The 57,671-nt window shown below is 48.2% G+C and carries 52 protein-coding genes, 1 tRNA gene and 1 pseudogene (2 of these 54 cut by a window edge); 33 read left to right on the top strand and 21 right to left on the bottom strand.

Features of this window, described 5'->3' with window-relative positions:
• Positions 1-1,307, bottom strand: partial view of a heme anaerobic degradation radical SAM methyltransferase ChuW/HutW gene (hutW, locus tag NFR90_RS02565; RefSeq protein ID WP_251450419.1) — the 5' portion only. Its footprint begins 157 nt before the window's first position; 1,307 of the gene's 1,464 nt are visible here — the first part of the coding sequence; its start codon is at positions 1,305-1,307; its stop codon lies off the left edge, out of view.
• Positions 1,308-2,099: 792 nt separating this feature from the next.
• Here hutW (NFR90_RS02565) and hutW (NFR90_RS02570) point away from each other — a divergent pair.
• From hutW (NFR90_RS02570) to nikR, 11 genes are all read left to right on the top strand, one after another.
• Positions 2,100-3,494 carry a heme anaerobic degradation radical SAM methyltransferase ChuW/HutW gene (gene hutW / locus NFR90_RS02570; RefSeq protein WP_251450421.1) on the top strand — a complete coding sequence of 465 codons (1,395 nt, stop codon included), beginning with the start codon at positions 2,100-2,102 and terminating at the stop codon, positions 3,492-3,494.
• Positions 3,491-5,629, top strand: a complete 2,139-nt coding sequence (locus NFR90_RS02575) for a TonB-dependent receptor plug domain-containing protein (protein ID WP_251450423.1) — start codon at positions 3,491-3,493, stop codon at positions 5,627-5,629. Before hutW (NFR90_RS02570) ends, NFR90_RS02575 begins: the two co-directional genes overlap by 4 nt.
• 28 nt (positions 5,630-5,657) lie before the next feature.
• On the top strand, positions 5,658-6,242 hold the full coding sequence (locus tag NFR90_RS02580; protein WP_251450425.1) for an MptD family putative ECF transporter S component: 585 nt from the start codon (positions 5,658-5,660) through the stop codon (positions 6,240-6,242).
• Positions 6,220-6,993 carry an energy-coupling factor transporter transmembrane component T family protein gene (locus NFR90_RS02585; RefSeq protein ID WP_251450427.1) on the top strand — a complete coding sequence of 258 codons (774 nt, stop codon included), beginning with the start codon at positions 6,220-6,222 and terminating at the stop codon, positions 6,991-6,993. Before NFR90_RS02580 ends, NFR90_RS02585 begins: the two co-directional genes overlap by 23 nt.
• Positions 6,993-8,408 (top strand): ABC transporter ATP-binding protein, encoded by a 1,416-nt coding sequence (locus NFR90_RS02590; RefSeq protein WP_251450429.1) that lies wholly within the window; start codon positions 6,993-6,995, stop codon positions 8,406-8,408. Before NFR90_RS02585 ends, NFR90_RS02590 begins: the two co-directional genes overlap by 1 nt.
• Before the next feature lie 21 nt (positions 8,409-8,429).
• Positions 8,430-8,933: a heme utilization cystosolic carrier protein HutX gene (hutX, locus tag NFR90_RS02595; RefSeq protein WP_251450431.1), complete on the top strand. Its 504-nt coding sequence runs from the start codon at positions 8,430-8,432 to the stop codon at positions 8,931-8,933.
• 16 nt (positions 8,934-8,949) lie between these two features.
• The gene (locus tag NFR90_RS02600) at positions 8,950-9,450 is read left to right on the top strand and encodes a flavodoxin family protein (protein ID WP_251450433.1); all 501 of its coding nucleotides are present in this window, start codon (positions 8,950-8,952) and stop codon (positions 9,448-9,450) included.
• Positions 9,451-9,465: 15 nt separating this feature from the next.
• On the top strand, positions 9,466-10,092 hold the full coding sequence (locus NFR90_RS02605) for a MotA/TolQ/ExbB proton channel family protein (protein ID WP_251450435.1): 627 nt from the start codon (positions 9,466-9,468) through the stop codon (positions 10,090-10,092).
• Between the two features lie 9 nt (positions 10,093-10,101).
• Positions 10,102-10,494, top strand: coding sequence for an ExbD/TolR family protein (locus NFR90_RS02610; protein WP_251450437.1), 393 nt, complete (start codon positions 10,102-10,104; stop codon positions 10,492-10,494).
• Positions 10,491-11,255 carry an energy transducer TonB gene (locus NFR90_RS02615; protein WP_251450439.1) on the top strand — a complete coding sequence of 255 codons (765 nt, stop codon included), beginning with the start codon at positions 10,491-10,493 and terminating at the stop codon, positions 11,253-11,255. Before NFR90_RS02610 ends, NFR90_RS02615 begins: the two co-directional genes overlap by 4 nt.
• Positions 11,256-11,426: 171 nt before the next feature.
• The gene (gene nikR / locus NFR90_RS02620) at positions 11,427-11,879 is read left to right on the top strand and encodes a nickel-responsive transcriptional regulator NikR (protein WP_251450441.1); all 453 of its coding nucleotides are present in this window, start codon (positions 11,427-11,429) and stop codon (positions 11,877-11,879) included.
• Between the two features lie 66 nt (positions 11,880-11,945).
• On the opposite strand, the gene NFR90_RS02625 is transcribed toward nikR, so the two are convergent.
• Both NFR90_RS02625 and NFR90_RS02630 read right to left on the bottom strand, forming a co-directional pair.
• Positions 11,946-12,902, bottom strand: a complete 957-nt coding sequence (locus NFR90_RS02625; protein ID WP_251450443.1) for a calcium/sodium antiporter — start codon at positions 12,900-12,902, stop codon at positions 11,946-11,948.
• A 1,034-nt stretch (positions 12,903-13,936) separates the two neighbouring features.
• Positions 13,937-14,027 (bottom strand) — tRNA-Ser (locus tag NFR90_RS02630).
• A 238-nt stretch (positions 14,028-14,265) separates the two neighbouring features.
• Here NFR90_RS02630 and NFR90_RS02635 point away from each other — a divergent pair.
• From NFR90_RS02635 to NFR90_RS02655, 5 genes are all read left to right on the top strand, one after another.
• Positions 14,266-15,489: a M20/M25/M40 family metallo-hydrolase gene (locus tag NFR90_RS02635; RefSeq protein ID WP_251450445.1), complete on the top strand. Its 1,224-nt coding sequence runs from the start codon at positions 14,266-14,268 to the stop codon at positions 15,487-15,489.
• An 806-nt stretch (positions 15,490-16,295) separates the two neighbouring features.
• Positions 16,296-16,442, top strand: coding sequence for an entericidin A/B family lipoprotein (locus NFR90_RS02640; protein WP_160334468.1), 147 nt, complete (start codon positions 16,296-16,298; stop codon positions 16,440-16,442).
• A gap of 31 nt (positions 16,443-16,473) precedes the next feature.
• A complete protein-coding gene (locus tag NFR90_RS11635) occupies positions 16,474-16,683 on the top strand; it encodes an entericidin A/B family lipoprotein (RefSeq protein ID WP_308645410.1) in 210 nt (69 codons plus the stop codon).
• A 519-nt stretch (positions 16,684-17,202) separates the two neighbouring features.
• Entirely contained in the window at positions 17,203-17,493 is a 291-nt protein-coding gene (locus tag NFR90_RS11645) for an ESPR domain-containing protein (protein ID WP_353848290.1), read from the top strand.
• Complete coding sequence (locus NFR90_RS02655; protein WP_251450455.1) at positions 17,490-21,536, top strand: autotransporter outer membrane beta-barrel domain-containing protein; 4,047 nt, start codon at positions 17,490-17,492, stop codon at positions 21,534-21,536. The genes NFR90_RS11645 and NFR90_RS02655 overlap by 4 nt, the downstream gene beginning before the upstream one ends.
• A gap of 266 nt (positions 21,537-21,802) precedes the next feature.
• Here NFR90_RS02655 and NFR90_RS02660 read toward each other — a convergent pair whose 3' ends face one another.
• The 3 genes from NFR90_RS02660 to moaA all read right to left on the bottom strand — a co-directional run bounded on the left by NFR90_RS02660 (position 21,803) and on the right by moaA (position 24,963).
• On the bottom strand, positions 21,803-22,117 hold the full coding sequence (locus tag NFR90_RS02660; protein WP_251450457.1) for a DUF5666 domain-containing protein: 315 nt from the start codon (positions 22,115-22,117) through the stop codon (positions 21,803-21,805).
• 125 nt (positions 22,118-22,242) lie between these two features.
• The gene (gene putP / locus NFR90_RS02665) at positions 22,243-23,736 is read right to left on the bottom strand and encodes a sodium/proline symporter PutP (RefSeq protein ID WP_251450459.1); all 1,494 of its coding nucleotides are present in this window, start codon (positions 23,734-23,736) and stop codon (positions 22,243-22,245) included.
• Positions 23,737-23,859: 123 nt separating this feature from the next.
• Entirely contained in the window at positions 23,860-24,963 is a 1,104-nt protein-coding gene (gene moaA / locus NFR90_RS02670; RefSeq protein WP_251450461.1) for a GTP 3',8-cyclase MoaA, read from the bottom strand.
• 418 nt (positions 24,964-25,381) lie between these two features.
• Here moaA and NFR90_RS02675 point away from each other — a divergent pair, with 418 nt between their 5' ends.
• The 3 genes from NFR90_RS02675 to NFR90_RS02685 all read left to right on the top strand — a co-directional run bounded on the left by NFR90_RS02675 (position 25,382) and on the right by NFR90_RS02685 (position 29,298).
• Positions 25,382-26,818, top strand: a complete 1,437-nt coding sequence (locus NFR90_RS02675) for a replication-associated recombination protein A (RefSeq protein WP_251450463.1) — start codon at positions 25,382-25,384, stop codon at positions 26,816-26,818.
• A 103-nt stretch (positions 26,819-26,921) separates the two neighbouring features.
• Positions 26,922-28,223: a serine--tRNA ligase gene (serS, locus tag NFR90_RS02680; RefSeq protein WP_160334474.1), complete on the top strand. Its 1,302-nt coding sequence runs from the start codon at positions 26,922-26,924 to the stop codon at positions 28,221-28,223.
• 70 nt (positions 28,224-28,293) lie between these two features.
• Positions 28,294-29,298 carry an asparaginase gene (locus tag NFR90_RS02685; protein WP_251450472.1) on the top strand — a complete coding sequence of 335 codons (1,005 nt, stop codon included), beginning with the start codon at positions 28,294-28,296 and terminating at the stop codon, positions 29,296-29,298.
• 130 nt (positions 29,299-29,428) lie between these two features.
• Here the strand turns inward: NFR90_RS02685 and NFR90_RS02690 are convergent, their stop codons facing one another.
• The 5 genes from NFR90_RS02690 to NFR90_RS02710 form a co-directional block, all read right to left on the bottom strand.
• The gene (locus tag NFR90_RS02690; protein WP_251450481.1) at positions 29,429-30,247 is read right to left on the bottom strand and encodes a nitroreductase family protein; all 819 of its coding nucleotides are present in this window, start codon (positions 30,245-30,247) and stop codon (positions 29,429-29,431) included.
• 56 nt (positions 30,248-30,303) lie between these two features.
• Entirely contained in the window at positions 30,304-31,962 is a 1,659-nt protein-coding gene (ilvD, locus tag NFR90_RS02695) for a dihydroxy-acid dehydratase (protein ID WP_251450483.1), read from the bottom strand.
• 59 nt (positions 31,963-32,021) lie between these two features.
• Positions 32,022-32,516: a C40 family peptidase gene (locus NFR90_RS02700; RefSeq protein WP_251450484.1), complete on the bottom strand. Its 495-nt coding sequence runs from the start codon at positions 32,514-32,516 to the stop codon at positions 32,022-32,024.
• 203 nt (positions 32,517-32,719) lie between these two features.
• Positions 32,720-33,136 (bottom strand): Sir2 family NAD-dependent protein deacetylase, encoded by a 417-nt coding sequence (locus tag NFR90_RS02705; protein WP_251450553.1) that lies wholly within the window; start codon positions 33,134-33,136, stop codon positions 32,720-32,722.
• Between the two features lie 41 nt (positions 33,137-33,177).
• Positions 33,178-33,492, bottom strand: a complete 315-nt coding sequence (locus NFR90_RS02710; protein WP_251450486.1) for a Sir2 family NAD-dependent protein deacetylase — start codon at positions 33,490-33,492, stop codon at positions 33,178-33,180.
• A gap of 547 nt (positions 33,493-34,039) precedes the next feature.
• On the opposite strand from NFR90_RS02710, the gene NFR90_RS02715 reads away from it, so the two are divergent.
• Positions 34,040-35,059, top strand: a complete 1,020-nt coding sequence (locus NFR90_RS02715; protein WP_160334480.1) for a helix-turn-helix transcriptional regulator — start codon at positions 34,040-34,042, stop codon at positions 35,057-35,059.
• 104 nt (positions 35,060-35,163) lie between these two features.
• Here the strand turns inward: NFR90_RS02715 and NFR90_RS02720 are convergent, their stop codons facing one another.
• From NFR90_RS02720 to NFR90_RS02730, 3 genes are all read right to left on the bottom strand, one after another.
• Positions 35,164-35,541 carry a hypothetical protein gene (locus NFR90_RS02720; protein ID WP_251450488.1) on the bottom strand — a complete coding sequence of 126 codons (378 nt, stop codon included), beginning with the start codon at positions 35,539-35,541 and terminating at the stop codon, positions 35,164-35,166.
• Between the two features lie 346 nt (positions 35,542-35,887).
• Entirely contained in the window at positions 35,888-36,514 is a 627-nt protein-coding gene (locus NFR90_RS02725; RefSeq protein ID WP_251450490.1) for a response regulator transcription factor, read from the bottom strand.
• The gene (locus NFR90_RS02730; protein WP_251450492.1) at positions 36,504-38,348 is read right to left on the bottom strand and encodes a sensor histidine kinase; all 1,845 of its coding nucleotides are present in this window, start codon (positions 38,346-38,348) and stop codon (positions 36,504-36,506) included. The genes NFR90_RS02725 and NFR90_RS02730 overlap by 11 nt, the downstream gene beginning before the upstream one ends.
• A 161-nt stretch (positions 38,349-38,509) precedes the next feature.
• Between NFR90_RS02730 and NFR90_RS02735 the strand changes: the two genes are divergently transcribed.
• The 9 genes from NFR90_RS02735 to NFR90_RS02775 all read left to right on the top strand — a co-directional run bounded on the left by NFR90_RS02735 (position 38,510) and on the right by NFR90_RS02775 (position 46,904).
• A complete protein-coding gene (locus tag NFR90_RS02735) occupies positions 38,510-39,964 on the top strand; it encodes an FAD-dependent oxidoreductase (RefSeq protein ID WP_251450494.1) in 1,455 nt (484 codons plus the stop codon).
• 10 nt (positions 39,965-39,974) lie between these two features.
• A complete protein-coding gene (locus NFR90_RS02740; protein WP_251450496.1) occupies positions 39,975-40,310 on the top strand; it encodes a cytochrome c3 family protein in 336 nt (111 codons plus the stop codon).
• Positions 40,311-40,632: 322 nt separating this feature from the next.
• Entirely contained in the window at positions 40,633-41,469 is an 837-nt protein-coding gene (locus NFR90_RS02745) for a DUF3737 family protein (protein ID WP_251450498.1), read from the top strand.
• Complete coding sequence (locus NFR90_RS02750; protein WP_251450500.1) at positions 41,466-41,873, top strand: cupin domain-containing protein; 408 nt, start codon at positions 41,466-41,468, stop codon at positions 41,871-41,873. The genes NFR90_RS02745 and NFR90_RS02750 overlap by 4 nt, the downstream gene beginning before the upstream one ends.
• Positions 41,874-42,418: 545 nt before the next feature.
• Positions 42,419-43,147 (top strand): nucleoside recognition domain-containing protein, encoded by a 729-nt coding sequence (locus NFR90_RS02755; RefSeq protein WP_160334483.1) that lies wholly within the window; start codon positions 42,419-42,421, stop codon positions 43,145-43,147.
• 18 nt (positions 43,148-43,165) lie between these two features.
• Entirely contained in the window at positions 43,166-43,639 is a 474-nt protein-coding gene (locus tag NFR90_RS02760) for a YjiG family protein (protein WP_251450502.1), read from the top strand.
• A gap of 54 nt (positions 43,640-43,693) precedes the next feature.
• Positions 43,694-44,836, top strand: a complete 1,143-nt coding sequence (gene iadA, locus NFR90_RS02765; RefSeq protein WP_251450504.1) for a beta-aspartyl-peptidase — start codon at positions 43,694-43,696, stop codon at positions 44,834-44,836.
• Positions 44,837-45,340: 504 nt separating this feature from the next.
• Complete coding sequence (locus NFR90_RS02770; RefSeq protein WP_251450506.1) at positions 45,341-46,579, top strand: dicarboxylate/amino acid:cation symporter; 1,239 nt, start codon at positions 45,341-45,343, stop codon at positions 46,577-46,579.
• 130 nt (positions 46,580-46,709) lie between these two features.
• Positions 46,710-46,904, top strand: coding sequence for a hypothetical protein (locus tag NFR90_RS02775; protein ID WP_251450508.1), 195 nt, complete (start codon positions 46,710-46,712; stop codon positions 46,902-46,904).
• A 34-nt stretch (positions 46,905-46,938) separates the two neighbouring features.
• On the opposite strand, the gene NFR90_RS02780 is transcribed toward NFR90_RS02775, so the two are convergent.
• From NFR90_RS02780 to NFR90_RS02790, 3 genes are all read right to left on the bottom strand, one after another.
• A complete protein-coding gene (locus tag NFR90_RS02780) occupies positions 46,939-47,439 on the bottom strand; it encodes a peroxiredoxin (RefSeq protein WP_251450510.1) in 501 nt (166 codons plus the stop codon).
• A gap of 19 nt (positions 47,440-47,458) precedes the next feature.
• Complete coding sequence (locus tag NFR90_RS02785; RefSeq protein WP_251450512.1) at positions 47,459-47,704, bottom strand: AbrB/MazE/SpoVT family DNA-binding domain-containing protein; 246 nt, start codon at positions 47,702-47,704, stop codon at positions 47,459-47,461.
• A 137-nt stretch (positions 47,705-47,841) separates the two neighbouring features.
• On the bottom strand, positions 47,842-48,696 hold the full coding sequence (locus tag NFR90_RS02790; RefSeq protein WP_251450514.1) for a hypothetical protein: 855 nt from the start codon (positions 48,694-48,696) through the stop codon (positions 47,842-47,844).
• A gap of 147 nt (positions 48,697-48,843) precedes the next feature.
• Here NFR90_RS02790 and NFR90_RS02795 point away from each other — a divergent pair, with 147 nt between their 5' ends.
• Complete coding sequence (locus NFR90_RS02795; protein ID WP_160334491.1) at positions 48,844-49,260, top strand: deoxycytidylate deaminase; 417 nt, start codon at positions 48,844-48,846, stop codon at positions 49,258-49,260.
• Between the two features lie 137 nt (positions 49,261-49,397).
• On the opposite strand, the gene NFR90_RS02800 is transcribed toward NFR90_RS02795, so the two are convergent.
• The 3 genes from NFR90_RS02800 to rng all read right to left on the bottom strand — a co-directional run bounded on the left by NFR90_RS02800 (position 49,398) and on the right by rng (position 52,056).
• The gene (locus NFR90_RS02800; RefSeq protein WP_160334492.1) at positions 49,398-49,769 is read right to left on the bottom strand and encodes a ribbon-helix-helix domain-containing protein; all 372 of its coding nucleotides are present in this window, start codon (positions 49,767-49,769) and stop codon (positions 49,398-49,400) included.
• A 157-nt stretch (positions 49,770-49,926) separates the two neighbouring features.
• Positions 49,927-50,595: an HAD family hydrolase gene (locus NFR90_RS02805; protein WP_251450516.1), complete on the bottom strand. Its 669-nt coding sequence runs from the start codon at positions 50,593-50,595 to the stop codon at positions 49,927-49,929.
• Complete coding sequence (gene rng / locus NFR90_RS02810) at positions 50,596-52,056, bottom strand: ribonuclease G (RefSeq protein ID WP_251450523.1); 1,461 nt, start codon at positions 52,054-52,056, stop codon at positions 50,596-50,598. It abuts the gene before it with no gap.
• A gap of 120 nt (positions 52,057-52,176) precedes the next feature.
• Here rng and NFR90_RS02815 point away from each other — a divergent pair, with 120 nt between their 5' ends.
• The 3 genes and pseudogenes from NFR90_RS02815 to NFR90_RS02825 form a co-directional block, all read left to right on the top strand.
• On the top strand, positions 52,177-53,649 hold the full coding sequence (locus NFR90_RS02815) for a DUF2868 domain-containing protein (protein ID WP_251450525.1): 1,473 nt from the start codon (positions 52,177-52,179) through the stop codon (positions 53,647-53,649).
• Positions 53,650-53,660: 11 nt separating this feature from the next.
• Positions 53,661-55,115, top strand: coding sequence for a GTPase domain-containing protein (locus NFR90_RS02820; RefSeq protein WP_251450527.1), 1,455 nt, complete (start codon positions 53,661-53,663; stop codon positions 55,113-55,115).
• 253 nt (positions 55,116-55,368) lie between these two features.
• A pseudogene (locus NFR90_RS02825) lies at positions 55,369-57,018 on the top strand (NAD-dependent malic enzyme); the annotation flags it as partial.
• 617 nt (positions 57,019-57,635) lie between these two features.
• On the opposite strand, the gene NFR90_RS02830 reads toward NFR90_RS02825, so the two are convergent.
• A protein-coding gene (locus NFR90_RS02830) for a trimeric intracellular cation channel family protein (RefSeq protein WP_251450531.1) crosses the window boundary here: on the bottom strand, positions 57,636-57,671 show its 3' portion. Its footprint extends 633 nt past the window's final position; 36 of the gene's 669 nt are visible here — the last part of the coding sequence; its start codon lies off the right edge, out of view — the gene reads right to left on this strand; its stop codon occupies positions 57,636-57,638.

The following is a 57,671-nucleotide window of genomic DNA, read 5'->3' on the forward strand; positions in this document are numbered from 1 at the left end:
GCGACGGTCGGAATAAAGAGATCGTCTTTCTTCTCTAAAAGTCCAGCCCTAATCCATTGATCGGTAACGGGTTTCAGCGGTTTTTCGATTTCGACTCCGAACGCTTCTCCGATTGCTTTAAGAGAGAACGGACCGGATTCAACGCTCGAAGCCAGTGTGCGGAGCAAATACCAGTTTTCCTGAGGCTTCATCATCACAAAGACCGGTTTCTGGTCCTTCTCAACCATTTCGTTCCATTTGGAGAGCTTGCGCTCCTGCATCCAGCTGTGTCCGCTGAGTTTGCCGCCCGCGCCGCATCCGAACGGAAGACAGTCCAGAGAACCTTTGGCTAAGGAATTGTAGATATTGCGCTCTCTCGCGGTTCTTGCCCGATGCGTGTTGGTGAGACGCCGCCACTCGCCGTGCGCGGAAAACACTTCCACGCTGCGCGCAAACATATCGGCGGCTTCCGCAAGCGTTGCAGCGGGCTCCAGCAGCCCCGCCTGAATTCTCTTATTCAGAGGAGACTTTTCAAACACATTGAGCTGATAGCAGTCGACGCCGTCGATTGGAAGTTCCGAAGCGATCTTCAGATCGCTCTCCCAAGCAGTACCTTTTTGTCCGGGGAACCCAAAGAGCAGGTCGATGACGACAGCGGCCTGCCTATTCGCGGCAATCTCTTCGAGTCTGCGGATGACGCGTTCTGGCGTATCGATGCGCTGCATCTCTTTGCGAATCTTCGCGTCAAAGCTCTGTACGCCGAAAGAAAACCGGTTGACGCCCCCCTCGAGCGACGCTTCGAGCATTTCGTCCGTCATGTTATGGACTCGTCCTTCGACAGTAATTTCGCAGTCATCGGAGAGGGGAAGATATTTTTTTGCAGCGATGAGCAGCTCTTTTAATTGTTGGGGAGGAAGAGCGGTCGGAGTTCCGCCGCCAAAATATAAGGCTTTGATCGGCGCGGAGTTCTGAGCGGGGCGCCCGCTCCAAAGCGCGAATTCGCGAATGAGGTTGCGGCAGTAGCGCTCTGATTCTTCCGCGGTCCAGGGATTCTGATAGAACATGCAGAATAAGCAGCGGCTTTCGCAGAAAGGAATATGTACGTAGGCAAGCGCTTCTTTTCTGCGGGGCTCATGCGACTTCTTCTCCAGATAGTTTCGAGCAGTGCTCCAAAGCATCGGAATACCGAAAGGTCCCGAGTGGACGGTAGCCTTTGCCGGGAATGCGCGGTGCAGGGCGTCCTCTTCATTGGCAAAGTACGCATCCATATTTTTCTGTTTCATCAGAAGCTTTTTAAATAACTGAACTCCGGTTTCAAACGAGGACATCGAGCACTCCAGTGTAAGAAGTCATAAGCCGTCCGATACGGCGGTAATGACCGTTGTTTAATGCTCAGGGGCCTTTATCAAGGTCCCAAAAAAATCTGCATTCGGCAAAGGCGTTTTCCCTCGTAATCTCAGTGAGAGTCTCGGGCCGTACGCGGATTGCCTGACAATTTAGAAATTCATTCTAACGAACAAAAATCGATGCAATCGTGTATGAACTTAGGGCGGAAATAGAGCGCTATTTAGTAAAAAAATCGATAAAACAGGAGGTTATAAGACATACGGTTCAATATCTTAGGGAATACGATAATGAGAATTAATCTCGATGATGTAAATAAGTTAAACAGAAAGGCAGAAAATTGTACGTTTTTAATCACTTTTTCTAAGAATTCCCTAAGCTTGAATCTTTTTAGACGCTGCAAAGGATGGCCTTAGGGCTTTTGCTGAGAACAGGATCAAAATAAAATTATCACGTATATACAATTAGATAAATAAATTTTGTTTTATCCTGAAATGATCCGTTTCTTGGAATAACAGATGTGAAGAAAGAACGTTTGATCACCGGAACAATCGCTTTAGTTTAAGTTTTATTGGATAAATGTTTCATATTTATCCTTAAAATGTTAATAAAAGTTATATCAAATAATCAAATAGATAAATAGATGATTCGCAAATACGCCTGAGGCGGATCAGGGTTTTTGCTAATGAGAATAAGAAGCATTCAAGTAAATTTTTAGAATATGATTCGATGAATGAGAATCATTATCGATTAAATATTTAAGTTTTTGATAAGTTATGAATGCGAGAGAAGAGACGCCTCAGGTGAAACAGAAAACCGTCATCGATTTTCGTAAACCTTTCAACGCGCCGCAGGAACAGCCTTGGTTTGCCCGCGTTACCGACAACCCGATAACGGACGCTTTCCCGGAATCTATTGATATCCATCCCGGACTCGACGCTTCACCGGTTTTACCGACGGAACTTCCTTCCGTTCTCAACAGACTGACCGAGCAGCCGAGAAAACGCAGAACCGTTGCCTATATCAATGTGCCTTACTGCGAAACACGCTGCCTGTACTGCCTTTTCTATATCAAGCCTTACCGCACGAAAGAGGAAAGCGCGGCATACGCGGACACCTTAATTAAAGAGATGCAGCTCTGGGCGGATAAACCCGTTCAGAATAAAGAACCGGTGCACGCCGTCTACTTCGGAGGCGGTACGCCGACCGCGCTCGAAGCATCTGATATTCGACGCGTGCTTGAAGCCGTCAGAAAGTACCTGCCGCTCGCAAACGATTGCGAAATCACCTACGAAGGCAGATTGTCCGGATTCGGTGACGACAAGATGGAAGCTGCGATCGAAGGCGGCGCAAACCGCTTCTCGCTCGGCGTGCAGACGTTTGATACCAAAGTGCGTCAGGCGGTCGGTCGCCGCTCTTCTAAAGAAGAACTCATCCGAAGGCTTACACGCCTGATGAGCTATAGCCAGGCCGCTGTCGTGATCGACCTGATATACGGCTTCCCGTATCAAACATTGGAAACCTGGCTTGAAGATCTTCAGATTTCTAAAGATCTGGGTCTGGACGGAGTTGACTGCTATCAGCTCCGAGTCTTTGAGCGTTCTCCTCTCCACAAATACATCGCCAACGGCAAACTGCCCGCGGGGCCCGATCACGCGATGCGCGCGCGTATGTTCCGTGAGGCGGTCTTTCAGATGCGTGAAGCCGGATGGAGCCGCCTTTCAATCAGTCACTGGGCATCCAATACACGCGAAAGAAATTTCTATAACTATTACGCTAAAACTCGTACCGACTGTCTCGCTTATGGCCCTGGGGCGGGTGGAGTGATCGACGGATTCAGTTACATGCAGCATCGCGCGCCTGATGCATGGATAAAGAGCGTCGAAGAGGGCGTAAAGCCGATCGCGATGATGATGCGGCCCTCCAAAAACTGGGAACTGGGTCGAGCGGTTGCCGAGCAGATGGAGCTGAATTACTTCAACCCCTCTGCGCTTGCAAAAGAATTCTCCCCGCAGCTTAGCAAAGCTTTCGAACCGATCACAGAAAATTGGACGGAAGCCGGACTGCTGCTGCCGTTTTCTGAAAGATACGAACTGACCGTGGCCGGTCAGTTCTGGCAGGGACGGATGACGCAGCACATTCTCAACCATATTAAAAATACCAACTTATGACCTCTAAAATCCAAACTTTTAAATATTCAGCGGCAGCAGCGGCGCTGATTGCAGCATTTTCCTCGCAGGCCCAGGAAGTTCAGAAAGCGGTCGAAGTGACCGTAACCGCCGGACGCATAGAGCAGCAGCTCCTAGATGTGCCGATGAGCGTATCGGTGCTCACGCAGGAGGAAATTCGCAATTCTTCTGCGAGAAATATCGGGGAGCTCCTTTCCGATGTTCCCGGTGTTGAAGTAACCGGCGACGGCTCTCAGGGTTTAAAGCGCGTTCAGATCCGAGGTGAAGACGCGTTTCGAAGCCTAATCCTTATTGACGGACAGCGTGTCTCGGAACATAAGTCGATGTCCGGCCCGGCGCTTTTAATTGATCCTTCATCGGTTGAACGCATCGAAGTCATCAAGGGGCCGGCCTCCGTGCTCTATGGCTCAGATGCTATTGGCGGGGTGATTAATATCATCACAAAGAAGGGAGGTAAAAAGCCCTTTGAAGCAGAAGCTTCTGTCGGCTGGAATGGCGCAGGCCATGGCTGGGAAGAGTCAATTTCTTTCGGCGGAGACTATAAAGGTCTTAAGTACCGACTGAATGCCGGCTATCAGAGCCACGGCGATATCAAGACGCCGCTTGGATACCAGAACGGAACGGATTTTCGTCAGAAAAACTTAGGTGCTTTCCTGAACTACGACTTTAATGAGCATTTTACTGTCGGCATGAGTGCTGATACCTTTGACTCCGATATTAATTCTTCCAGCTGGGACTATGAGCAGGATCCGGATAATGAATTCTTCGTCCGTATTCCTAAGTGGAAACGCGATAAAGTCGCACTCTTTGCCGAAGGTAAGAATCTGACAAGCTATCTTACTAGGGTTCGTTGGGACGGCTTTTGGCAGAATAACCACAAGCAAATGCGCAATTACGTTGGAGCCTCGGTTAACACGCCGGCGTACAACATGAATGTCGTGACCGACTCTGTAGCAAATAACAAGATCCGTACGTTCGGAACGAGTCTGCAGGCGGATTGGCAGCTCGGTGACAGCAATACGCTCATCACCGGCTACGAATTTACTCAGGACTCGTTAAAGGCTTCAACGGATGCCGCCTTCACCCAGAAAATGAAGATGGGTCCCATGACAATGCTGGACACAGACTACGTCACCAACCGTTATGTAGAAGGCAAGGAAATTACTAACGCCGTGTTCGCCGCCATGGAAACCGAGTTACCCATGGATTTCACAATGAACTACGGTGTGCGCTACACATTCGTGAATTCTAAACTGACCAATGCAAGCGCTCTGCGCAACGGACACAGAACGACACCCGCGGGAACAACTAATTACGTGAATACCCCCGTGGATGATGCGGGCTCGGTCGGCAGCAACAATGAAAGCCGCCCGGTCTTCAATTTAGGCTTTATCTGGAAAGGAATTGAAGATACGTCGATTCGCGCTCAGTGGTCTCAGGGCTTCCGTGTCCCGAATCTGCAGGAGAAATTCCTGATTAACAGTATGGGCGGCGGAACGGTCTACGGCAACCCTAATCTGAAGCCGGAGAAATCCAACAATTTCGAAATCGGTGTCCGCTACAGCGGCACTTATGTCGATGCCGACTTCGCAGTTTTCTATAACCTTGCGGACGACTACATCTCGACAGAAATCCTCAGCGGCTCAGGCTCTGACGTCTATCGCTATGTGAATGCCGATAAGGCAAAGACATTCGGTGCGGAACTTTCTCTGAACTTCAAAGTGAACGAGTACATCAATCCGTATGCGTTCTTCTCTGTGATCAGAAGAAAAACCGAATGGGCAAACGGCGTTTTCACTTATGATTCCGGCACACCGGCCTTTACCGCGCGCTACGGTCTGAGAACCGATGTTCCGCTCTTTAACGGCCGCTGGACTACAGACACTTATCTGAGAAGTGCGACCGCCAAGAAGACTTACTCGGTTTCTAGCGATGAGACAACGCGTATCGCGGGCTACACAACCTTTAACTTCGCGACCGCCTATCACTTCGGACCAAAGAAGGCCTACAGCGCTAACTTTGAAGTGCTGAATATCACCAATCAGCTCTACGGCTATGAGACTTCCATTTACGAGCCCGGCCGCCGAGTGAACTTCAAACTCAGCGCTAAGTATTAACCTGAACCGGATTCATCCTGTAACTGACATGACTGATGAAATGACGTTAAACGCCGCGGCAGTCGGCCGTAAACAAAGGTTCTCCGACCGCTGGTCCGCTAAAGATCTGGTCGTTATCGGAATCTTTGCGGCTGCCGCCAAAATTTCTACTGTTTTAATCGCCATGGTGGGAGGAGGGATGAATCCTGTTTCGCTTCTGCTTAAAAACATGGTGTTCACGACACTCTTGGTCGTGATGCTCTTCAAAGTGAAACAGAGCGGAACTTTGACGCTCTTTGTGATCGTGAGCACACTCGTGAATTTCCTTCTTCTCGGAGGAAACATTACGCTTATCGTCCCGATGCTTTTTGCGGCGCTTCTCAGCGAACTCCTTATGGCCTCGGTACGTAAAGCAGGACTGCCGGGCAGTGTTTACTGGGGCGTCGGCTGCTTTGATCTGATCTGCAAATTCGGCTCTCTCGGCATTTCATACCTGATGATGCGCGAGTCGCCCGCGCTGATGGCTGTGGTGATCCCGATTGTGATCATCGGCTATGTCGGCTCACTGATCGGTCTTTGGACCGGCTATCGTTCAACTAAGGAATTAAGACATGCGGGCATCATTTGCTTCTAACCCGACATCTCCGCTCAATCGGATAGACGTGCGCGTCAAAATGCTGATCGCGGCCGCTGCCTCGATTATGACGGTGGCGATTTCTTCTGAAGCCGCTCAGTACCTGCTTTTTGCAAGCTCTTTTGTATATCTTCTTTTATTAAAACGACCGAAGATTATCGCGGTGAGTTATTGCGCCTGTATTCTGATGATGGCGCTTTCCGCGGGCTTCGGATATCTGATTTCCATTTGGTTCCCGGCAATGGGCAAGAGCATGTCGCTGTCCTCCATGCTGGTTCCGTTTCTTCGCGGTTTTACCATGCTTAACGTGGTTCTTCCGCTTGCTTTTACCGGAAGACTCCAGACCATTCTCAGCGGGCTGCAGAAACTGAGACTGTCGTTCGTTATCTATCTTCCTTCGGCGGTGATCATTCGATTTATTCCGACGTTTATGAATGACATCCGTCAGATTTGGGAGTCACTTAAAATTCGCGGCTATAAGATCAATCCGTGGACGTGCACCATTCATCCGTTTCAAACCACGCGTCTTTTATTTACGCCGCTTCTTTTCCGCGCGCTTAAAACCAGCGATGAGCTTGGCATCGCGGCTGAGCTTAAAGGTTTAAATTCCGGCTCTTCCGCGGGAAGGGCTGCCGCAGCTTCCTTCACGCGAAATGATTATCTGATCATTGTTTTAATCGTCCTGATTTGCGCGGCTGCCGCGGTTCTTCAGTTCTATTTCCCTAACTCCGCGCCGGCGGCAATGAAGTAATGATTAATTTAGACCATGTTACCTATCAGTATCCTTTCAGCTCGCGCTGCGCGCTTGAAGATATTTCTCTTAACGTCTCTGCGGGAGAAGTGGTGCTCGTGACCGGTGTTTCCGGCTGCGGCAAATCCACCCTGATTCGGCTTATTAACGGTCTTTGCCCGCATTATTACGGGGGCTCGCTCAAGGGTAGCGTCAGAGTGTGCGGGAGAGACAATAAAACGGAGAAACTCAGCGACATCTCACATCGGGTCGGAACGCTTTTTCAAAATCCGGAAAGTCAGTTCTTCGCGCTTGGCGTGGAGGAGGAAATGGCTTTTATGTCTGAGTGCCGGGGCACTGATCCCAACGAAATTGACCGAAAGATCGCTGACGCCGCAAACCGCTTCGGACTGAACTCAGTACTGAAGAACACGATTCACGAGCTTTCTCAGGGCCAGAAGCAGAAAGTTGGTTTGGCTTCTCTGATGATGGAACCTTTAAAAGTGCTGATTCTGGATGAACCGACCGGAAATCTGGATCCGGAATCGACGGAAGATTTAGCCCGAGAAGTTCAAAAGCTGAAAGAGCAGGGTACTGCGATTCTCGTTGTCGACCATCGCCTGTATTGGCTAAAGGATGTTGCGGACCGAGTGATTGTTCTTGAAAAGGGAAAAATCATCCGGGAAGGGACGTTTAATGATCTTGATCCGGCATTCCGATCGAAAGTCGGTCTTCGGGAAATCTCCGTCAAGGACTGCAGAGATACGCTTCCCGTGCCCATGAGCGCAAGCCACCCGATCCTCAGTGTGCGGGATCTGACTTTTGAATATCCCGGAAGGGCGGTCATGCGGCACTTTAATATGGAGCTGCCCAAAGGGATCTGCGGCGTTTTCGGAGAAAACGGCGCGGGTAAAACCACCTTGGCCCGCCTGCTCACCGGTCTTAATAAAGCCAAGGAAGGATCGTTCGCGATCCGAGGACAAAAACTTAATCAAAAAGAATGCTTCAGGCATGTCGCCGTAGTGCTGCAGAATGCCGATCATCAGCTTTACATGCGCACGGTCTTTGAGGAACTTCAGACGAGTCTGGAGGCGGCAGGATGCAAAGGAGGTTCTCGCGCCGCCGAAGAGCTGCTCGGCTTATTTGATCTGCAGGATCTGAAGGACAGACACCCGCATTCGCTCTCCGGCGGACAAAAGCAGCGCCTTGTGATCGCCTGCGCTTTTGCTAAAAATCCGGATGTGATTATTTTGGATGAACCGACAAGCGGGCTGGACGGCGCAAATCTGAAACGCATTGCTTCAGCTCTGAAGAGACTCTCCGACGAAGGAAAGGCGGTACTTGTGATTACGCATGACCTTGAACTGATTCAGATGGTCTGCCAAAGCGCGGTGACCTTGAAAAAACTCCCGACAACCCAAAACACGATTAATTAACTTTTTAAATTGGAAAGAAAAATGTCAGAAACAGAAAAACAGGCAAAGATTCAGGAAGTGATCCACTCGGGCCGACCCGTCACGCTTGACACGCTTGCGGCCGCCATCGGGGCCACTGCGCTCGAGGCCGCGCACGCTCTGCCGGAAGGTATGTGCACTTTCGCGCCGGGCAGCGATTTCGAAAAAGTCTGGCAGCGCATCAGTCAGTGGGAAAAGGCGACCTTTATCGTGATCGCAGGCGGGAACGTCATTGAAGTGGAATCCAAGGTCGCGGTCGGCAAATGTGCCAAGGGCTACTACAACCTGATGGGCGGAAAGGCGCCGCTTCAAGGACACTTTAAGTATGAGAATATTGCGGAGATCGGTTTTGTGACCATGCCGTTCATGGGTCGGGAAAGCCATTTTGCCGCCTTCTTTGATAAAGAAGGCCGCTGCGCCTACAGTTTCTATGTCGGCCGTGAAAAACATCAGCTGATCGAGTCGGCCAAGGAGCAGTTCCTCGCGCTCCAGGCTGAATACAAATAACGGATTAGGAGCAAAAATGAAAATCTTGACTGTCTACTCGTCCCTGACAGGCAACACTGAGAAGATTGCCAAAGCGATTTCCGAAGCGCTGCCGGGTTCGCAGCTGAAGAAACTTCCGACGGATGTTAATCCTCAGGAATATGACCTGATCTTCTGCGGATTTTGGTGTGACAAAGGTCATCCGGATGAACTGTGGGAAGAGTTTTTTAAAAACATCGGCTCGGTGCCTACAGCGGTCTTCGGAACGCTTGGCGGAGATCCTAATAGCGAGCGCGGCCGCGCGTTCGCCTCTAAAGTTTTAGAGCGTATTTCTGCGCCCAACATTCTCGGTCTCAGCTTATGGCAGGGCAAGGTTGATCCCAAGATTTTGGAAATGATGGCCAAGATGCCGGGCGCAAAACCGATGACGCCGGAGCGTAAGGCAAAACTTGAGGAAGCCGCAAAGCATCCCACGCCGCAGGATCTCAGCGAAGCCGCCGAATGGGCGATCTGCATGCTGAAAGCCGTTGAAAAATAATAAAAAACCATCGTCATGAACTTTACACAGATATACGATCTTATCGGATGTGCCGGCGTAGTTCTCTTTATCGTCGGCATCGCGGCGGTGTATATCACCGTCTGGAACATTATTTATTTGAGAGGCGTACTGCGGAGCTTTAAAGGGAGTTTCCGCGGAATGGAGAACACGACCGCAGAGCGGATTCGGCGCGCGTACGGCAAAAGCACCAATCCGCTTATCTGTATTGTTCGTGACGTCGTGACGACGCATGCGGCTCACTCTGAAGACATCCGAGCGGAGGTCGCTTATTTGTTTCATAAGAACTTTAAGCCGGTCAACAACGCGCTGACTTGGCTGAAACTGATTGCCGCGGTTTCTCCGCTGCTGGGTCTGCTCGGTACAGTCCTCGGTATGGTTCGTGTGTTCAGAGCGATCGCGGAGAACGTTTCTCCGGATCCGACAATGCTTGCGGCCGGTATTTGGACCGCTCTGGTGACAACGGTCATGGGACTTGTCGTCGCAATTCCCGCTCTGATGGCTTATTACTATCTGATGCTGCGCATTAAAGAGCTCAGAATCGAAGCGGTCGAATACAGCTACCGTTCTCTCGAATCCGCAAGGGTCGCGGCTAAGTATGAGGCGGAGCAGGCTGCAGCCTAGGAGCACCGGATGTTTGATGAATTCGATGAAGAACCCAGAATCGACCTGACGCCTCTGATTGACGTGATTTTCATGCTGGTGATTTTCTTTGTCATGACGATGACGTTCAGCAAACCGGTGCTCGACCTTGTGCTTCCGTCCGCGGACAATTCGGTTGTGCGCAAGAAAGAGGCCGAGCTGGTATTAAATGTTAAATCCGACGGGTCGATTTATCACGAAGGCGCTCCTGTCACGAAAGAGGATCTGCCGCAGTTCCTCGACGAACACCCGGACGGGATGCTGAACCTTATGATTGACGAGAAGGCGCCCTTCGAGTCGTTTGTTTCTATTGTTGATGTGGCAAAGCACAAGCGAGGGGGCCGCTTTGTCATCAGCACCAGAGCCGCGGAGTCGGTTAAATGAGATCAGTGCCGCGGGAGGATAAAAATGTCTGCAAAGCCAAACGAATCGCAAAGGTTTTAGTTCTATTGGCGTTGAGTTTCATTTTTTGGCTGATCAGAGGGCATAAAGATGAAACAGTTGTTCCGGTTCAGCCGATGCAGCTGATTGAGCTTTCCTTTGAGCAGTTTGTGCCTCCGCAGCCGACGGCCGCGCCTCAGCCGGAAAAAAACCGGCTGCTAGCGGAGGACTCAGATATAAAAACCGCTCCGGAACTGGAGCCTAAACCCGAACCTGAACCGGAACCCGTCAAGGAACCTGAGCCGATACGCGAACCGGTAAAACCGCCGGAATCGGTGAAGCCGGAGCCCGTGAAGCCTAAAAAGGCAGTGAAAAAGGAAATTCAAAAGACAGTTAAGAAGACTGTGACTCAGGATCCTCCTACTCAGTCGACGTCCGCAGCTAAAACCGAAGGCAATGAGAGTGTCAATGAGCTTAAAACACGCAATACCATTGCTTCTATGCTGGTAGCGCTCGTGGAAAAGCGCAAACGTTACCCGAAAGCGGCGAGAAGGGCCGAGATGGAAGGCGTGACGGAGGTTCTTTTTATCGTCGATAAAACCGGGAAGATAACGGCTGCTTCAGTGAGCAAGGCGAGTGGAAAAGGCCCTCTGGACCGCGAATGCGAGAGTTTGGCCGCCCGTCTCGTCGGCACTGAGCTTGGCGTACTTAATCCAGGCCTAAAGCTTACCGTTCCGATTCGTTTCACACTGAGCGACAGTTAATTTGCTTGTGAGAGGTCACAGTTAGACCGAAGACTTTCTCTCGGAGCGGTTGGGATAAGTCGGTCCCGGACAGTCGGGGCAGTTTGGGATTTGATTAGCGGAGTTTGGAGGCGCAATCCCTGAAACGGACTTGCTTTGTTAAACTGTCAAAAATTTTTCGTAGGGTGCGCTATGGATAGAATTACCATCTCTCTGGATGAAGAACTTTCTCAGGCCTTTGATAAATATGTCACTTCAGAGGGATATAAAAACCGTTCGGAAGCCATTCGGGATTTGATTCAGGAAAAGCTTCTTGAAGTTCAGCTGGATGCGGACAAGGGACGGTGCGCTGCGGTTGTCTCCTACGGTTACAACCACGAAGAGCGCAATCTGGCTCAGAGAATGGTTAAGCATCAGCACCTGCATACCGAACTTGTGGTTTCTTCTATGCACGTTCACTTAGACGAGCACAATTGCGTCGAAACGGTCGTGCTGCGCGGAGCAACGGCCGATGTTAAGGAGCTCGCAAAGAAAATGCTGTCTGAAACACACGTTGCGCACGGCGCGGTCAACTATTTAGTCGCGGACAACTCAGGCCATGTTCACGGGCATCATCACGAAGGCGAGGGCCATTCGCATTCTTAATTGTCTTTTTTTCTAAAACGAAGAGGAGCGGTTTGCGCTCCTCTTTAGTCTTATTTGTTCCGAGTTTTAAATACGTGAACAGGTGAGCGTGATGTAGCCGGCGTATACGAGCAGTAGAAGAATTCCTTGCCAGCGTGAGAATTTGGAAAGGATCATTGCCGGCACAATAGCGATTAATCCGACAAAGAGGCAGGCGGGAAGGTCGATCATGGCCATGGAAGGCGAAATCGGCAGCGGTTTTCCTGCGATAAGGGAGGAGAGCGGCATGATGAGTGTCAGATCAATAATGTTGGCGCCTAAGATATTGCCGATAGAAAGCGCTGACTGACGCTTGATAATTGCTGTAATTGTCGTGATCAGTTCGGGTAGCGATGTGCCTACCGCGACCAGAGTCACGCCGATGACACGTTCGGGGATCCCGATATGCTGAGCGATCAGGCTTCCGTTATCGACAAGGAGCTGAGCGCCGACGATTATGCCGGCAGCTCCGAAGATGAATTTTGCAGCGATGACTCCTTTACGGACATTTTCTATTTCATCTTCGCTGCGGTCTTTTTTCTGCCGCATATGATGAAGGGCGTCTCGGATATTTTCCCAGATAAAGAGAGCGAATATTGCGATTAAGGCGCAGGATATCGGGATAGAAACCTGACCGAAGAAACCGCAGAGCGCGATCAGAGCTGCGGCAGTGAGCATCAGGATCGACTTCAAAAGGTAAGTTTTACGATTAATGGCGCCCGGCATAAAGATAATAGCGAGAGCCATGATGAGTCCGATGTTCGCAGTTACACTGCCGACAGCATTTCCGATAGAAAGATCTACTTTCCCCTGAGCTGCGGCCATGCAGGATACGAGCATTTCCGGGAGGGTGGTGGCGACACTGACGATAGTCGCACCCACAATAAGTTTAGGAATACCGGTTTTTTCCGCGATCCAAGATGCGGCATCCACAAAATAGTCTCCGCCCTTGATCACAAAGATCAGGCCGAGAACGAATAGGGCGATTGTTATAGCTAATTCCATGTTATTTCAGCTTTTATGTTTATCTATTAACCGTCGGGGTGCTGAACATGGATGAAATAGACACGACCCATGAACAGCCTCCGGCCATCATGAGTCTCGTAAATTAAAGCAAGCCAGGTCTAAGACCAGGATGTTGACTTGCTGCGCAGTGCGCATACTACTCCCTCACGGAAGTGGGAATGATATATCAAAAAATAAACCGTCGTCAAAGATTTGGGGTTCAGATTTTGGTTTTCCTGACGGACTGTCAATTGTGAGTTAGCAAACGGTAGGAAAGTTTGATTACGGAAAAGATGAAGAATTTGTGCCGGAAGAGGGGGATTGATTTGAGAAGAGAGGGTGAGGCGCATCATATTTTTTTTAATTTAGGCGTCAGCAAGCGGATAATTTCCGAACTTACGGCTTAAATGTTGAAAATACTGCGCACTGAAGATAATTAAACAAGCACATAGCCCCATTAAATTCAGCAAACAAAAGTTCCAAAGAATAAACGAGCCTGTCGTGCGGTAAAAAGTTTAGCCGGGGATTTTTGATGAACGTTTTCTTCGCCCTCTGGAACAGGCGGATATATATAGGTTTTAGCGGAAGAGGAAGATTTGGCGGAAGAGGGTTTTATTCACGATGTGCCGGCGGAAAACAGTTGATGCATCCGCTTATTCGCGAGCTAATTTGTTTGAGAAAAAGCTCCCTCTGAGAGGGGATACTGAAAATCATACTTATTTTTCTATTAAAACTCGTATCTTAACGTCGCGCGTGGATTATCTCTCTCCGCAACGTTGGTACGAGGATGATCTTGTAATCAATATACAAGTCTCCTGTGTCTGCTCAGCCCTGTATAGTTTTACGCCGATCGGGAGCGTAATCGATGTCTCCGATTGGCTGTCGAGGGTCGAGAGTTACTAGGCCGAGCTGAACAAGCAATTAAATTCTGCGAGCAGAACCACAAATGAACAGCAACCTTGAATTTCGGATGTAGGCCAATCTGTGGGCCATTTTGTTTTGATCTTTGGAAATCCACATGGATATTGAGGTATTGGCGGAAGAGGTGGGATTCGAACCCACGGACGAGGATCACTCGTCGCTGGTTTTCAAGACCAGTGCATTAAACCGCTCTGCCACCCTTCCGTAAGCGGAAGCCTGAATTATACGCAAAAATCATTTGTCTGCAAGCGATGGTGGTTGCTCTGGATGTCACAGACAATAAGATTGTCTTGTGCAATGGTTGTCATCGAGGTCATAAGGTGACGTTATAAAGTTGGTGCGACAGGCCTGACATCTCAGAACTTCATAATAAAAATGTTTATTCATAACTAATATATGTGATAATCGCTTGGTAGAGTCAATCTCAACCTAAGGAGAACAAATGACTAAACGCAGAACTTTTATATCCGGCTGTCTCGTTGCCGGTTCACTTCCTTCTACAGTATTTGCCGCAGCCGGCAATGATTACGCTGATGATTTCAATATGCAGCAATATTTGAAGGAATTGGATGAGCTTATCTCTATCGATTCAAAATCCGGATATATTGAAGGCGCAAACCGGATCGCGGATATTCTTGAGAAACGCTTCAAATCGGTCGGCTGGACTGTGACAACTAAGGATTGCGAGGGCCGAGGAAAGGCGTTGGTTGCAACTAACACGCCGAATCAAAACCACTACGACGTTGTTTTGGCTATCCATTCGGATACGGTTCAACCTGTTGGAAACGCGGCAAAGTACCCTTTGACCATTAAAGACAACATCGCCCACGGTGCGGGCGTTGCCGATGATAAAAGTTCTTTAAACGCGGTTTGGTGGATTTGTAAAAAGATTCCGCCTGAAGCGCTACGTAAACTGAATATCGCTGTTGTTCTTAATCCGGGAGAAGAGTCCGGTTCTCCTGCCTCCCGCAGCTTCATGGACGAACAGGCGAAGAAAACAGATATCGCTTTAGTTTACGAACCCGGCCGCCCCGGAAACGGTTTTGTGCGATCTAGAAAAGGCTCGATGTTCTTAACTATTAACTTCCACGGAAGACCCGCACACGCAGGTAATAATCCGGAGCAGGGAAGAAATGCTATTGAGGCGATGGCTAAAGCTATTCCGGAAATTAAAGCGATTGCATCGGAATATAAAGATGTGACGCTTAATGCGGATGTAGTAAAAGGCGGGACAACGGCAAACACGATTGCAGAAGATGCGACGGTTGTGTTTGACTTCAGATTCTTTAATGATCAGACGAGAGATGCGGTACTCGATAAGATCGAAGCTCTGTGCAAGCGTGGTTTCGCACCCGATGTGACGTCAGAGCTTAAATATGTCGCTAAGAGTTCAGCCTTAGCGCATACCGATAAGTCTCAGAAAGTAATTGATTTGGTTAACAAAGCGGCTTCGGAGCTTGGACAGCCTGATCCGAAATGGATGGATGTCGGCGGAGCTTCCGACGGTAACCGTTTCTCAGGAGGCGGAGCAGCAGTCGCTTGCGCAATGGGTGTCATCGGCGGAGATCTTCATCATCCGGAAAAAGAATGGTCTGACATGTCGAGCGTTAAACCCCGAATCGCTCTTGGTCGTAAAGTGCTTGAGCTGATTGCTCAGCAGAAGTAATCATTTAATTTTGAGAGGGCTAAAATCGAGCCCTCTCAAAAACTCTCGGTTTAATTGTCACGGTCTAAAAATAGTTCATTTTTCACCCGGTGCGTTAGATATTGATGCGCCCCGAAAAAAGCACTGAACAAAACTAGGCGGTTTTTGAAGCAAGCGCCACTAACTCCATTTACGGAGTGTTTGTCACCGTACAGCCTAATTCTTTACGGGCATTGTCGCTTATCCGTGCATTTTAAATGCTCTAATTAAAGCAAGCGCCCGTATAGAGGCAGGTTGCACCGTATTTGGCGCTTCATAGGTTGAATCTGATAGGGATGCGTTGATGTCGAGCTGCACACCTGTATCCTCTGCAACTAGCGCGAGAGAAAAATCAGCCTTTAGAGCACTACTGGAATCATTCGAAACAGCTCAGCCACTAACAGAGGCAACCCAAACGCCATCGCTGCGTCTGAAACGATCAAAGCGGATCACGCTCGTGCTATTCGGAAACGCACAATCGGCGTTCGCCTATACGTCGATTGGTCCGGTTGCACGGTATCCACTGAATCAGAGTAAATATTTGATCCCGCTCTGGCTAAGAATTTGATTGTCTCCCATGCATTGGGTCGATCGCCCGGGCTTGAGTACATTTACGTAGAACAACTAAGCTGATCCGTTTCCTGTTTTAATTACTGATACGGCTCTTTTGAAATTCCTGAGTCTCAACTCAACAAAGATACTTCCCGAAATGGAAGCAGGAATGATCGATCGTTCAACTAACAGATTAAATTATCAGTATCTTTTATTGATAGATATGGAGGTGTCGTATGAAAAAGATCGTTATGGCTATTATCTCTGCTGCTTTCATTTTCTCTGTAACCGGCTGCAATACAGTTAAAGGCGTTGGCCAGGATGTCTCTAAAGTCGGTCAGGGTATTGATAATGCGGCTCAGGATGTATCCAATAAGCTTTAAGTATTTATAACTTCCGTAGCAAAGGGAAAAAATGAAAAAGCTAAGCTTTCTGGCGATTCTTGCCGCTATGATGTTTGCGTTTTCCGGTTGCAACACAATCAGTGGAATAGGTAAAGACGTTTCGGCAGTCGGCAGAAGCGTCGACCATGCTGCGACAAAGACGTCAGCAAAGATTTCTTCCAAGACAAGTTCTTCAGGCAGCTCGTCGCAGCCAGCAGAATCATCGGCTGAACCGAAGTAAATCGGTCTGATTTATGAAATTGTCGGAGCTGAAGCTCCGACAATTTCATGGTGGTATGTATTAAATACAAAAAACTCAAGCAGCTAGTTCTGAGCAGTTAAATAATCCGTTTGATGCGGGGCTTAGACTGTCATTTTATTTTTCTTTGTTTTCCCGTAGATAACGTTTTCTTCTCGGTTTATCTAAAAATTTTGCCTTGCTATTCCCTCCGGGCTGGATCATTTTTTTTACCATCTTTTTAAAAACTGTTTAACTATATTTCCGAGCTTATTGGATTAAGACGGGGTGTTTTGTAAGTTTAGTGTTCTTTAACTCTATGAAAATTGCGTAAATCACAATAAGGAGGGGTGGATTTAATATTCATTGGGTAACTTATTGTTTTAAAATTAAATAAATTTGAAATTTATTCATATTCAGTCCAAGAGTTACGTATTTTCTTTGGAGGAAGTCGATAATCAGTGTAATATGGTGGAAATCTTTTCTTACAAAGATGATTCCCTTTTACTTCCAAGGAAGACTATGAATAAAACCTATAAAGTCGTATTTAATCCTGTCACTTCGACATGGACTCCGGTGAGTGAAGTTTCCAGATCTCGTGGAAAGTCCGGTCTGAGATCTTCTCTGTCCAAGTTGGCGATTGCCGTAGCGTGCGGACTTTTTTCGGTTTCGCATGCAGCAACGTATGATGCTTCCATTTACGCGCAGTCAGGTCAAACTGTCACGGTTAATCAGCCGGCCCTGACTATATTGAAGGTACCGGTGGTGACGAGCCGATTATCGGCATTATTGCGGAGAGCGGTTCGGTCGTGAATGTTAATGCTGACATCGTTGACATGAACCTTACAGCACCGATTTCCCATACTAAGGCGATTGTTGCGGCAGGGGGCGAAGGTCCAGGTGCACAGATTAATATGGATGCGAAGCAGATTTCCATCTTTATGAATGGCGGAGGGCGCGGAGTTGAGTCAAATTGGGGCTCTTCAATTAACATGAACGCCTCTGAATCGATTTTGATTTCTACAAGAGCGAATGTAGGCAAATCATATGGAATTCTGGTTGACGGGTATGGCGGTGGCCAAGGCTCTACGCTTTCCATTCAGGCTCCGGATATTAAAGTTTCCACGTATGTGAGAGGCGAAAATGAAAACAGGATAAATGCTGTTTACCTTCGCTCTAATCAAATAAATCTCCATAGTCTTTCTCTTGGAACAGAAAACGCAAAGAATATTGCAATCGATCTGACGATTGAAAAGACTGCTCCGGAAGCCAACGCTATTAACATAACAGGAGGTTCCGCGGTTATCGGCAATAATGACGCTGCTGTGTCCATCAATGTTGTTAACAACGGTACGGAAGAAACAGCCTACGCTCGCGGAATTCAGGTTACAGGAGAAGACAGCAGTCTCACGATCAATGCATCCCGCTTGGACGTTTCGGTCACCAGTAATTTCAAACCGGTTGCCTTTAAAGTTAGTGACAACGCTGCTGTAACAGTTAATGCGCCGACTTCTATAACAGTAAGAGGCGGAAGTAATCAGGATTATGCTAGCGAAGGTATCAGAAATTCCTACTTATCGAATGGAATGTCCCCGGCTACATCAGAATTTGTATTTAATAAGTCAGTAATTGTGGATGTCTCCGCAGAACAAGGGGCACGCGGCGTATGTGTTCTCAACGGACAACCTTCCAATATTTCAACGAGACCTAATGACCACGGCGGTTTGATAACTTTCAACTCTGACCTGACTGTCTCTGCAAATAGCTCAGGGAGAAACGCCAGGGGCATTGCTCTGGACAATGATTTCTTAGACGGAACACATCCGACAACTCCGCTTGGAGACCCTGGATCAGGCGCATTCCTTGTTGTTAAAGGCAATCTTTCATCGAATGCTGTTGCTAAGAGTAATGCGGCAGCTATTGATCTCAATGACAATGCCGGTCTCACGGCTGGTTCTCTGAACCTTTCTGCCGTGTCTCAAACTGCCGGTGCTTACGGTATCAATGTTGACGGCAGTACCGGAAATGTCTACGCCAGCGGCAGTGAAATGAATATTTCCGCTGAATCCCAAGGTAATGGCGAAGAAGCTATGGCAGCGGGTGTTGCAGTTCAGGGCGGCAGTGTCACCTTAAGAGCTCCGGTTATTAATATTTCCGCCAAAGCTCCGGAAGAAGCAGCATGGGCTGTTGGCCTTGCACTTGATACAGGAGCGCATGTCAGCATTGGTCAGGAAGGCGCTAAAGTAACACTGAATTCCGTTGGCGTTGACAGTGATGCAATCTATATTGGCGATAGCGGAACAGTGGAACTTATCGGTTCCATTGATATTCCCAACGGAAATCTGGACATCGGCTACGGCGGTAGTGTTACCGTTAAAGGCGACATCGCTTTGGATGACCTCGGAAGAATCAATCCCGATGGCGGTAACGCGCTCATGATCGACGGCCAGCTCACAACGACCAGTGACCAGGTTTTCCTTAAAGCCGCAGGCGAAAGCCAGGCAACGGTCGGCGGTCTTGTCTCCGGTCTTGACGGACGGATTAACTTTGCTCCCACAGGATCGGTTCTTGTTCTTACAGATCCGGTGTTCACGATGGAATATCTGAAGAGTGCGATGGCAACATACACTCGTCCGGAAACTATTACCATGACCGGTAAAATGGTTGATCTGACCGCCGGCAACATCGGTGATCTGACCAACCCGAACCTGCCTTCGAGTACCTTAACCTGGAACAGCAGCATCACTATCACAGGCAATCAAATCAGCGGCAGCTATGCTGTGGTAGGCAACGTTGACATGGGCAACGGACAAACACTCGAAATCGACGCCGGAAAAGATAAGAATTTCACAATTACCGGTGCGGGTGGAAGTCTCATTACTTCCCTTAAGCCTACCATCGAATTGGTGATTAAGAGTGAAGGGCAGCTGCAGCTTGGCGGCTCGGAACTTACAGAAGACTCTACGCTTACCGGCAGCGTCGTTGCCCAGACTGATGCCGTTTTAAGCATCAAAGGCGCCACAGGCAAAGAGCTGACGAACTTCCACATCACCGGCAGTCTGACAGCAGATGCGAATGCACATGTCACGATCGATGACAATGCGCAGGTAAACATCTCTGATGTAGTGATCGGTAAGAACGCTCAGTTCACAATTGGTTCGCCGCAGAATAAGAGCGGATTCGGCATGCTTCTGGCATCTACACTCAAGCAGATGGGGATTCTGTTCATTGATCCGGACTGGTCTGCTAAACCCAGCCTGACGCTGGCAAACGAAGTTGAATTCGGCGCTGACTCTCAAACCGTTGTGGGTCAGAACTCTCAGCTGATCATCGGTTCTTCTGACGAAAACCTGATTGCAAACACTCTGTCAGCCAACAACCTTAAGTTTGCGGAAGACGGTATCACCGCTGCCGCTTATATTGCCAAGCCGATTAATTTAAACGGCGGCAGTTTCGTTGTTGACGGTTCTTTAAACGAGATTCCGGAAGCGGCACCCGGCTCGATGGTTATCGCAGAAAACGGCTTCCTTGGTGTAACGGCTGACAACGACTCTGCATTAGGCAAGTCGGTCTTGATTTCCGGTACAGATCTGAAGTTCGAAGAAGGCAGCTACCTGTATGTTGACCTTTCTGAAGTGACCGAAGGCGGCGATCTGCAGCTCAAGCTTGCCGACAATGTTATCGGTTTGGAAGATGTGTATCAGAACAACCATCTGCTCTTTAAGGATTCCGGACTTTGGTTTGACTTTGCGGTTCAGGACGGTGTCATTATCGCTTCCTATGATCCGATCGGCCAGATGCCTGAATTAATCGCGCCGAATGTCATGCGTGAAGCCTTGATTAGCGGCGGTGCATATTCGGATACGATCCGTGATCTGATCTCCAACTTAGGCAGCGAAGGCGCTTCCCGCGAACTCAATCGCGCAGCTGCGGCCGGTGCGGCTTCCGGAGCCCAGATTGTTGCGCTGAACGCCGGTTCCATGATCATTGATTCAGTTGAACAGCATGGTTCTCTGCTGGCTGCTTACGCACATGATAAATCCGGTGCCGATCTGTGGATTGATCTCAACAGCTCCTTCAGCAAGGCTTCTTCTTACGAAGTTGGCTCTGCCTCCTACGGTTATAAGAGTGACTTAGCCGGTGCGACAGTCGGTGTGGATTACGCATTTGGCAACGGCGCTGCCGCCGGTGTTGCGCTCAGTATCGGTACAGGTTCTCTGCGCGGCCAGAATCTTGGCTCCGGCGTCAAGAACTCTGTTAACTATCAAGGTGTGAACCTCTACGGTACATGGGCAACAGAATATGCCAACATCATCGGTTCAATCGGTTATCTGCGCACAGAAAACAAGATCTCTTCTTCTCTGAGCTCCAAGCAGAAAGTTCACGGCAACAGCTTCACAGCCGCGGTTAGAGCAGAGAAGTCTCTTGAACTGAATCCGTCGATTACGGTAACGCCTCATGTTGGAGTTCGTTATCTGCATACTGATATTGATGATGTCAAACTTGGCGTCTTCAAGTTCAGCAACAAGAAGACAAATCTTGTTCAGGTACCGTTCGGTGTTGCGTTTAATGCGAACCTCAAAGCGCCCTGCGGCGCAGAGGTTAAACCGTTCATTGATCTCACAATCGCTCCGGCGTTTGGTGATCGCAAGGTTAACAACAAGGTTGGTTATGCGGCCGGCTTAGCCAGCGATACGCTTGACACAAGAATCGCTGACAATGCGATGTATTCTGCGAAGATTGGTGTGAACGCCACTAAGGGCGCTCATTCCTTCACGCTGAATTACGGTATTGGCGGAGCTAACCACGGTCGTGTCGATCAGGCACTTCAGGCAGGTTACCGTTATTCCTTCTAATGATGTCTCCTAGTTAGTTGGAAAAAGGGCCTTAACTGCGGAAATCTGCGGTTAAGGCCCAAATTGTTTCTGAAGAAGAGACACGTCGAAGCTTTGTTTTAAGCGCAGAAGAGTGCGCGGAAAGTTATGATCAAGTTATGGATTTAAAGACAAAAAGAATGCCCGTTCTGCAGATAGTGCCGCAGAGCGGGCATTGATTCTTTTAGCGCCTAATACGGCGCGTCGGAAAAACTTCCGAGATGTTTGTACGGCGTTCGCCGCAGTGATTACTTAGTCAGAGCCGTGCAGCGGCTGTCACGCTTTTGTTCAATTTCAGACACGAAGAAGTTGCCTTCACGGTCGATATCACCGTCAACTTTTACACAAGTACCGACTTTAATTTCTGTACCGCGTCTGCTGTCAATGTGCGTGCGCTGATCAGCCGTAAAGGTCTTTCCGCCGATGACCCATGTCTGTTCCGCAGAACCGGTTGCAGGCATCTGCTCAACTCGGCCGTAGAAGCCGTCATGACCGTGCGCATAAACTGTTCCGGCGGCCATAAGAGCGATGGCGGCGGTAAAAACTGTCTTAGTTAATTTCATGGTTATTCACCTCCAAAAGTTGAGTTCAGTGTAGGTTCTTAATGGGGTAACGACGAATAACACGTCTAAATTAGGTACAAAAAATGCGGCCGTAAAGGCCGCATTTAGAAATTAATTTATTGAAATTAAACTTGTTTCTTTATGTCATCAAGCTTGCGCTGAACAGTGTGGAATGTCGCAAGCATAGATGTAGACGGTTTGTTCGGATCAAGAAGGCTGACCACGATGATCGTAAGGAACGAAAGAACGAAGCCTGGGATGATCTCGTAGAGGCCCCACCATGCGCCCTGGTGCCAGACCAGAACGGTAAGCGCGCCAACAATAATACCGGCAAGGGCACCGTTTCTTGTGCAGCCTTTCCAAAGCAGAGAAAGGATAATGATCGGACCGAACGCAGCACCAAAGCCGCCCCAGGCGTAGCTCACCAGAGACAGAACGAGGTTGTTCGGATCCATAGCGATCACGATAGCGACACAGCTCACCGCGATAACCGTCAGTCGTCCGATCCAGACTAATTCGCGCTGATTGGCGTTAGGACGGATAAATACACGGTAGAAGTCTTCGGTAAGGACGGAAGAGCAGACGAGGAGCTGACAGGAAAGCGTACTCATAACGGCTGCAAGAATCGCAGAAAGCAGTACGCCGCCGATCCAGGGATTAAAGAGGGTTGTGGAAAGGACCATGAACACGCGTTCATGATTCTCAGCAACCGCTTTGCCAAGGTCCGGATGCGCGGAGAAGAAGGCGGCTCCGAAGAAACCTGCCGCGACGGCACCGGTGAGCGAGAAGATGAGCCAAATCATGCTGATGCGGCAGGCTCTCGGCATCAAAGCGGCGTTCTTAGCGGCCATAAAACGAACCAGAATATGCGGCTGGCCGAAGTAACCCAGACCCCACGCAAGAAGTGAGATCACACCGATGAAAGTCTGTCCCTGAAGCATGTTCAAGTGATTCGGATCAATCGCGCGAACCTGATCAATGGTCGCGGAAAAACCGCCTAAGTCAGCCATAACAGCGATCGGCGCAATAATCAGGGCAAGACACATCATGGTCGCCTGAATGGTGTCTGTCCAGCTGACCGCGAGGAAACCGCCTAAGAAGACATAGGCCAAAGTAGCAATTGTTCCGAAGACCAGAGCCGTTTCATAGGGCATGTTAAATACAAGCTCAAAGAGTCTTGCGCTTGCGACCATGCCGGAGGCGGAGTAAATCGCAAAGAAGAGAAGAATAACGAAGGCGGAAATCACCCGGAGCATTCTCGAATTGTCTTCAAAGCGATGCGAGAAATAATCGGGAAGCGTCAAAGCGTTATGGGCGGTCTCGGTATAGACGCGAAGCGGGGCTGCGACAATCAGCCAGTTGGCAAGCGTGCCGAGCGCCAAGCCGATAGCGATCCAGGATTCGCAGATACCGGATAAGAAAACCGCGCCCGGAAGTCCCATAAGGAGCCAGCCGCTCATATCGGAAGCGCCGACGGATAGGGCGGTTACCAGAGCGCCGAGTTTTCTTCCGCCGAGAATGTAATCATTGAAATTTTTTGTGAACCGCCATGCAACAAGACCGACGATTACCATGATCACCAAATAAGAAAAAAAGGTGATGGAAACAGGAGTAAACATATCTTCTTTGAATAAGGTTAGAGGTCTGTATTTAAAAATATGATAACGAACGATCACTGCCTTTTACGCGATTAAAGACACTTAATCAAAAAGGTTCGCGTTTTTTGCGAACCTTTGGGGCTGTTATCCGCCGATATAGGACATTTCGATTTTGTGTTTCGCTCGTTCGGCGGAAGTTTCAGCAGTTCGTATTTCAGAGTAGTGGTCGTCCCTGGCACTCCAAATTCTGCCGATAGCGTCCTCAATTTCTTCGTCGGAGGCACCTCCTCGAAGCATCTGCCGAATGTCAAAACCTTCTGTGGCAAAGAGACATTTATAAAGCTTGCCGTCAACGGAAAGACGGATTCTTGAACATTCCCTGCAAAACGGTTCGCTCACAGAAGAAATAAATCCGATTTCTCCCATACCGTCTTTATAGCGCCAGCGGGTCGCGACTTCTCCCGGATAATTAGGATCAACGGGTTCGATCGGGTAGCGGCTGTTGATCTCTTCAACAATTTGTCGTGAAGGAATCACATCGTCCATTCGCCAGCCGTTGGTTGCGCCCACATCCATGTATTCAATGTAGCGGACAATGACTCCAGTACCGCGGAAATGTTCGGCGATCTTAATCAGCTCTTTTTCGTTCGTTCCGCGTTTAACGACAACGTTGATTTTCACAGACGAAATGCCGGCCTTTTGAGCTGCCTCGATGCCTGCGAGCGTTCGCTCGATCGGGAAATCCACATCGTTGAGCTGCTTGTAAATTTCCGGATCCATGGCGTCAAGCGATACGGTAAGCCGCTTTAGACCGGCCGCGGCAAGCGCCTTTGCTTTTGCCTGAAGCGCAGAACCGTTCGTTGTCAGGGCGACGTCCAAGGGTTTGCCGTTCCAGGTTTTAAGTTTGCCGAGTTCGGTGATCAGATTTTCAATACCTTTGCGCAGAAGCGGCTCTCCGCCCGTAAGACGAATCTTTTCGACGCCGTTTTCAACAGCGATTCGAGCAAGGCGAATGATTTCTTCAAAAGAGAGAATTTCTGTGTGTGCAAGGAATAAATGTTCTTTTTCAAACTTTTCCTTGGGCATACAGTAGCGGCAGCGGAAGTTGCATCGATCGGTCACGGAAATACGAATATCCCGCAGCGGTCTGCCGCGGGTATCTACCCAGTGCGCTCCCTCCCGGTGAACTTCTCCGGCCAGGGGAATCGTTTTGGTGACGTATTTGATCGGTATAACTTTTCTGCTCATTCGTGCCTGTATTTTTTGTGAACGCTAATCATATACCTAGGAAGGTTTTGAGTCATTACGGTATCCGCATTAATCTCTATTAAACCACATTGCATTCAGGCGTTCGAGATTCAAGTATGTGAAAAAGACCACACTTTATCGTCTCTCTAAATAAGCGTCGCAGAAGATAAGTGTTCAGGGAGAAGCGAGCATGATCCGAACCGTTTATTGTGTGCAAAAGACCACAAACTCGCTGTGACATTGAAATCAAGGTGTTAGCCTGTTATTTGCGAACCAAAGCCGTTTCGGTCTGACTGTAAACTATGCGCAAAAGACCACAAAATTATCGGAACCACTGTGCCGCAGATAAAGTCGTTATTTCTTGTTTCTTTGGAATATATTGCATAAACACAGGCGCAACTTTTGGTAATCTTAAACAATGGAACAAGATCTTTTTGCACTTACGCCCGACAGCGCAGAGGAGCCGAACAAGGCTTCAAAGAGCGCTTCGTCCGGGCGTGTTAAACAAGCGGCCGATAAGGCTTCGCCTTTAGCTGAAAGGCTCAGGCCGCAGACCATTGACGAAGTTGTCGGACAGAAGCATTTACTCGGTCCGGGACAGCCGCTGCGCAGCGCCTTTGAGAATGCGCACCCGCACTCCATGATTCTGTGGGGACCTCCGGGCGTTGGTAAGACAACGCTCGCAAGGCTTATGGCAAACGCATTTGATTTGCCCTTTATTTCAATCTCCGCAGTGCTCGGAGGCGTCAAGGATATCCGTGACGCTGTGGAAAAGGCCACAGAAAATCGTCAGAAAACCGGACGCTCGACCGTCGTGTTCGTCGATGAAGTGCATCGCTTTTCTAAAAGTCAGCAGGACGCGTTTCTGCCGCATGTTGAGAGCGGTCTGTTTACCTTTATCGGCGCGACAACCGAAAATCCCAGTTTTGAGGTCATTTCCGCGCTTTTATCCCGCTCTTCGGTTTATGTGCTCGAATCATTAAAGGAAGACGATCTGCTGGAGCTGCTTGATCGGGCGCTCAAGCGTGAGTATCCGACGCTGACTGTTACCGATGAGGCAAAGAAGATTCTGACGGGGCTCGCCGACGGCGACGCGCGCCGATTCCTGAACGCTTTGGAAGTCTCCGCGACTATGGCGCTTGACCGCGGTGTCACAGTGCTCGATGATAAATTTGTCCGCAAGGCACTCCCGGCAACCATTCGGCGTTTTGATAAGGGCGGAGATAATTTCTATGACACGATTTCCGCGCTTCATAAATCGATGCGGGGATCAGACCCGGACGCGGCGCTCTATTGGATGTGCCGCATGCTCGATGGCGGAGTGGACCCGCTTTATATCGCGCGTCGTCTCATGCGGATGGCTGTCGAGGATATCGGACTTGCTGATCCAAGAGCAATGGAAGTGACAACGAATGCGGTCGATATTTATGAACGCCTGGGCTCACCCGAAGGAGAGCTCGCACTTGCCAACGCGGTGGTTTACCTTTCCGTAGCTCCTAAGTCCATCAGTGTCTATCAGGCATTTAATAAAATGCGCGCCTTTGTAAAAAAGGACGGAACGAGACCCGTTCCGATGCATATCAGAAACGCGCCGACCAAGCTGATGAAAGATATCGGCAGCGGAGCGGGGTATCGCTATCCTCCGGACGAGCCGGGATCCTTTGCGGCAGGCGTGAAATATTTTCCGGATGAAATCCGGGAATATCGGGTTTATGAACCCGCGGACCGCGGAATGGAAATCAAGATTCGAGACAAACTTGAAAGCCTTCGCGCGCTCAATGCCGAGGCTCGGCGCGGTCAAATGCCGCCCGGTAAGAAAGTCGGCACGCGTCATGCGAGCGAAAAAGAGGATTAACTGCGGGTTTTCCGAACTTTCAACGCAGGAATAGATCATTCCTAATGCGCCATGGCGTACAATCAAGAAATTCGCTTTGAAAAAATTAAGTAAGAGAAATTAAATGCTTGATCAGAACCTTTTAAGAAAAAATCTGCCGGAAGTTGTTGAACGTCTGGCAACTCGTAAGTTCAAATTCCCGACAGAACAGTACGAAGCTCTGGAAACCGAACGTAAAGCGATTCAGACTGAAACAGAAGAACTTCAGTCAATGCGCAATCAGGTCGCTAAAAAGATTGGCGCCGCTAAAAAAGCCGGTGAAGATGCTGCCGAATTGATGAAGCAGGGCGCCGATATCGCCTCTCGTCTCGGCGAACTCGAAAAACGTACCGCTGACGTGAAAAAAGCTCTGACCGATCTTCTCTTAACGATCCCGAATCTGCCCGATCCTTCTGTTCCCGTTGGAAAAGACGAAACAGAAAACGTCGAAGTTCGCCGCTGGGGCACTCCGAGAGAATTTGATTTTGAAATCAAAGATCACGTGGACGTCGGTGCGCCTTTAGGTATGGACTTTGATGTCGGCGCCAAGCTTGCCGGTACTCGCTTCGTTTTCATGAAGGGTCAGGTTGCCCGTCTGCATCGTGCGCTCGCTCAGTTCATGCTTGATACACACACAACAGAAAACGGCTATACAGAATGCTATACGCCTTATATCGCCAATCAGGAAACACTGATCGGCACAGGCCAGCTGCCGAAGTTTGAAGAAGACCTTTTTGCCGCTAAGAAAGGCGGTCAGGAAGGCGAGGGCGAAATTTTCTATCTGATCCCGACCTCCGAAGTGACTCTGACCAACTCCGTTCGCGGTCAGATGCTTAAAGAAAGCGATCTGCCGATCAAGATTACTGCTCAGACTCCCTGCTTCCGTTCTGAAGCCGGCTCTTACGGCAAAGATACGCGCGGTATGATCCGTCAGCATCAGTTCGAGAAAGTCGAAATGGTGCGTATCGTTAAGCCCGAAGACAGCTACAAGCATCTTGAAGAAATGGTTGTCTGCGCCGAAGGCATTCTGCAGAAGCTCGGCCTGCCGTATCGCGTGATCACACTCTGCACAGGCGATATGGGCTTTGGTTCTGCCAAGACTTATGACCTTGAAGTTTGGCTGCCTGCTCAGAACACCTACCGCGAAATCAGCTCGGTCTCCAACTGCGAAGCTTTCCAGGCTCGCCGTATGCAGACTCGCTTTAAGAATGCTCAGGGCAAGACTGAATACGTTCACACGCTGAACGGCTCCGGTCTTGCGGTCGGCAGAACACTCGTCGCGGTTCTTGAAAACTATCAGAACGCCGACGGTACAGTTACTGTTCCTGAAGTGCTTCGTCCTTATATGGGCGGCCTTGAAAAGCTGACGCCGGTTACTGCTAAATAATTAATCTGATTAACGAAGCGCTGAGATTTCTTTCAAGAGTTCAGCGCTTTATTTTTACTGAGAGAAAAAAATGTCCGCAGCACTCCCTCGTATCGCAATTTTGGCAACCGGCGGCACAATCGCCGGCAAAGCTTCTTCCGCCTCCCAGACAGTGGGTTATAAACCCGGCAGCGCGTCAGTTCAGGATATTTTGGATTCTGTACCGGGACTTTCCGATGTCGCTGAGATTACAGCGGTCCAGGTCGCAAATATCGGTTCTGAAGATATGACGGATCATATTTGGACCAAGCTGGTCCGCGAAACTGAAGAGCAGCTCGCAGATCCCGAGATTGACGGTGTTGTCATTACACACGGAACCGACACGCTCGAAGAAACCGCTTTCCTTTTAAATCTCATTCTGAAGTCTGATAAGCCGATTGTGATTGTAGGCTCCATGCGACCTGCAACCTCGATTTCCGCTGACGGTCCGATGAATCTTCTGAACGCGGTGCGCACTGCCTGCTCAGAAAAATCGGTCGGCAAGGGAGTGTTAGTTGTGCTCAATGATGAGATTCACGGCGCACGCGATGTGACAAAAACCAATACGACAAACTGCTCGACGTTTGCTTCTCCGAGACTCGGAGCGCTGGGTTTTGTGACAGGCGGAATCGTCGATTTTTATAAAGCTTCCGTAAAACCGCATACCACTCAGACTCAGTTTACTTCCGCGCTTTTAAACGGCTCTGATCTGCCTCTGACGGATATTATTTATGCGCATGCTAATGAAGATTCCCGACTGATCGAAGCTTCGGCCGCGACTGGCGCTAAAGGCATTGTCTATGCCGGTATGGGCAACGGGTCCGTTCATGTCAACGCACTGAAAGGGCTGCGCGAAGCCATCGAAAAGGGCGTTATTGTTATCCGTTCTTCGAGAACCGGAAGCGGCGCCGTGGTGGATTCCGCTCCCGAGTGGAGTGAGGCCGGCATGATTAATGGCGGTACTCTGAATCCTCAGAAAGCAAGAATTCTGCTTCAGCTCTGTCTGGCTTCCGGCCTTGGCAGAGAAGAAATTATTGAAGCCTTTAACCGTTATTAATCTCAAAACCCTGCTAGCGAATGCTCGAGGCTGAATCGTTTGGTTCAGTTTAAAGAGTGAGATTCTGATTGAACTGCGGGCAGGCGTGCATAGAGCAAGAGGACTGAATATTCAGTCCTCTTGAAACGTTTTAAACGAAGCTGCAGTTAATAGGCGGTCTTGCGGGGATCCGCTGAGCATGGATGGTCTTGTAGCCGAACACTATGGCGCAGTAACAATCCTCGTCTTCGCCAATTCCTAAGAATTCGCGGATTTTTGGAGAATACTTCGCGGCGTTAGCGGCGTATCCGGCAAAACAGCAGCCGATATCGCGGGCTTCAGCGGCCATATTGAAGTACGTCATCGCGATTCCGGAATCCACGCCGCCCCAAACAATATTTTTAGGTCCGACGGTAAAGGCGGTGCAGGGCGCTCCGCGAAGAATAATGTCTCTGCCTTTGCGCTGTCTGGCGATAATCGAGTCAATGTCGTAGCGCTTTGAAAGTACCGGATGTACTCTGCATTCGGTGTCCATCCAATCGGTAATCATGTCCCGCAGCATACGGGTCTTAAAGATAGAATCCGTCAAAATCCAGCGGATCTTTCTGTTGTTGCCGCCCGTGGGCGCATAGTTAGCCGCATCAAGAATGCCTTCCGTCACGGTTCTTGGAACAGGACGGGCGGTAAACATTCTGTATGAGCGTCTTGCTTTGAGGAAGAGATCCATTTTAGCGGAGGTTGAAGCATCCGCTCTCGGCGCCCTAGGAAGTGTTTCGCCCGCATCAAGCGCCTGTCGGCATGCGTCTTCCGGGCAATAAGCGGTGCATTGTCCGCAGCTGTTGCACTTATGCGCTATTTCTTCCGGCATGACCGGTCTTCCGTTTTCCAGGACCAGAAGCGACTTAGGACAAACAAAAGTGCAGGTGCCGCAGCCGGTGCATCGTGTCTCGTCAAGAATAAAATTAGACATAGTGTGGTGTGAGTAAAAACAAAGCCGGCGTTAAACCGGCTTTGTAAGTTGAAGGATTAACTCAGGACAGCGCCGGAGGTGCCGGAGCTCACCAGTTTGGCGTATCTAGCCAGATATCCTGTGGTGATTCTCGGCTCACGCGGCTTCCAATTCTTTCTTCTCTCCTCAAGAACCTCGTCGGAAAGCTCAACTTCCAGTTTATGTTCCGGAATATTGATGGAAATAATGTCGCCTTCTTCGAGAAGCGCGATGGGGCCGCCAATCGCGGCTTCCGGAGAAACGTGTCCGATCGCGGCGCCGCGGCTGGCTCCGGAGAAGCGGCCGTCGGTAATTAAAGCGACTGTGGAGCCGAGTCCCGCGCCCATGATGGCCGATGTCGGAGAAAGCATTTCACGCATGCCGGGACCGCCCTTCGGACCTTCGTAGCGAATTACCACAACATCGCCGTCTTTAATCTGGCCGCCCCAGATTGCGGCGATCGCGTCTTCCTCACTGTCAAAGACGCGGGCCGGACCTTTGTGCACGAGCATTTCAGGCGCGACGGCGGAACGTTTTACGACGGAGCCGTCCGGAGCGAGATTGCCGAAGGGTGCGGCAATACCGCCGGTTTCGCTGTAGGGATTGTCGATCGGACGAATAATTTCCGGATCTTTGTTTTCCGCGTCTTTGATGTTTTCCGCAATGGTTTTGCCCGTTACGGTCAACAGGTTGGTATTGATAAGACCTTTCTTAGCAACTTCCTTCATCACTGCCGGGATGCCGCCGACTTCATTCAGTTCTTCGATGAAGTGGGGGCCTGCAGGAGACAGGTGGCAAAGGTTCGGTGTGCGCTCTGAGATTTCGTTTGCCAGATGCATGTCAAGCTTGAAGCCGCATTCATGCGCGATTGCGGGCAGGTGCAGCATCGAGTTGGTGGAGCAGCCGAGCGCCATGTCCATAGTCATCGCGTTAATGAAGGCATCATAGGTCATGATGTCAAGCGGCTTGATGTCTTTCTTCAGCAGTTCCATAACTTGCATGCCCGCCTGTTTCGCGAGGCGGATACGGGCGCTCTGAACGGCAGGAATTGTGCCGTTGCCCGGAAGTCCCATACCCAGAACTTCTGTAAGGCAGTTCATGGAATTGGCGGTAAACATGCCGGAGCAGGAGCCGCAGGAAGGGCAACATTTCTGTTCAATTTCATGAAGTTTTTCTTCGCTGATCTTGCCGGCCTTGTATGCGCCGACGCCTTCAAAAGCGGAGACGAGCGAAAGTTTCTTCTTGCCGATGACGCCGGCGCTCATTGCGCCGCCGGAGACAAAAATAGTCGGGATATTCAGTCGGGCCGCAGCCATCAGAAGGCCCGGGACGTTTTTATCGCAGTTCGGAACCATCACGAGCGCGTCAAAAGCGTGGGCAATCGCCATGGCTTCGGTGCTGTCAGCGATCAGTTCACGACTGACGAGAGAGTATTTCATGCCTTCGTGTCCCATAGCGATGCCGTCGCAGACAGCGATAGCAGGGAACACGATCGGAACACCGCCGGCAAGTGCGACGCCCTGTTTGACAGCGTCGACGACCTTATCGAGGTTCATGTGTCCGGGGACGATATCGTTTTTAGAGCTGACGATACCGATCAGAGGTTTTTCCAGTTCTTCGTCGGTCAGGCCGAGCGCGTAGAGCAGGGAGCGGTGAGGTGCGGCTTGAGAGCCTTTTTTGATTTTGTCACTTCTCATATTAATAACCTTGTTTTCGTTATCCTGTTGAACGATTCTTTCATTGTATCTTCTTCGGTTTAGACAATACGTCGATAGCCGATGATTTTGCCTTTCCAATAAGCGCTGTTCAGATATTCCATACGGACATATCCTCCGCTTGAGGGCGCGTGCAGAAACCTTCCCTTATCAGCAACCAAACCGGTGTGCAGAGATTTTCCGACTCTAAAGACGACAATATCGCCCTGGCGAGTGTTTCGCGCGGCGATCCATTTTCCTGCCTTAGACTGACCGGACGTGTTGCGCGGAACGGTTATACCGTGTCGGCTGTAAGCCCAATAAATCAGGCCGGAGCAGTCAAAGCCGTCGGAGGGAGAGGATTTTCCGTAGGCGTACTTGACGCCGTACTGGGTCATCGCCGTTTTTAGGACGCGAGAGCCGAGCGAGCTGTTATAGCTGACCGGATCATACTTATAGCGGCTTGAGCTGAACATGGAACAGCCGCTGAGTGCGAGCATAGAAAGAAGCGAAAGTGTTGTTCTTCTGCTGAGTTTACGATTGCACACGCTGTCCATTTACTTCAGGAGGATAGAGGTTATTGGAATGCATTACAGTTTAGCGCAATGCTGCTTAGAGGATTCTGAAGTAAAAAAATCGGGTAGTTTGTCTTACGATTGAGAACTTTTTATCTGCAGCATGAAAAATGCCCAAGACACTCATTGAAAGAGTCTTGGGCAATGTGCGTGCTGCCAGCTAGGAGAGTTGCGCTTTCTAGTGTCTATTTATTTTTCTGTTCTTTAAAACGAGAACTCAGTTCTTCTTTAAGTGCTTCAAGAACGGGCGGAAGCGTTTGCGAGCAAGGACCGGTAATTTCATGCGTAAAGCTGGCATTTCTTCGTTTTCCGGTTTCGATATCGAAATTAATACGAATCGCGGCTTCAGTATCCAGAACGAAATTGGCTGCAGGATAAACGGCCCCGGAGGTGCCGACGGACACAAACACGCAGGCTTTTTTCAGGTAACTCGTGATCCAATCCAAGCCATACGGCATTTCGCCGAAGAGAACTACATTCGGTCTGACCGAGTAGCCAGAGGCGCCGCAGACCGGACAGACATTATTTTTCTTATAAAGACTGAGCCTTGGAAAGGTGTTTTTACACTGACTGCAAAGCGAGGACTGGAAATCTCCGTGCAGATGGAAGACTGAGGGAGAACCAGCGAGTTCGTTAAGATTGTCTACGTTTTGCGTGACGTGTACGACTCACAGTAGTCTTTAACCGCCTGCTGAAATTGTGCAATTGAAGTATGAGCGGCGTTCGGCAGACAGTCGACGGCCTTTCCGATTCGGAAGTTGTAAAACTCAAATACGTCTTCCGGGCGTTCCTTCAAAGCTGTGTCTGAGGCAATTTCCGACGGATACCAGTTTTTCCATAAACCGTCTTTGCCTCGGAATGTCGGTATGCCGCTCTCTGCTGAAAGACCGGCTCCGGAAAGGATAAAGACTAATGGTCTGGAATCATTGATGATCAAGCGGCCAAAATCGATGTTCATTTTTGTCCCTAATTGTTTTAATAATTGTTGGAATATGTTGATTCCTCTGCGTTTTTCTTTTAAAGAGGGCATTGGAATCCGAGTTCCCGCTGTGCCTTCCAAAAGAATTCAATCTCTCTGCAGTGTTATCAGCTTATGTGATCTGTGCGCGGATTGTGTCGGAAGGCCGGGGACGGCAGAGACGTCGGACTTATACATATAGGAAGAAAATTCAACATTTCTGTATGAGTTCCTTCTTCCTTACAGTACTCAGAAATTTTCCCATTCGAAGCCTCGCCGTCAGCACCGGACCTGATGAAATGCAGATCTAGCGTGCAAGCGCGAAAATAATTACTGAGATTTACTGCAAACCCAGTCATTTTGTCTCCGAATGATAAAAGCCGACAATGTCAATTTAAACGATAGTACGAAAAATTTTGTCGCGCGGAAAATTGACCGAAAGGTAAAGAACTCTGCCTTTAAGCGCAAAAGAATGACGCATGGAAAAGAGAGAAGTTTCCCTTGTAGTAAGATTCAAAACATCCTACAGACAATGTGAGAGAGAGCAATGGGCCGTAAATATAACCGCAGTTCCGAAGCGGATATCATTTTAGAAATTCTCGCAAGGATTCCCGTCAGCAACCGCTATGTCTCAGCGGACGAGATTGTAAGATCGCTCTCGGAAGCAGGCATTGAAATCAGCCTGAGGTCGACTCAGCGCTATTTAAAGCAGATGGCGGACAGCGGTAAATACGGAATTATTCGTGATACCCGTGACAGTGCTTACGGATATCGCCGCGAACGCACTTGTTCTCAGTTTGATTCAATCAATCTCAGACCTAATGAATGTCTGCTGCTGAGGCTTGCTCAGGAACATATGCGCTATCAGATGCCGGGTGCTGTTCTCAAGTCTTTGGATTTTCTATTTGATGCCGCGGAAAAAGAGCTGAACGAGAAGGGGCGCAATGCGAAGGAGCGTAACTGGCTCAAGAAAGTCTGTGTAGTTTCTTCTTCTATTTCTCAGATACCGCCAAAGATTTTGCCGAGAATATTTGATTCGGTTTCAGAAGCGCTTTATGAAGAAAAGATGCTTCGCGTCGAATACACCAACAATGAAGGCAAAACCACGAAAGCGGCGGTAGCGCCTTTGGGCTTGGTGCAGCAGGACTCGCGCCTGTATCTGATATGCCGCTTTGAACACTTTGATAATGAGGTGCATTTAGCGCTGCACCGATTCAAACGAGCGGAAGTGACGGACTTCCCGGCTGTTCGCCCGAAGGATTTTGATCTGCAGGGCTACGTGAACGACCGGCATTTCAATTTCAGCAACGGAGCATGGATCCATTGGATTTTAGAGTTTGAAAGCGATCAGACGGCAAGGAATTTGACAGAAACGCCGTTCAATACTTCTCAGATATTGGAAAAGGGAGAGGATGGGATTTGGCACCTGGAAGTTGACATTCAGGATTCGATGCTTTTGGACGGATGGGTTGCCATGTGGAAAGAAAAGGCCGGCATCAGAAGATCGGACAAGCAGCCGATAGAGGGAGATGTGCCGGAGATTATCGGACTAAGCAGACCGCGATAAATTCGGAAGGTCAAAATAAAATTCCCGCTTCGTTTTTTAAACCGGGAGCGGGAATTTTGGGAGAAACGGCTGCAGCGCAGCCGTAAAAAAGTACCGAAGAAAGATTACTTCTTAGCAGCTTCTTTCTTCTCTTCCTTTTTGTCTTCTTTTTTCTCTTCTTTCTTTTCTTCAGGTTTGTTTTCCTGAACTAAGACAGTGGAGAGCTGGCAGAGACGAGTATGGAAATCGTCGAGCTTGTGAGTATCGATCGGCAGTCCGCCGTCGGTGAAGACCTTAAGTACGGTGTGGAAGTTAGCGAAGATATCGCCGCGCAGGAATGTGTGTTCGTGTCTTCCGCCGAGCATATCGCACCAAGCGAATGTAACGTAGAACACATTGTCTTTTCTCTCAAAGCCGAGGAAGGAAACGTCACCGGGGTTGAGCGTTCTGTTCTGCTGTTCGGGCGGTACACTAGCTTTGATGTTGCCAACTACATTAGGCATTGTTTACTCCTTCAAAACAAAAAGGTTTGTTATAGGTTTTATATAAAGCCAAGGGAGTAACTTATTGCGACACCCTCAGTTTTATCGTTTTTGCGAAATCGCAATGTGTTTTTAGAGGGTTTTGATGCGATTGTCAATCTTAAAATAGAAATGGGCGGGTAATGCCTAATAAAATTTGGCGCGAAACGTACTAGTTTTCATGTCGAAATGGTGATTATTTCTGCGCAAAATGAATTCGTCAGACAGGATGTCCTACGGGCATGGAAAGCGTGAGAATCTTGCTGATGAGTCGGGCATCAGGAGGGCTTTAGATGCAGGTAAGTATTCGGCTGCTTTTGCTGCGGGATTAGTTATCTGATTTAACACTGTCTATTCTTCTAAAGAAGGCGGCGAGTTGGGCTGCAGACTTCCCTTGCAGTTTGTTAACGGCGGATGCCCGTACGTGATCAACGGTTCTTTTGGATATTCCTAAGCGTTCTCCGATTTCTTTGTTGATAAGACCGTCGGCGACGAGTCGGCAGATTTGTTCTTCCCGCTCTGTGAGCTTTTCGTACATGATGATTTCGTCCTTTAAGTCGGATGCTCCGCCTCGTCTGTCCAAATCAATCTGGACCGCCCGGGCGACCGAGATTAAAAATTTCTCGGGTTTGATCGGTTTTTGCTGGAAGTCAACTGCTCCGCGAATCATTGTTTGCACCGCCATATCTATATCCCCATGCGCGGTCAGAAAAATAATAGGAAGTACGCTTTTTCTGGCGTTTAATTCACTTTGAAGTTCCTGTCCGGTCATGATCGGCATTTGCTCATCAAGTACCAGACATCCTGGGCGGCTTGGAGAGTCGGCGCGAAGAAACTCCTGAGCATCGGTGTAAGCCGCAACCTCATAGCCTTCGCATTTGAGAAGAAATTCAACAGAGTTCAACAGGTCGAGATCATCATCTATAACCCTGATAAGCGGTGTTTTAGGCGACATTTTGACTTTCCTTTGCAACAAGAGGTAGACGCATGATGGCTTCAATTCCTTTTTCCGGAAGCTGTTTGAACATTAGACTTCCTTTGTGGTTTGAAATAATCAGCTGAACAATCGCAAGTCCAAGTCCGAGGCCTTCGATCTTCTTGGACTGAAGCGGTTCAGTGATTTTGGCGAACTCCTCTTGTGTGAGCTTGGCTCCTTCGTCCCGAACGATAAATTCAGCGTAAGGTTCTAATGAGTTCTGTTCCGGAGCTGCAATGTTAATGCTAACTCGAACCGGACTCTGAGGTGGAGAGGCTTCCAGTGCGTTTTTAATGAGGTTAACGACGCACAGTTCGATTTCTACCGGATCTCCGTATATTAATATCTCGTGTTTTGCGCTGCAGTTCAGAAGGATAGGGTTTTTAGAAATTCCGGACTCTTGTATGAGCGAAACAGACTGAGTAACCAATTTTCCTAAATTCAAAATCTTACGTTTTTGTCCGGAACCTTTAGCGTAAGCTCGGACTTTGGAGACGATACGTTCGGCTTTTTCCGCTTGCCCCTGAACCTTTGAAATGACGTCGCTGATGACATCAGAGGAGGCATTTTGTTCTAAAAGTCTCTGCAGTCCGTGCGAGTAATTCATGATCGTTGCAAGCGGCTGTCTTAATTCATGAGCGACAATCGAAGAGATCTGGCCGACGGCTCCTGCTTTCTGCAGTGTCTGAATCTTTAACTGCGCTTTCTGCGCTTTCTGCAGAGTTTCTTTCTGGCGCTGAAGGGCTGTTCTTAACTGATTGGTTCTTTTATCCACTAAATAAGTGGTTCTTACAGAATGAATGAGCAGCGCAATAACAGAAAGAATAAAAATAAGGATATAGGTTCCGTATTCCCGTTTAATTCTCTCCCAAGTCCATTCTCGTAAATATTTATAGTGACCGAGCCGAAGATCTTTGTAGAGCTGATCAGTGGAAGCGAAGTCGGAGACAATTCCCCAGTGAAGGTTATTTTGACCGGGCGGCATGGAAAGCAGGGCAAGTTCGACTTTACGCGCGTCTTCTGATGATAGATTTGGCGTCGCGAAGATTGTCCAGTTCGGATATAAGTCCGTGGAGGTCGCGCACTTTAAATGTCCGTCAGATGCTTTCTGACCGATGACCTTGAAATCGCTCACGTCACGCCCCATATTCTGCAGTTCTTCCAAAAAGCAGGTACGCACAATCCCGACGTCAGCTTTTCTTTCCCTCAGAATCTCCAAGATGCTCTGCATATCGTAATCCGAAGTGACATGACGAGAGAAGAAGCGGTCGGGATTGTAACCGCGTTTATGTAGTTCTCCTAATGCAATATTGCTTCCGGAGAATGCATTCGGGCCGGTTATTGCGGCGATTTTATTTTTAAGATCAGGTATATCTCTTAAGTCAGTTCTGCTTTTTAATGCGATAAAAACACTGCCTTCTGCCCGATTGGGATCCGGAGCGAGCGAGGACACAACGCTTGCAAGGTCCCGGGCTCCATTCATCTTCATTCGGGCATAGGTGCCGGCAGAGCTTAGAACTAGATCAGGTTTTCCAATATCCGAAGTTTCACCTGAATAGACGCTGACTTTAAAGTGATTTGGTCCGAAGAGTTTTTTGAGTGTTTCAACAGTGGACTCAAGAATGGGATAGTTGATATTCGGATAGGCAAACTGAGTAATCAGCATCGTTACTACTCGTCTGTCATCGTCGGCTTGGGAAGATTCGGGAGCATGCAGTACGTCACCAATTTTTGGCGGCTCGTAGGCATAGGCGGCGGACCAAAGGCCGAAACAAGCCAGAACAGCAATTTTGATCAAATATTTTGGATTCATGAGTTGGTTGTGTTCGTTTTTCTTTGATTCTATAGGGCACGGTTGGGAGACAGAATTCGTATTGACCTAAATCTGAGGTTTATTTGATAAATGTCACGATGCCTAGGCATTGATCTGAAGAAAATTTCCTCATTCAATAACAAGTTAACTAAGGAGAAAACATGCTTAGCAGACGTTCATGGATGAAAGGTCTTATCGGTTGCTTTGGCGCTTCCGCCATGGTTCCCGCTTCTTATGCACAGGGGAAAAAAGTTTCCGGTAACGCTTTTGATGTGGTGATTTTGGGAGCAGGAACCGGAGGTTTGGTTACAGCTATTGAAGCTTATGATCTTGGGCTTAAACCCGTTGTTTTGGAGAAGATGGATTACGCGGCCGGTAATTCTCTTTATGCTTCAGGTGGTATTGCGGCTTGGGGTACGGCTCAGCAAAAGGCGGAGGGACACGAGGAAACAGAAGAAGAATTTCGCAAAGATATGATGGCAGTTTCCGAAGGAAGAGCCGACCCGGAACTTGTTGATGCCTATGTCAAAAATATTGGTCCGGACCTTGAGTGGCTGAAGAATCATATTGGAGTCAAATTCAGCAAAATTAAAAGAAAGCCCTGGCCGATCGGCTATCGCATGCACAATGTGGACGGACAGGGACTGACAGGCGGCGGGCGGTTGGTCCGGTATCTGATCAGCGCATGCGAACAACGAAACATTCCAATTTTGTTCAATACTAAGGCAATTGAACTCTTAAACGATAATAAGTTCAGAGTGGTTGGAGTGAAATGCGTAACGGACGATGGCGTCAAAGAATTCTTTGGCACGAGAGGAGTGGTTATTGCGACCGGCGGCTTCTCAGCAAATCGTGAACTGCTGTGCCGCTATATGGGCGGTCCGCTCTCGAGACTTGCGCTTAGAGGCTCACCTTATACCATGGGTGAAAATATTGAACTGACACGTCCGCTCGGAGCACAGTTTGTCCATATGGACCAGTTCCATTGCGGTCCGATCGTTGAGGAAACTCATGCGAATCCTAACTTTGTTATTGATGCCGGTCTGGGAATCGACGTGGATGTCCGCGGTAAGCGTTTTATGGATGAGGTTTTCACCTATACACAGAAATCGTTCGCTACAGCTCAATTAACACCGGAAAATCTGGCTTATCACGTCATTGACAGCCATTGGGAACTATCCGCAAAGGCTGCGAAAAAATTCATTGATATGAAAACTAAAGTTTTGGTTGCCGATACTGTTGAAGAATTGGTGCAGAAGATGGGTGCAGATCAGAAGCAGTTCACGGCGCTTATCAATGAATTTAATGCTGCGGTTAAATCGGGCAAACTGAAAGAAATGAATCCTCCGTGCTCACTTCCAGCCGCTAAGCCTCTGGATAAAGCACCTTTTTATGCATTTCCGTTCCAAGGCGGTATTACAGCTACATTCGGCGGACCAAAGATTAATCGTAAGGCTCAGGTTCTCAATACAGAAAACGTCCCGATTAGAGGACTGTATGCCGTTGGAAACGCTGCCGGCGGCCTTTTTTACGGCAATTACATTGGCGGCTCACAGCTTGGCGGTGCCACAGTATTCGGACGAATCGCCGCTCAGCATATGGCTAAGAATAATTAAGGAGAAAATAATGTATAAGATTCTTATCGCGCTTGCCTGCGCACTTGTCGCCCTCAGTTCCTCCGCAGCGGAGATAGCCGGATTTATTGCGGATCGTCATGCAAAACTGAATGTTCAATGTATCTCATGCCATAAACAGGGTGCGGATCAGGCAACAGTCCGTAAGGAACAATGTCTGGCGTGTCACGGCAGCTATATGGCTTTGGCTAAACGGACTGAGAAGGTTAATCCGAATCCGCACTATAACCACTTTGGTGATCGTGACTGCTCGACGTGTCATAAAGGACATTCTCCGTCCGTGACTTCCTGCGACCAGTGCCATAAATTTGATCTTCGAATGCCTTAATAAACGTTAGCGCAAAGAACGGATCGGTCTTAATGCCGGTCCGTTTCTCATTCCGGTTGAATAGGGTTTAACTGAATGAGTTTCAGTAGCTTGAGTTCATCGAGACTGTCCTAATATTAATAATAGAGAGAAGCATTAATAATAGAGAGAAGCGTTAGTCTGAAAAAAATTGCTTATCCGAAGTATTTGCATAGACGGTCGATAATCCAAGGCAGCGGCCTTTTATGCCATTCTCTGATGATCAATGATGAATAATAAGTATTGGACGAATAAAAACTGCGGCTTCTAGAATTCAGCATAGCTTTGAACGTTTGGAGAAATAATGAAGCAGATTATTGGCAGAACTTTTGAAGCCGAGCGCTCACTGTATCGTCTGACTGATACGGAACTGATTGACTGCGTCTTCGGCGGACCTGAGGACGGAGAGTCGCCTCTGAAGCATCCGGAGAACTTTCGACTGAAAAATTGCGATTTTTCTATGAGATATCCGATTTGGCATGCCAAAGATTTCGAGATTGAGGACTGCAGTTTTGACGAGCTGGCGAGGGCGGCGCTTTGGTACTGCTACGACGGCAAAATCATCAATACAAAGCTTCATGGCATTAAAGCGCTGCGCGACTGTCAAAATGTTCTGCTTGAAGGCTGCAGTATTCAAAGTCCTGAGTTCGGGTGGAAGTGCCGAGGAATCATGCTGAGAGACTGTTCGGTCGAGGCAGAGTACCTCTTTCTCGACACAGTTGATCTGACGCTGAAAAACTGCAGACAAAAAGGGAAGTATTCATTCCAGTACATCCGGGACCTGCTGATTGAAGACAGCGACCTCGACACAAAAGATGCCTTTTGGCACAGCGAGAACGTGACCGTCCGCAACTCTCATTTAAAAGGTGAGTATTTAGCCTGGTATTCCACGAATCTGACACTTGAGAACTGCGTCATTGAAGGAACTCAGCCGCTTTGCTTCTGTCAGGGGCTCAAACTGATTAATTGCCGAATGGTGAATTGCGACCTTGCCTTTGAGTTTTCTGATGTTCAGGCCAAAGTGATCGGCAGTATTGATTCCGTCAAGAATCCGAGAAGCGGAAGGATAGAGGCCGATGAAATTAAAGAAATCATCCTAGATGAACCGGGTGAAGCAGAAATTGTGGAGTTAAATAAATGAAAGAAACTTTGAGTGTATTTCCATTGGGGGCGCCTAACGACGCTTATGCCGAATACTTTATCGGTCAGAGTTATCTTGCGCCGCTGACGGCGGAGCAGATTCCAACTTACAACGTGACTTTTGAACCCGCGTGCCGCAATAACTGGCACATTCATCATGCCGAGAAAGGCGGCGGTCAGATGCTCATCTGCGTCTACGGAGAAGGCTGGTATCAGGAGTGGGGCAAGCCTGCCCGCCATTTAAAAGCGGGAGATGTTGTCAATATTCCGGCTAACGTCAAACACTGGCACGGTGCGGCAAAGAACAGCTGGTTTCAGCATCTTGCCCAGGAGATACCGGGAGAAGGAAGCCGCACAGAATGGTGTGAACCGGTGGACGATGCTCAGTATCAAAAACTAGGATAAACACGCTTATATGTGCTAGCACATCTGAAATTTTGTTTTGGACGGCTGTATGGCCGTCTTTTTCTTTGCTTAAAAACAAGGAAAAGGAGGTAAAAATATGAATAGCCTAAGGGTTTATCATGACAATCGGTTGACTAGTTAACGTTATGTCATACATTTAACCCCGCAGATAAACTCGGAAAATTTAGAACAAATAAATTTCTTATTTTGTTCGAATTCGAAAAAATAATTCAGCAATTAGATAAATCTAAATTTATATATCAAGAATAAGCGGGTTAATACCAATAAATTCACATGCTAAATGAAGCGAATGAAGGCCGAAGAATACCCTCAAAAGTGCCGCCGTATTAGGGTTTAGCAGAATTCTTTCACATGAGGTTTCATTTCATAATGTGCGCAAGCGGGTAAACTCGCGATGTGAGAATCGTTAGTTTCAGTGTTTGTTTCATTAGCTGCTTACAGATCAAAAAATAAGATCGAAGCGATAGTGGAATAGAGATTAACAATTCTCGCTTTTGTTTAATACTTAATTGCTAGGATAGTCTATGTCTTCTCAAAACGATGTTCAGAAGCCTGAATTGGCTGATGAGAAAAGCGACAAAGTCACAATCGGCGCCTACATCTCTCTGGTGCTTGCTTGTGTCTTTTTCTCGGGTGTTTGCGCAACCAATCAGTGGTGGGGCATCTTCGACTTCACAACCATCAACGGTTCTTTCGGTAAGTTAGTTTCCGGCGTAACTCAGAACGGCGACGCTCTGAATGTTGCAACGGCCAACTTCCGCGGTAAAGGCGGTTCCGGTGCGATCGACGGCTTCATGTTCGCTCTCACTCTGGTTCCGACCGTTATGTTCGCGCTTGCGATGATCACGGTTTTCGACCACTTCGGTGCTCTTAAAGCCTGCCGTCAGATCCTCACTCCGATCCTTCGTCCGCTTATCGGCGTCCCCGGTGGTGCCGGTCTTGCTCTGATCGCTTCTCTGCAGTCTACCGACGGCGGTGCAGCGCTCACACGCCAGCTCAAAGACGACAACATTCTGAATGACAAAGAAATCAACAACTTTGCTGCATTCCAGATGACTGCTGACGCTTGCATCACAAACTTCCTTTCTTCCGGCGCTGTTCTGTTTACACTGCTTGCCGCTGATGGTAAGCCTGCCGTTCCGGTCAGCATCGGCGCATGTCTCGGCATTCTGTTCCTTGGCAAGATTCTTGCCGCGAACATTATGCGTGTAATCCAGATGGGCGGAAAGATTTCTGTCCGCAAGAACGCTTAATTTTCGGAGGAAAGAAATATGTCAGCAAGTAAAGGCAAAATGATGATCACTGACGTGTTCGTCAATGGTGCAAATCAGGGTTGGGCGATTGCGACTCACTCTACAATTCCGAACGTTTTGATGGCTTTCGTTATCATCAAAATGCTCACAATTTCGGGCGCTCTTGCCATGATCGGCAAGGTTCTCGGACCGATTATGGCTATCTTCGGTCTTCCCGGCGAAGCAGCCATGATCCTTCTCGGCGGCTGGATGTCCATGGGCGGCGGTGTTGGTGTTGCGGTTGCGCTTTTCGATAAGGGCGCTATCGACGGTACACAGCTCGCTATCTGTATCCCCGCTATTTACCTCATGGGCTCCCAGGTTCAGTACATGGGCCGCTGCCTTGGTGTTATCGGCGTTCAGGGTTCCGACCTCTTCAAGATTATGGCCATTCCTCCGATCGTCGCGCTTCTCTCCCTCTGGGTTATGCGCCTGGTCGTTTTAGGTTCATAATATAGTCCTCTAATAACACTTAAAAATCCCCGCGAAAGCGGGGATTCTCATAACATGACTTCATATCTCTTTAAAAACGCAGACCTTTATGCGCCTGAGCACAAAGGCATTAAGCAGATTCTCGTTGTTAATGACAAAATTATCGCTGTCGAAGATCAGATCAATGCTGATATTCCCGGTCTTGAAGTTGTCGACTTAGGCGGCGCGGTTGTTGCTCCCGGCCTGATTGACCAGCATATTCACGTCACGGGCGGCGGCGGAGAGGGCGGTCCTCTGACTCGCGCTCCCGAGCTGAACTTCTCCGAGCTCGTCGAAGCCGGTATTACCAGCTTTGTCGGTGTTTCCGGTACTGACAGCGAAACACGTCCGATTGAAGCCCTGATGGCAAAAGTCCGTGCGCTGACCAAAGAGGGCGCAACCGGCTGGATGTGGACTTCCAACTATCGTTATCCGCCGACAACAGTTACCGGCGACGTTAGAAAAGATCTTCTGACAATTCCCGAATGCTTAGGCGTTAAGATCGCTATGGGCGACCATCGCTGCTCTTTCCCGACAACTCAGGAAGTGCTTCGTGTTCTGTCTGACTGCCGTGTCGGCGGCATGATCTGCGGTCATGATTCTTATCTTCATGTTCACTTAGGTGATCTTCCGATCGCGTTCCCGGCATTTATGGAATGTGTCAAGACCGGCATGCCGATCAAACATATTCGTCCGACACACGTTGGTCGTCATCCTGAAGTTTTTGCTCAGGCGATCGCGTTTACTAAGGAAGGCGGCTATATCGACATTACAACCAGCGGCGGCAACTATATGGGCAGCGCTGCTGACGCATTTGTTATGGCGTTGGAAGAGGGTGCACCGATCGACCGCATTACCTTCTCGTCTGACGGTCACGGCTCCATGCCGAGATTTGACAAGAACGGCGAGATGATTGGTCTTACCGTCTGCAAAGTTTCCGACAACCTTCTGCAGCTTCGTGAATTAGCAGGCAAGATTGGTTTAGAAAAAGCTCTGCTTCCGCTCACACGCACCATTGCTACGGCTCTTTGCCTTGAGAACAAGGGCGTGATTGAAGCCGGTAAAGACGCGGACCTCTTAGTTATGGACAAAGACCTCAAGCCGATTCATCTGTTCATGAAGGGCCGTCAGGTCATGAAAGACTCCGAAGTCATCGTCAAAGGTGCCTTTGAAGAATAATTTTCTTTCTTGATTCACCAACGGGAGACATAAAAACTGCCTCCCGTTTTTTCGTGCCAAAATTTCTATTCTTGTGTGCAGACGGTCAAAAAATTCCGTCGAAGCCAAAAATTCTCACCGACGAACAATTCAGAAGTCTTCATGAGAGACGATAAATGTCCAGCAGAATAGGACATAGATTTTGCTTAGAAAACTAAGCTAATGACATAAATCATAGAATAATAAATTTATAACATATTGATTATCCGATTAAAAAACAGTCATTACTCAACATAACTATTATTATGTTGAGTAATATTTTGGGATTTTTAGGCGTTAAATTTCATAATTCAATCTAAGTTTTCATATTTTGAATAAAAATTCTCGCATTACAAAAAATCTTTATCTCGTTGTCCATAACTCGGTAAAATGGATGAAACATGTCAAAATGTTTCATGTGCAAATTGTTATTTCAATATAACTATTTCTTGTTTTTTTTGTGCTGCATTCTAATTTGGAGGAGTTATGTCAGCTAAAAAAAGTTTTTGGGTAGGACTGCCGATGCAGATGATGTACGGCTTGGTCCTCGGTGTCATTGTGGGGAGCATCGTCTCGAGTGAATTCGCGACGACATATCTCCAGCCGCTCGGCCAGCTGTTCATTCGTTTAATCCGTATGGTGGTCGTTCCCTTGGTTGTTGCAACCCTGATCGCAGGTTCTGCCGGTTTGGGCAACGCCAGTAAGATCGGTTCCATCGCTGTTAAAACGATTCTGTTCTTTGCGGTCACTACAGCGATTGCAGTGACGATCGGCTTGATTGTCGCAAATATCATGACTCCGGGCGTAGGTCTCACCATTTCCGTTGAGGGTCTCAAAGCTAAAGCTGCGGCTGCCCCTGCTCTTTCTCAAGTCCTTCTTGAAATCGTCCCGATTAACCCGATCGATGCCTTTGCAAAGGGCAACATGCTTCAGGTTATTTTCTTCTCGATCTTCTTCGGCTTCTGTGTCTCTCTCATGGGTGACAGCGCCAAGATGCTGACAGACTTCTTCCAGAAAGTCGGCGATGTCATGATCCGCATGACCAATTACATCATGCTCTACGCTCCGATCGGTGTTTTCGGTTTGATCGCCTATACAGTTACACGCCATGGCCTTGCGGTTCTGCTTCCGCTTGGCAAACTGATCCTTACAGCGTTCATCGCTACAGTGATTTTCGTCGTTGTGACATATCTTCCGCTGGTCAAGGTTATCGGCCTCAAGATTTCCACTTTCCTGAAAGGCGCGTTCGAGCCCTGGCTCATCGGCTTTACAACCTGCTCTTCGGCTGCCGCGCTCGCGGTTAACCTTGAAAGCGCAAGAAAGATGGGCGCTTCCAGAGCGATCGCCTCTTTTGCGATTCCGCTCGGAAATACCATCAACATGAACGGTACTTCCATCTACATGGGTGTCACTGCGGTCTTTGCTGCTGAAGTTTTCGGCATCGACCTTACACTCACACAGCAGTTCGAAATCGTTCTCATGGGCGTTCTTGCTGCCGTCGGTACAGCCGGTGTTCCGGGTGCCGGTCTTATCATGACAACACTGGTCTTCACAGAGGTCGGTATTCCTCTGGAAGCTGTCGCTCTGATTGCCGGTATCGACCGTATCCTCGACATGATCCGTACATCTGTAAATATTCTTGGTGACAACCTCACAGCTCTGGTTGTTTCTAAGTCTGAAGGCGTTCTTGGAAAAGAAAAGATGGACGAAGATACACAGATCTAATCTGCTGACTTCCTAGTTGTTAGAAAAACCGGGTCCATGCCCGGTTTTTCTTTGCTCTATATGAACAAAACGCTCTGCATCTCATTTGGGATTTTGTTATGCTTTTCTCGTAGAACTGAGAAGGATAATTATGTTTCCGACCTTTTGGAGCCAGCTGGACAGCTATATTGAAAGCGGCCTGTATTACTTGGCGTCAACCTTTAATCTGACCGGCTTTTTTGCCGAACATAGAGACACGATCGACGACGGGCTTTCTATCATTTACGCTCTTCTAGACGCGATATTTGATATCGTTCCAAATCTGGTTTTCGGATTCTTCTATTAAAAGTAAAGCCGCTTCAGAGCGGCTTTATTGTTAATTAGAGTCCGAGTTTCTTAAGCAGTGCCTCTACATGCCCTTTGGCTTTTACGCCTCGCATTTCATCAATAAGCACTCCCTCTTCATTAATCACAAATGTGCTTCTTTCAATACCTAAGTACTTTCTTCCATACATGCTCTTCATTTTGAGCACGCCGTATTCCGTACAGACTTTTGAGTCGGTATCGCTTAAGAGCGGAAATGTTAACGATTTCTTTTCTCTGAAATTCGCATGGCTCTTCAAACTGTCACGCGAAATACCTAAAATAACAAAATCAGCGCCCTGAAAAGTCTTTAGTGCTGCTTCGAAGTCCATGGCTTCAAGACTGCAGCCTGACGTATTGTCTTTGGGATAGAAGTAGAGAACAATCTTTTTTCCAAGGAAGTCAGACAGTTTTACTTCTCCTCCCAAGTCGCTTGGAAGACGAAAGTCTGGCGCCTTTTCGCCGAGGACAGCTTTGCATTCGGAAGGATCAATTTCCGTTGCGGTGTTGTTGGTCATGTGACACATCTTTGTACAGTTATTGATTTGAAAATATTTTGAATTTTATCGGAGAAGCATATTTTTTGCTGAAACTGGAATTTTCAAGTTGGTCTTCCGAAATAGGTTTTTCATCGACCGATCGAATAAAAACGTTCTGCCCATCAAGAACAAAACTGACGACTCCGCCCACTTTTGTACCTACGGCTTTGATAATTTCTTCAGGAATGGCGACTCTGCCCGATTCAGTGATTTGAACCGAAACGGAATTAAGATAAGCTGTCATGGGTTCCCCACTGTATTGTCGGTTTTGATTTTAGTTTTTTTTTGAGATTTATTTAAGTTTTATTAGTCTCATTTTGAGCTTTAGAGGCTAAAAAAATGCCCCGAGTATGATCGAGGCAGAGATTGTTTTAGTTAGAACTATTCCGGGCGTTTATCCATAGGACCATTAATTTTTTCCGTGGCCGCGGGAACGATCGGTTCTGTTTTCGATGCACTCGAGAAAAATCCTTTTTTCGGTTCAACCTTAGGTCCTTCTTTCTTCGATTCTTTTGCGATCTTCGGTGCCGCTTCAACCGGGTTGCGGAAAGCGTTAAGGAAGAGAATCAGACTCAGAACTGCCGCAAGGCCGCACAAACCGATCATTATGTACCATTGCGGGAATGAGTACTTGATATTCAGGATCGTGAGAGGAGTTTTTTCCGGATTGAAGAACCAAATGGATCCGGACAGAGTTGCCCAGAAAATAAGATTAAAACCGAAGACCCAGCGGGATGCAGGCCCCCTTCCTTTGACGCAGCAAACGGCAAACCCCAGGAAGAACAGCATCGCGGTAATAATGGCGTTTTCAACCTGAAGGAAGCCGGACCATCCGGTGTTCAGCGGTACATACTCGGATTCCTGCTCATGATTCGAAGCAATCGGAGCGGCTTCGGTCGGCACTGCAGTTTCTGTGCCGGCGGAAGATTCCGTCTGTTCGGATTTAGTTTCTTCCGAAGCCTGAGGCTCAGCGGCGGCAGTGTTTTTGGTCACGGTATTTTCAGTGGTCGGAATCGCCTGCTCCTTAGGTTCACTCACGGCAGACTGAACTGCGGCCGGTGCTGCTTTCTTTCTGAATATTGCAAAACGGTCTTTTTCGCTCGGCGCTTTCTTCTCTATAGCGACGATCATGTTCTCGGGTTCGAACACCGTTTCGCCTCTGGTATAGAGGAAATATCCGAAAAACGCGTGCAGCATCATCGCGATGAAACAGACTAATGCGAGAATAATCTTCATAAAATGAGTCCCTTGTAACAATATGCAAAGATTAGCACAGCATCCGACGAACGTTGCTTGTGATTCACTAAATTGAACTTAGCTTGGGAAGCAACTTACGAGTGACAAAACCTCTACAATGATCCTATTTATATTGGGGAGCCAGCCATGGACATTAAAAAAGACAATCAAATGTATATGACAATCGCTCATATCGCTTCTGAACGCAGTTACGCTAAGCGTCTCAAAGTCGGCTGTGTGATTGTGAAAAATCATTCGATCATTTCTTTCGGGTGGAATGGTATGCCGACCGGGTATGACAACTGCTGTGAATATGAAGTCGACGGAAAACTGGTCACTCGTCCCGAGGTTCAGCATGCCGAACTGAACGCGATTGCAAAACTTGCGCAGAATGGTTACTCCTCCAACGGAGCTTCAATATTTATTACTCGTTCCCCCTGCATCCACTGTGCGCTCCTCATTCAAAAGTGCGGCATCACAGAGGTTTACTACCATGAGAAGTATCGTGACGACTCCGGTATTGAATTTCTTAAAAAGGCGGGCATTAAGGTTGAGCAGTTATAAAAGACCTTACTTCACATATCTAAAAAAATAGACTTGGAGGTCAATCCAAGTCTATTGCTTTTTTCCGAACTCCGACAACGTATCTCGAAGCCGACCGTTCGGGAAAAGGTCAGGCTCACACCTGACGCTTTTAACTCTTACTTCATTGCTCTTTTAACAGCATCAATACCGCTGTTGATCATGTCATTGAACTGGCCGGCGGTAATACCGGTATACTTTTCTTTAGTCTTTTGAACGGCAACATTAATGATGTCGCGCAGCTCGCCTTCAGTCAGACTGGAATATTTTTCCTTTGTCTTTTCGACGGCAGCATTAATCAGATCGTTGAGTTCGCCTTCTGTAACATCGCTTTCTTTGTCAATTGCACGCGGATCCTGAACATATTTGCCAACAGCGTTTTCAACGAGGTTAGATAAACCTTCGACTCCTTCTCCGCTCTTAGCTAGATATGCCATAGCTGCGTCATTGAGTTCCTCAGAAACTGTCACACTCCATTCAGCTTTTCCCATTTCGATCACTCCTTATGTTTAATCTTTTATCGGGACCTCTCTCGTCCCTTTGCAGGTAATATACTAAGGGAAAACACTAGTATTTAATCCATTTTGAAACCAAAAAGGGCACGGAGCTGAATTCCGTGCCCTTCCGAGTCTTTTGCTGAAATCCGGATTATTCCAAGTATTGAGTGAGATTTAAAATCTTAGCCAGTTCTTCAACATTGTCAGCGGTTCCGAGCGATGCGTACCGCTTCAGTTTGTCGGCAGGGCTTGCCCCGTAAGTCATAGCCACCGAATCCGCTTTAGCGTTTGACGCCATCTGCATATCTAAAACCGAGTCTCCGATCATGACCATATCTGTGGTTTCGAGGCCCGTTTCATCTGCAAGCGAATGCAGCATCATAGGGTTCGGTTTAGAAAAATTAGTATCCGCTGTCTGGACCGCTTCAAACAAATCACCGACACCTGTGATTTTGAAGACGCGTTCGACACCCGCCCTGCTTTTACCTGTCGCAATGGCAAGACGCCTTCCATCCTTATGCATATTGGTAAGCAGTTTGCGGAACCCGGGCACTAAGTCGAGCTGAGACTCCTGCTTCGCGTACCAATCCATATAGGCTTTAGTAAATTCGGCATAGCGTCCGGGCGGGCAATCTGCGCAGCAGATGCCGATGGAGTCCGAGCGATTCAGACCGATGGTCGAAAGAACCAGTTCGTCCGAAGGCTTGGGATAACCAAGTTCCACACTTGCGTGCTGATAGCCCTTCATGATTAGAGACGTTGTGTCCATCAGCGTTCCGTCCCAATCAAATACAAACAGTTGCCAGTCTTTATTTGCCATTTAGCTCACCAGTACGTCGTACTGTTCCTGCTGATATTCATGCTCAACGCTGAGCGTGATCGGTTTTTGAATTGCGTCGCCAAGCAGCGCCAGCGCTTCGCTTTCTTCATCCAGGAATAAATCAATAACGGCTTGATTTGCAAGGATTCTAAATTCTCTGGCACCGTCAAACTGATGGTGTTCGCGCAGCACTTCCCGAAGAATTTCATAGCAGACGGTACGCGCGGTTTTAATTTCGCCTCTTCCGCCGCATGTCGGACAGGTCTCACAAAGGACATGCGCCAGTGACTCACGTGTTCTCTTGCGGGTGATCTGCACCAGACCTAATGAAGTAAATTCCGATATGGAGATGCGGTTGCGGTCATTCAGTACGGCTTTGCGCAGTTCAGCGAGAACGCCGTCTTCATGATCTTTAGACTCCATGTCGATAAAGTCGACGATAATGATTCCGCCCAAGTTTCTCAGTCTCAGCTGCCGCGCAATGGCATGTGTCGCTTCGAGGTTTGTTTTGTAGATGGTGTCTGAGAAGTCACGTCTTCCGACAAATGCTCCAGTGTTGACGTCGATTGTCGTCATGGCTTCAGTCTGATCAATAATAAGATAGCCGCCGGACTTCAGATCCACCCTTCTGCTGAGCGCAGCTTCCATTTCTTTTTCCAGGTTGTACTGGTCAAAGAGCGGGCGTTCCCCTTCGTAAAGCTCCAATACTCCGCAGGCTTCCGGAACAAACTTTTGTCCGAAGTTCATTAAATCATTGAAAACAGATCTGCTGTCGACGATGATTTTGGAGGTTTTTTCTGTGAACAGGTCGCGAAGGACTTTCTGCTCAATGGACACATCGCAGTACAGCAGTGCCGGAGAATCCATGACGTGTGTTTTGTGTTCGATGTTCTGCCAGAGTTTCTCCAGGTATTTCATATCGTTTAAGAAATCTTCCTGGTGGGCATCTTCGCCGCTGGTTCGAACGATATAGCCGCCTTCTTTTGTGCCGCAGCTCTGTGACAGCAGTTCAATCTCTTCTTTGAGACGCTCTCTTTCTGCACCGTCTTCGATTTTTTGGCTGACACCGATATGCGAGGTGTACGGTAGATAAACGAGAAGTCTGCCCGCGAGACTGATTTCCGTTGTCAGACGAGCGCCCTTAGTTCCGATCGGGTCTTTGGAGACTTGGACCAGAACGACTTGTCCGTCATGAAGCAGTTTCTCAATCGGGATGTTGCCGCCGTTCGCCTGATGTGACTGGCGCATATCGCCGACATGAAGAAAGCCTGCTCGCGGAAGGCCGATTTCCACGAACGCCGACTGCATGCCCGGCAGAACTTTGTCGACGATTCCGAGGTAGATGTTGCCTACCAGGGAAGCTTCGGCATTTCTTTCAATGCGCAGTTCCTGAATCACTCCGTCCTCCATAACAGCGACGCGTGATTCATGCAGCGCATTATTAATTAGTATTTCCTGCATATTTATCCTTTTTTTTTGATATTAAAGATTTTAATCTTTGAGGCTCAAAATTGATAAGCAGTCAACATAAAAAGAAGATACTGTTGGATAATTGAACTGCTATGGATTTTGGAGATCGGCTTGTTCAAGTTTTTTTCTGCCGCAAAAGATGACAACACTGCAGCCTCTTTTTCAGAGGACGAAGCCCGAGATTTGATTTGGGCAAAAGCTCTGGAAGAAAAAGCGCTGAAGAGTCAGGACGCCGACAATTCTGCGTTTAGAGAGATCACGTCTCAGACTGCGCATGAACTCGGCGAAGGAGCCTCCTACTCCAAGTTTCTGGATGTTCGGGCCGGACATGTGATTGAGTTCATCAAGACAAAAATCGGAAAAGCCGCGAATGAGCCGAAACTGATTCCGTTTAGACCGTTCTTTTGGGGACTCGCCGTAGTTATGTTTGTGGGCGGAGTGCTGACAAACGAATTTTCGGTGACCGGAAACAAGATCAACCTTCTCTATCCGCCGCTCTTAGGCGTCATTCTCTGGAATATTTTTATTTACTGTGTGCTTTTTGCGAATTTTCTTCTAAATCGAGGCAAAAAAACTTTCATGGGAATCGGAATTCGCAGAGCGCTTGGCAGTCTTCTTCAGAAAATTCAGACTCGTGGTGCCGGACACGATTCGGCGCTTTCCGCGTTCTATCAGGAATGGCTCGTCATGCAGGGTCCGCTTCTTAAAACGCGGGTTGCGGAGATGTTCCATTTCGCGGCGTTTGCTTTTGGACTCGGCTTAATCGCCTCCATCGGTATTCACGGCTGGGGCACTGAGTACACCGTCGGCTGGGAAAGTACCTGGCTTGCGGATAAACCTGCTTTTGTCGCTGCTGTGATTAAACTGTTTTACGGTCTGGTTCCGTTTAATTCTGAGCTTTTTTCCTCTCTGACTCCGGAGGCTGCGGCTCTGATGAATTTTTCTGCAGGCCGAGGCGTCAATGCGTCTCCCTGGCTTCTGCAGATGTTTTATGTTTTATCCGCAGTTGTTTTGATTCCGAGAGTTTTGCTTACGATTTACTCCTCTTTGAAGGCCGGACTTCTGCGCAGACACTTTTCTATTAATCTAGAGAGTCCTTATTATTCAAATATTCTTCGCCAGTGGAAAGGCAAAACTATGCTGATTCAAGTTATTCCGTTCTCTTATCCTTTAAACGTCTCTGTGAAGCAAGGCATTGAGCATCTTGCTCAGTCGCTTCATCCTGAGAACTCGAAGATTGTTTTCTCAGAGGCCGCGCATGAGGATACGAAACTTCCGGATTTAGGCGGAGCTGAACAAACGGAAGCGCTAGCCGTTTTTGCGATGACTTCCACGCCTGAAGCGGAGGTTCAGGGTAAATTTATTCAGGAATTAAAGAAGAAATCTCAGGCGGCTTCCGCTTTTATGCGAATTATCGTGGACACGTCCGGTTTTGAGGCAAGGTTTGCCAACACGCCGCAGAGAATCCGAGAAAGAAAGAAAAATTGGTCAGATTTTCTGGATAAATACGGCGTTAGCTTTGCCTTTGTGAATTTAACGAATGCCGACATTAACGAAGCTGTCAAGCAGTTTGAGCAAATTTAAAAGGAATATTGATGAGTACGGATCTTCAGAAAATTAACTTATCTTTAGTCAGTCATACCAATGTCGGCAAGACCACTTTAGCCCGAACACTGCTCGGTCGGGACATCGGCGAAGTCGGAGATAGGTCTCACGTCACAACGGAACCCGAGGATTATGTTCTGCTTCGCGCGCCGGATGATTCTCAGCTGATTCTCTGGGACACACCGGGATTTGGCGACAGTGTTCGCTTGGCCAATCGTCTGAAAGGAAGAAGCAATCCGATCGGCTGGTTCACCAGTGAAATTTGGGATCGTCTGACAGATCGTTCTCTTTGGCTGAATCAGCAGGCGATCAAGCATGTACGCGACATCTCCAACGTTATTCTGTACCTCGTAAACGCGAGTGAATCTCCGGAAGCGGTTCCCTATGTGAAATCCGAAATGGAAATTCTTTCCTGGATTAATAAGCCCGTTATTGTTCTGCTGAACCAGATGGGCGAAGTTCGTCCACCGGAGCAGGAAAAAGCGGAAGTTCAGGTATGGAAAGACTTCCTCAGCAGCTATCCTTTCGTTAAGGAAGTCATGCCTCTGGATGCCTTTGCGCGCTGCTGGGTTCAGGAGTATGAACTTTGGAAGCAGATTGAAAACTGTTTGCCTGACAATGAAAAAGCGGCTTTTGCTTCTCTTCATACCACCTGGGTGCGTCAGAAGACGGCGGTCTACTCTTCTTCGATTGATGCGATGGCGGCCTATCTCGTCAAAGTCACCAACGATAAGGAACTGCTTCAGAGTCAGTCTCTGATTGATCGACTGCGCGCGATCGGCCGTACCTTTGGTTTTATCAAAAAAGATATTAATGGCGCCATGAAGGACGCCCAGGTTTCTCTGTCTACGAGGGCCGCGGACGGCCTTTGCAGTCTGACGCAGAAACTGATTGAAATTAACGGACTTGAAGGCAAAGGTACAACGAACGAAATTCTCAGAAGAGTTCGTGAAGGCTGGGAAACTCAGGAATCCGTCGATCCGAAAGCGAGTGCCTTGATCGGTGCAGTCGCGGGCGGAGCCATGACCGGTCTTGCAGCGGATATTGCGACCGGAGGACTTTCGCTTGGACTTGGCGCGCTTGGCGGCGCAATTGTGGGCGCGGTTGGCGGAGCTGGAGTCGCAGCCGCATATAACATTAAGAAAGGTTCCAAAGAAAACATTATTACCTGGAGTCCGGAAGCAACGAAAGGTTTTGTGATTGAAACGGTACTGCTCTACTTAGCCGTCGCTCATTTCGGCAGAGGCCGAGGCGAATGGGAATCGAGCGAATGTCCGGCCTTCTGGAAGGATCTTACTCAAAAAGTACTTGACGAGCAGAAAGTCGATTTTAAAGAGATCAAAGAGAAAGCTCAGAACGCGGATCAGCTTCGCGGCGAATACAGCCGAATTCTGAATGCGGTGCTGAAGGAAATTTTTAAAGATCTTTACAACGTTTCCATTTAATTAACCCGTTACGGTCCGATTTGAGCTCCGCTTTTGCGGAGCCGGGGTATCTTGTTTTTATTTAAATTTATATTGACAGTGGGTAAAGTGTTTAGTTTTTATTATTTCATAATGTGAAATCTCCTTTCAAAAGTCAATGCGCACGGGACTTTCCGAAGACTGTACGTTCGCATCAGATTTTTGAAAATATTAATGATTAGAATGTATGAAACGATTTAACTAAACCTTTAAGAACGCTCAACAGCAAAGGAAAAATATGACGGACAAGAAAGATCAGCTCCGCGGCGTAGATCGCTTAAGAAACCCGTGGATGAACAAAGGCAGCACCTTTACAGAAGAAGAAAGAGATAAATACGGTTTGAGAGGTCTTCTTCCTCCGAGAGTTTGCTCCTTTGACGAGCAGGTTGAAAGACTGACCGACATCATCGGTTCTTACAAAGCTCCGATCAACAAGTATCAAGTACTTGAAGGTGTTCACGCAAGCGACGAGTCTCTGTACTTTGAACTTCTGGTTCGCAACATTGATGAGTATCTTCCGATTGTTTACACACCGACCGTCGGCGAAGCCTGTCAGAAATTCAGTCATATTTTCCGCTATGCCCGCGGTCTCTATGTTTCCGCAGAGGACAAAGGTCGAGTTCGTCAGTTAGTCGCCAATGTTCCGCATCAGGATGTTGACATTATTGTTGTGACGGATGGTCAGAGAATTTTAGGTCTTGGTGACCTGGGTGTTAACGGTATGGGTATTCCTATCGGAAAACTGGCCCTCTACACTGCCTGCGCCGGTGTCAATCCGCAGAAAGCCCTTCCCGTCTGTATTGACGTTGGTACCAATAATGAAGAGCTGCTTGCCGATCCGCTTTACATGGGTCTTCGTCAGCACCGCGTCACCGGTCCGGCCTATGATGAACTGATTGCTGAATTTATTGCTGCCGTTCGCGAACGCTGGCCCCATGTTGTGATTCAGTTTGAAGACTTCCACAACAGTCATGCTTATGACCTTCTGGACTACTGGAAGGATCGCATCCCCTGCTTCAACGATGACATTCAGGGTACAGCTTCTGTAGTTGTTACCGGTATGTTCTCCGCGATGCGTGCTCTTAAGCAGAAGCTTTCAGATCAGAGAATTCTGTTCTTAGGCGCAGGTTCTGCCGCCACCGGTATTGCTCATCTGATAGCCGACGCAATGGTTGAAGAAGGTGATACACGTGAAGAAGCTCTTGCCAGAATTCGTCTCTTTGACTCCAAGGGTTTAGTGACTAAGAAGCGTGAAGCTGCGATTTCGTCCGCAAAGATGCCGTTTGCCGGAGAGGACGAACCGGCCGTTTCTTTCCTTGAAGCGGTCAAGGAAGTCAAGCCGACCGCGATCATTGGTGTTTCCGCTCAGGGCGGCGCCTTCACAGAAGAAGTGCTGCGTGAGATGGCAAAACTGAACGATCGTCCGATTATTTTTGCGCTGTCCAACCCGACATCCAAAGCGGAATGTACCGCTGAAGAAGCCTACCGCTACACTGACGGCCGTTGCTTATTTGCCTGCGGTTCTCCGTTCAAACCGGTAGAAATCAACGGTAAGACTTTTGTGCCGCGTCAGGGTAACAACCACTATGTATTCCCGGGCATCGGACTTGGCTGCATCTTTACAAAATGCACTCGCATTCCGAACGAAGTCTTCCTGGTCGGTGCGAAGACATTAGCTGATTTAGTCAGCGAAGCCGATCTGGAACGCGGTTCTCTCTATCCGCCGCTGACAGAAGTTCGTTCGATTGCTGCCGAAATCGGCGCAGCTGTTGCCGAGTACCTCTTTGACAAAGGCCTGGCAACGGTTGAACGTCCTGCCGATCTGAAGAAAGCGGTTCGTGATTTCATGTGGAATCCGAAGAATCCGCACTTCATTGCAGAGTAATTTTTAAAAAGCCGGCGCTAACCCAGAGCGCCGGTTTTAAAAACAACGGGTATTAAAGTTAAAGAGAATTAGCCGGAAATTTCTGGCTTTTTTCATTTTTACGGTATTAATAAATCTCAGCTGATCCTTAAATTTAAAGGGGGATATAAGAAATTTAAATTGTGCCCTATTGTCTCAAATTACAGTCGAATGATTCGAGCGCTTCAGAGAAATTAAAACCACTGATTAAGTTTCTCATCTAATGTTTGTAGACAGTGAGTCTTTAAATTTATCAAATAGTTACAATTTGACTCTTGTTCACTCTAATTTAATTGATGCCTCTTTCGGGCTTATTTTTAGAAATATTTTTTTGTGCGACTGTCTAACATTTAAAAACTCAAGAAATATTTCGCATATTAATTTACTCTTCCGTATTGTGAAAAATCTTCTGATCAACGGCAAACCTTTCTATCGGTGTTGCTGAAGCATTGAAATACTTTTGTGCTAGTTCGGCAGTTGAAAATTGGTGCTTCTAAAACCAGTCTTAATATTTTGGCTGTGTTCAGTGAGAGCGCAACAGTCCCAGCTCAAGTTTTAGGAAATAAAAAAGGGAGCGATCGGCTCCCTATTCTGGAATTTTATTTTTCGGTTTGTGACCTCGCCTCTTCTCTGAC

Source organism: Parasutterella muris (assembly GCF_943193095.1).
GTDB classification, from domain to species: domain Bacteria; phylum Pseudomonadota; class Gammaproteobacteria; order Burkholderiales; family Burkholderiaceae_F; genus Parasutterella; species Parasutterella muris.

Coding starts and splice junctions, on each gene's coding strand:
- hutW (WP_251450421.1), top strand. CDS start 2,100: ATGAATGCGAGAGAAGAGACGCCTCAGGTGAAACAGAAAACCGTCATC.
- NFR90_RS02575 (WP_251450423.1), top strand. CDS start 3,491: ATGACCTCTAAAATCCAAACTTTTAAATATTCAGCGGCAGCAGCGGCG.
- NFR90_RS02580 (WP_251450425.1), top strand. CDS start 5,658: ATGACTGATGAAATGACGTTAAACGCCGCGGCAGTCGGCCGTAAACAA.
- NFR90_RS02585 (WP_251450427.1), top strand. CDS start 6,220: ATGCGGGCATCATTTGCTTCTAACCCGACATCTCCGCTCAATCGGATA.
- NFR90_RS02590 (WP_251450429.1), top strand. CDS start 6,993: ATGATTAATTTAGACCATGTTACCTATCAGTATCCTTTCAGCTCGCGC.
- hutX (WP_251450431.1), top strand. CDS start 8,430: ATGTCAGAAACAGAAAAACAGGCAAAGATTCAGGAAGTGATCCACTCG.
- NFR90_RS02600 (WP_251450433.1), top strand. CDS start 8,950: ATGAAAATCTTGACTGTCTACTCGTCCCTGACAGGCAACACTGAGAAG.
- NFR90_RS02605 (WP_251450435.1), top strand. CDS start 9,466: ATGAACTTTACACAGATATACGATCTTATCGGATGTGCCGGCGTAGTT.
- NFR90_RS02610 (WP_251450437.1), top strand. CDS start 10,102: ATGTTTGATGAATTCGATGAAGAACCCAGAATCGACCTGACGCCTCTG.
- NFR90_RS02615 (WP_251450439.1), top strand. CDS start 10,491: ATGAGATCAGTGCCGCGGGAGGATAAAAATGTCTGCAAAGCCAAACGA.
- nikR (WP_251450441.1), top strand. CDS start 11,427: ATGGATAGAATTACCATCTCTCTGGATGAAGAACTTTCTCAGGCCTTT.
- NFR90_RS02625 (WP_251450443.1), bottom strand. CDS start 12,902: ATGGAATTAGCTATAACAATCGCCCTATTCGTTCTCGGCCTGATCTTT.
- NFR90_RS02635 (WP_251450445.1), top strand. CDS start 14,266: ATGACTAAACGCAGAACTTTTATATCCGGCTGTCTCGTTGCCGGTTCA.
- NFR90_RS02640 (WP_160334468.1), top strand. CDS start 16,296: ATGAAAAAGATCGTTATGGCTATTATCTCTGCTGCTTTCATTTTCTCT.
- NFR90_RS11635 (WP_308645410.1), top strand. CDS start 16,474: ATGAAAAAGCTAAGCTTTCTGGCGATTCTTGCCGCTATGATGTTTGCG.
- NFR90_RS11645 (WP_353848290.1), top strand. CDS start 17,203: ATGAATAAAACCTATAAAGTCGTATTTAATCCTGTCACTTCGACATGG.
- NFR90_RS02660 (WP_251450457.1), bottom strand. CDS start 22,117: ATGAAATTAACTAAGACAGTTTTTACCGCCGCCATCGCTCTTATGGCC.
- putP (WP_251450459.1), bottom strand. CDS start 23,736: ATGTTTACTCCTGTTTCCATCACCTTTTTTTCTTATTTGGTGATCATG.
- moaA (WP_251450461.1), bottom strand. CDS start 24,963: ATGAGCAGAAAAGTTATACCGATCAAATACGTCACCAAAACGATTCCC.
- NFR90_RS02675 (WP_251450463.1), top strand. CDS start 25,382: ATGGAACAAGATCTTTTTGCACTTACGCCCGACAGCGCAGAGGAGCCG.
- serS (WP_160334474.1), top strand. CDS start 26,922: ATGCTTGATCAGAACCTTTTAAGAAAAAATCTGCCGGAAGTTGTTGAA.
- NFR90_RS02685 (WP_251450472.1), top strand. CDS start 28,294: ATGTCCGCAGCACTCCCTCGTATCGCAATTTTGGCAACCGGCGGCACA.
- NFR90_RS02690 (WP_251450481.1), bottom strand. CDS start 30,247: ATGTCTAATTTTATTCTTGACGAGACACGATGCACCGGCTGCGGCACC.
- ilvD (WP_251450483.1), bottom strand. CDS start 31,962: ATGAGAAGTGACAAAATCAAAAAAGGCTCTCAAGCCGCACCTCACCGC.
- NFR90_RS02700 (WP_251450484.1), bottom strand. CDS start 32,516: ATGGACAGCGTGTGCAATCGTAAACTCAGCAGAAGAACAACACTTTCG.
- NFR90_RS02710 (WP_251450486.1), bottom strand. CDS start 33,492: ATGAACATCGATTTTGGCCGCTTGATCATCAATGATTCCAGACCATTA.
- NFR90_RS02715 (WP_160334480.1), top strand. CDS start 34,040: ATGGGCCGTAAATATAACCGCAGTTCCGAAGCGGATATCATTTTAGAA.
- NFR90_RS02720 (WP_251450488.1), bottom strand. CDS start 35,541: ATGCCTAATGTAGTTGGCAACATCAAAGCTAGTGTACCGCCCGAACAG.
- NFR90_RS02725 (WP_251450490.1), bottom strand. CDS start 36,514: ATGTCGCCTAAAACACCGCTTATCAGGGTTATAGATGATGATCTCGAC.
- NFR90_RS02730 (WP_251450492.1), bottom strand. CDS start 38,348: ATGAATCCAAAATATTTGATCAAAATTGCTGTTCTGGCTTGTTTCGGC.
- NFR90_RS02735 (WP_251450494.1), top strand. CDS start 38,510: ATGCTTAGCAGACGTTCATGGATGAAAGGTCTTATCGGTTGCTTTGGC.
- NFR90_RS02740 (WP_251450496.1), top strand. CDS start 39,975: ATGTATAAGATTCTTATCGCGCTTGCCTGCGCACTTGTCGCCCTCAGT.
- NFR90_RS02745 (WP_251450498.1), top strand. CDS start 40,633: ATGAAGCAGATTATTGGCAGAACTTTTGAAGCCGAGCGCTCACTGTAT.
- NFR90_RS02750 (WP_251450500.1), top strand. CDS start 41,466: ATGAAAGAAACTTTGAGTGTATTTCCATTGGGGGCGCCTAACGACGCT.
- NFR90_RS02755 (WP_160334483.1), top strand. CDS start 42,419: ATGTCTTCTCAAAACGATGTTCAGAAGCCTGAATTGGCTGATGAGAAA.
- NFR90_RS02760 (WP_251450502.1), top strand. CDS start 43,166: ATGTCAGCAAGTAAAGGCAAAATGATGATCACTGACGTGTTCGTCAAT.
- iadA (WP_251450504.1), top strand. CDS start 43,694: ATGACTTCATATCTCTTTAAAAACGCAGACCTTTATGCGCCTGAGCAC.
- NFR90_RS02770 (WP_251450506.1), top strand. CDS start 45,341: ATGTCAGCTAAAAAAAGTTTTTGGGTAGGACTGCCGATGCAGATGATG.
- NFR90_RS02775 (WP_251450508.1), top strand. CDS start 46,710: ATGTTTCCGACCTTTTGGAGCCAGCTGGACAGCTATATTGAAAGCGGC.
- NFR90_RS02780 (WP_251450510.1), bottom strand. CDS start 47,439: ATGACCAACAACACCGCAACGGAAATTGATCCTTCCGAATGCAAAGCT.
- NFR90_RS02785 (WP_251450512.1), bottom strand. CDS start 47,704: ATGACAGCTTATCTTAATTCCGTTTCGGTTCAAATCACTGAATCGGGC.
- NFR90_RS02790 (WP_251450514.1), bottom strand. CDS start 48,696: ATGAAGATTATTCTCGCATTAGTCTGTTTCATCGCGATGATGCTGCAC.
- NFR90_RS02795 (WP_160334491.1), top strand. CDS start 48,844: ATGGACATTAAAAAAGACAATCAAATGTATATGACAATCGCTCATATC.
- NFR90_RS02800 (WP_160334492.1), bottom strand. CDS start 49,769: ATGGGAAAAGCTGAATGGAGTGTGACAGTTTCTGAGGAACTCAATGAC.
- NFR90_RS02805 (WP_251450516.1), bottom strand. CDS start 50,595: ATGGCAAATAAAGACTGGCAACTGTTTGTATTTGATTGGGACGGAACG.
- rng (WP_251450523.1), bottom strand. CDS start 52,056: ATGCAGGAAATACTAATTAATAATGCGCTGCATGAATCACGCGTCGCT.
- NFR90_RS02820 (WP_251450527.1), top strand. CDS start 53,661: ATGAGTACGGATCTTCAGAAAATTAACTTATCTTTAGTCAGTCATACC.